The organism is Micromonospora sp. NPDC047670, assembly GCF_043204915.1.
GTDB lineage: Bacteria > Actinomycetota > Actinomycetes > Mycobacteriales > Micromonosporaceae > Micromonospora.
In genome coordinates this window covers 1-57,188 of the sequence record NZ_JBIDDA010000016.1, presented here as the reverse complement: position 1 = coordinate 57,188, position 57,188 = coordinate 1, and the positions used below count along the sequence as shown (strand labels likewise).

Annotated in this window: 50 protein-coding genes (1 of these 50 running past the window's edge); 32 read left to right on the top strand and 18 right to left on the bottom strand. The window is 75.1% G+C overall.

Annotated features, from left to right (window positions below):
- On the top strand, positions 1-401 hold the 3' portion of the coding sequence (locus ACGF7U_RS27380) for an NUDIX hydrolase (protein WP_393111431.1). Its footprint begins 292 nt before the window's first position; the window shows 401 of its 693 coding nt (coding positions 293-693); the start codon falls outside the window, past its left edge; its stop codon occupies positions 399-401.
- 63 nt (positions 402-464) lie between these two features.
- Positions 465-1,643: a MarP family serine protease gene (locus ACGF7U_RS27375; RefSeq protein WP_393111428.1), complete on the top strand. Its 1,179-nt coding sequence runs from the start codon at positions 465-467 to the stop codon at positions 1,641-1,643.
- Positions 1,644-1,647: 4 nt separating this feature from the next.
- Here ACGF7U_RS27375 and ACGF7U_RS27370 read toward each other — a convergent pair whose 3' ends face one another.
- From ACGF7U_RS27370 to eccCa, 3 genes are all read right to left on the bottom strand, one after another.
- Entirely contained in the window at positions 1,648-2,460 is an 813-nt protein-coding gene (locus tag ACGF7U_RS27370; RefSeq protein ID WP_393111426.1) for a phosphatase PAP2 family protein, read from the bottom strand.
- Positions 2,461-2,538: 78 nt separating this feature from the next.
- The gene (gene mycP, locus ACGF7U_RS27365; RefSeq protein WP_393111424.1) at positions 2,539-3,906 is read right to left on the bottom strand and encodes a type VII secretion-associated serine protease mycosin; all 1,368 of its coding nucleotides are present in this window, start codon (positions 3,904-3,906) and stop codon (positions 2,539-2,541) included.
- 97 nt (positions 3,907-4,003) lie between these two features.
- Positions 4,004-7,963: a type VII secretion protein EccCa gene (gene eccCa, locus ACGF7U_RS27360; RefSeq protein WP_393111422.1), complete on the bottom strand. Its 3,960-nt coding sequence runs from the start codon at positions 7,961-7,963 to the stop codon at positions 4,004-4,006.
- Positions 7,964-8,064: 101 nt separating this feature from the next.
- On the opposite strand from eccCa, the gene eccD reads away from it, so the two are divergent.
- Complete coding sequence (gene eccD, locus ACGF7U_RS27355; protein ID WP_393111420.1) at positions 8,065-9,465, top strand: type VII secretion integral membrane protein EccD; 1,401 nt, start codon at positions 8,065-8,067, stop codon at positions 9,463-9,465.
- A gap of 34 nt (positions 9,466-9,499) precedes the next feature.
- Here the strand turns inward: eccD and ACGF7U_RS27350 are convergent, their stop codons facing one another.
- Positions 9,500-10,006, bottom strand: coding sequence for an inorganic diphosphatase (locus tag ACGF7U_RS27350; RefSeq protein ID WP_091107853.1), 507 nt, complete (start codon positions 10,004-10,006; stop codon positions 9,500-9,502).
- 671 nt (positions 10,007-10,677) lie between these two features.
- Between ACGF7U_RS27350 and dacB the strand changes: the two genes are divergently transcribed.
- The 4 genes from dacB (at position 10,678) to ACGF7U_RS27330 (ending at position 16,229) form a co-directional block, all read left to right on the top strand.
- Positions 10,678-12,099 carry a D-alanyl-D-alanine carboxypeptidase/D-alanyl-D-alanine-endopeptidase gene (dacB, locus tag ACGF7U_RS27345; RefSeq protein WP_393111562.1) on the top strand — a complete coding sequence of 474 codons (1,422 nt, stop codon included), beginning with the start codon at positions 10,678-10,680 and terminating at the stop codon, positions 12,097-12,099.
- A gap of 164 nt (positions 12,100-12,263) precedes the next feature.
- Positions 12,264-13,334 carry a zinc-dependent metalloprotease gene (locus ACGF7U_RS27340; RefSeq protein ID WP_393111418.1) on the top strand — a complete coding sequence of 357 codons (1,071 nt, stop codon included), beginning with the start codon at positions 12,264-12,266 and terminating at the stop codon, positions 13,332-13,334.
- Positions 13,335-13,344: 10 nt separating this feature from the next.
- Entirely contained in the window at positions 13,345-14,337 is a 993-nt protein-coding gene (tilS, locus tag ACGF7U_RS27335) for a tRNA lysidine(34) synthetase TilS (RefSeq protein WP_393111416.1), read from the top strand.
- Positions 14,338-14,585: 248 nt separating this feature from the next.
- Positions 14,586-16,229 (top strand): gamma-glutamyltransferase family protein, encoded by a 1,644-nt coding sequence (locus ACGF7U_RS27330; protein WP_393111414.1) that lies wholly within the window; start codon positions 14,586-14,588, stop codon positions 16,227-16,229.
- A gap of 39 nt (positions 16,230-16,268) precedes the next feature.
- On the opposite strand, the gene ACGF7U_RS27325 is transcribed toward ACGF7U_RS27330, so the two are convergent.
- Positions 16,269-17,228 (bottom strand): GlxA family transcriptional regulator, encoded by a 960-nt coding sequence (locus ACGF7U_RS27325; protein ID WP_393111412.1) that lies wholly within the window; start codon positions 17,226-17,228, stop codon positions 16,269-16,271.
- A 99-nt stretch (positions 17,229-17,327) separates the two neighbouring features.
- Between ACGF7U_RS27325 and ACGF7U_RS27320 the strand changes: the two genes are divergently transcribed.
- From ACGF7U_RS27320 to folE, 4 genes are all read left to right on the top strand, one after another.
- Complete coding sequence (locus tag ACGF7U_RS27320) at positions 17,328-17,516, top strand: hypothetical protein (RefSeq protein ID WP_393111568.1); 189 nt, start codon at positions 17,328-17,330, stop codon at positions 17,514-17,516.
- Between the two features lie 100 nt (positions 17,517-17,616).
- Positions 17,617-18,192 carry a hypoxanthine phosphoribosyltransferase gene (gene hpt / locus ACGF7U_RS27315; protein WP_350686506.1) on the top strand — a complete coding sequence of 192 codons (576 nt, stop codon included), beginning with the start codon at positions 17,617-17,619 and terminating at the stop codon, positions 18,190-18,192.
- A gap of 425 nt (positions 18,193-18,617) precedes the next feature.
- Positions 18,618-20,639, top strand: coding sequence for an ATP-dependent zinc metalloprotease FtsH (gene ftsH / locus ACGF7U_RS27310; RefSeq protein WP_393111410.1), 2,022 nt, complete (start codon positions 18,618-18,620; stop codon positions 20,637-20,639).
- Positions 20,640-20,677: 38 nt separating this feature from the next.
- Entirely contained in the window at positions 20,678-21,340 is a 663-nt protein-coding gene (gene folE, locus ACGF7U_RS27305) for a GTP cyclohydrolase I FolE (RefSeq protein WP_393111560.1), read from the top strand.
- 113 nt (positions 21,341-21,453) lie between these two features.
- On the opposite strand, the gene ACGF7U_RS27300 is transcribed toward folE, so the two are convergent.
- Together ACGF7U_RS27300 and ACGF7U_RS27295 are read right to left on the bottom strand one after the other, a co-directional pair.
- A complete protein-coding gene (locus ACGF7U_RS27300; protein WP_393111408.1) occupies positions 21,454-22,215 on the bottom strand; it encodes a hypothetical protein in 762 nt (253 codons plus the stop codon).
- On the bottom strand, positions 22,212-24,773 hold the full coding sequence (locus ACGF7U_RS27295) for an FtsK/SpoIIIE domain-containing protein (protein ID WP_393111406.1): 2,562 nt from the start codon (positions 24,771-24,773) through the stop codon (positions 22,212-22,214). Before ACGF7U_RS27295 ends, ACGF7U_RS27300 begins: the two co-directional genes overlap by 4 nt.
- A gap of 195 nt (positions 24,774-24,968) precedes the next feature.
- On the opposite strand from ACGF7U_RS27295, the gene ACGF7U_RS27290 reads away from it, so the two are divergent.
- Positions 24,969-25,526: a hypothetical protein gene (locus ACGF7U_RS27290; RefSeq protein ID WP_393111558.1), complete on the top strand. Its 558-nt coding sequence runs from the start codon at positions 24,969-24,971 to the stop codon at positions 25,524-25,526.
- Positions 25,527-25,530: 4 nt separating this feature from the next.
- Here ACGF7U_RS27290 and ACGF7U_RS27285 read toward each other — a convergent pair whose 3' ends face one another.
- From ACGF7U_RS27285 to ACGF7U_RS27255, 7 genes are read right to left on the bottom strand one after another with little or no spacing between them, the layout of a single operon-like run.
- Entirely contained in the window at positions 25,531-26,133 is a 603-nt protein-coding gene (locus ACGF7U_RS27285; protein WP_393111404.1) for a hypothetical protein, read from the bottom strand.
- Positions 26,134-26,146: 13 nt separating this feature from the next.
- Positions 26,147-27,316: a M23 family metallopeptidase gene (locus ACGF7U_RS27280; RefSeq protein WP_393111402.1), complete on the bottom strand. Its 1,170-nt coding sequence runs from the start codon at positions 27,314-27,316 to the stop codon at positions 26,147-26,149.
- The gene (locus ACGF7U_RS27275; protein WP_393111400.1) at positions 27,313-27,870 is read right to left on the bottom strand and encodes a hypothetical protein; all 558 of its coding nucleotides are present in this window, start codon (positions 27,868-27,870) and stop codon (positions 27,313-27,315) included. The genes ACGF7U_RS27280 and ACGF7U_RS27275 overlap by 4 nt, the downstream gene beginning before the upstream one ends.
- Positions 27,867-29,813 carry an MFS transporter gene (locus tag ACGF7U_RS27270; protein WP_393111398.1) on the bottom strand — a complete coding sequence of 649 codons (1,947 nt, stop codon included), beginning with the start codon at positions 29,811-29,813 and terminating at the stop codon, positions 27,867-27,869. Before ACGF7U_RS27270 ends, ACGF7U_RS27275 begins: the two co-directional genes overlap by 4 nt.
- A 1-nt stretch (position 29,814) precedes the next feature.
- Positions 29,815-33,234, bottom strand: a complete 3,420-nt coding sequence (locus ACGF7U_RS27265) for an ATP-binding protein (protein ID WP_393111396.1) — start codon at positions 33,232-33,234, stop codon at positions 29,815-29,817.
- A 49-nt stretch (positions 33,235-33,283) separates the two neighbouring features.
- Positions 33,284-33,646 (bottom strand): hypothetical protein, encoded by a 363-nt coding sequence (locus ACGF7U_RS27260; RefSeq protein ID WP_393111394.1) that lies wholly within the window; start codon positions 33,644-33,646, stop codon positions 33,284-33,286.
- A gap of 13 nt (positions 33,647-33,659) precedes the next feature.
- Complete coding sequence (locus ACGF7U_RS27255) at positions 33,660-33,974, bottom strand: hypothetical protein (RefSeq protein ID WP_091101477.1); 315 nt, start codon at positions 33,972-33,974, stop codon at positions 33,660-33,662.
- Positions 33,975-34,317: 343 nt separating this feature from the next.
- Here ACGF7U_RS27255 and folP point away from each other — a divergent pair, with 343 nt between their 5' ends.
- From folP to ACGF7U_RS27220, 7 genes are all read left to right on the top strand, one after another.
- Positions 34,318-35,229 (top strand): dihydropteroate synthase, encoded by a 912-nt coding sequence (gene folP / locus ACGF7U_RS27250; protein WP_393111392.1) that lies wholly within the window; start codon positions 34,318-34,320, stop codon positions 35,227-35,229.
- Positions 35,226-35,591 (top strand): dihydroneopterin aldolase, encoded by a 366-nt coding sequence (folB, locus tag ACGF7U_RS27245; RefSeq protein WP_393111390.1) that lies wholly within the window; start codon positions 35,226-35,228, stop codon positions 35,589-35,591. The genes folP and folB overlap by 4 nt, the downstream gene beginning before the upstream one ends.
- Positions 35,588-36,112, top strand: coding sequence for a 2-amino-4-hydroxy-6-hydroxymethyldihydropteridine diphosphokinase (gene folK / locus ACGF7U_RS27240; protein ID WP_393111388.1), 525 nt, complete (start codon positions 35,588-35,590; stop codon positions 36,110-36,112). The genes folB and folK overlap by 4 nt, the downstream gene beginning before the upstream one ends.
- Positions 36,113-36,131: 19 nt before the next feature.
- Positions 36,132-36,674 (top strand): DUF3180 domain-containing protein, encoded by a 543-nt coding sequence (locus tag ACGF7U_RS27235; protein WP_393111386.1) that lies wholly within the window; start codon positions 36,132-36,134, stop codon positions 36,672-36,674.
- 119 nt (positions 36,675-36,793) lie between these two features.
- Positions 36,794-38,008: an ABC transporter permease gene (locus tag ACGF7U_RS27230; RefSeq protein WP_393111384.1), complete on the top strand. Its 1,215-nt coding sequence runs from the start codon at positions 36,794-36,796 to the stop codon at positions 38,006-38,008.
- A 78-nt stretch (positions 38,009-38,086) separates the two neighbouring features.
- Complete coding sequence (locus ACGF7U_RS27225) at positions 38,087-38,401, top strand: hypothetical protein (RefSeq protein ID WP_393111382.1); 315 nt, start codon at positions 38,087-38,089, stop codon at positions 38,399-38,401.
- A gap of 60 nt (positions 38,402-38,461) precedes the next feature.
- Positions 38,462-38,959, top strand: coding sequence for a hypothetical protein (locus ACGF7U_RS27220; RefSeq protein ID WP_393111380.1), 498 nt, complete (start codon positions 38,462-38,464; stop codon positions 38,957-38,959).
- A 94-nt stretch (positions 38,960-39,053) separates the two neighbouring features.
- Here ACGF7U_RS27220 and ACGF7U_RS27215 read toward each other — a convergent pair whose 3' ends face one another.
- Entirely contained in the window at positions 39,054-40,055 is a 1,002-nt protein-coding gene (locus ACGF7U_RS27215) for an ABC transporter ATP-binding protein (RefSeq protein WP_393111378.1), read from the bottom strand.
- 2 nt (positions 40,056-40,057) lie between these two features.
- On the opposite strand from ACGF7U_RS27215, the gene ACGF7U_RS27210 reads away from it, so the two are divergent.
- From ACGF7U_RS27210 to ACGF7U_RS27195, 4 genes are all read left to right on the top strand, one after another.
- Positions 40,058-40,744, top strand: a complete 687-nt coding sequence (locus ACGF7U_RS27210) for an ABC transporter permease (RefSeq protein WP_393111376.1) — start codon at positions 40,058-40,060, stop codon at positions 40,742-40,744.
- 55 nt (positions 40,745-40,799) lie between these two features.
- Positions 40,800-41,522, top strand: a complete 723-nt coding sequence (locus ACGF7U_RS27205) for an ABC transporter permease (protein ID WP_393111374.1) — start codon at positions 40,800-40,802, stop codon at positions 41,520-41,522.
- Positions 41,523-41,769: 247 nt separating this feature from the next.
- Positions 41,770-42,774: a glycine betaine ABC transporter substrate-binding protein gene (locus ACGF7U_RS27200; protein ID WP_393111372.1), complete on the top strand. Its 1,005-nt coding sequence runs from the start codon at positions 41,770-41,772 to the stop codon at positions 42,772-42,774.
- Positions 42,775-42,886: 112 nt separating this feature from the next.
- A complete protein-coding gene (locus ACGF7U_RS27195; RefSeq protein ID WP_393111370.1) occupies positions 42,887-44,536 on the top strand; it encodes a hypothetical protein in 1,650 nt (549 codons plus the stop codon).
- Between the two features lie 70 nt (positions 44,537-44,606).
- On the opposite strand, the gene ACGF7U_RS27190 is transcribed toward ACGF7U_RS27195, so the two are convergent.
- Genes ACGF7U_RS27190 through ACGF7U_RS27180 form a run of 3 tightly spaced genes read right to left on the bottom strand, consistent with a single transcriptional unit; the run spans position 44,607 to position 47,361 of the window.
- The gene (locus ACGF7U_RS27190) at positions 44,607-45,794 is read right to left on the bottom strand and encodes an NADH-quinone oxidoreductase subunit D (protein ID WP_393111368.1); all 1,188 of its coding nucleotides are present in this window, start codon (positions 45,792-45,794) and stop codon (positions 44,607-44,609) included.
- The gene (locus tag ACGF7U_RS27185) at positions 45,791-47,032 is read right to left on the bottom strand and encodes an SAM-dependent methyltransferase (RefSeq protein ID WP_393111366.1); all 1,242 of its coding nucleotides are present in this window, start codon (positions 47,030-47,032) and stop codon (positions 45,791-45,793) included. The genes ACGF7U_RS27190 and ACGF7U_RS27185 overlap by 4 nt, the downstream gene beginning before the upstream one ends.
- A 17-nt stretch (positions 47,033-47,049) precedes the next feature.
- On the bottom strand, positions 47,050-47,361 hold the full coding sequence (locus ACGF7U_RS27180; RefSeq protein WP_393111364.1) for a hypothetical protein: 312 nt from the start codon (positions 47,359-47,361) through the stop codon (positions 47,050-47,052).
- A 154-nt stretch (positions 47,362-47,515) separates the two neighbouring features.
- On the opposite strand from ACGF7U_RS27180, the gene ACGF7U_RS27175 reads away from it, so the two are divergent.
- The 9 genes from ACGF7U_RS27175 (at position 47,516) to ACGF7U_RS27135 (ending at position 56,609) form a co-directional block, all read left to right on the top strand.
- Entirely contained in the window at positions 47,516-48,493 is a 978-nt protein-coding gene (locus ACGF7U_RS27175; protein ID WP_393111362.1) for a Rossmann-like and DUF2520 domain-containing protein, read from the top strand.
- Between the two features lie 29 nt (positions 48,494-48,522).
- A complete protein-coding gene (gene panC / locus ACGF7U_RS27170; protein WP_393111360.1) occupies positions 48,523-49,371 on the top strand; it encodes a pantoate--beta-alanine ligase in 849 nt (282 codons plus the stop codon).
- A 35-nt stretch (positions 49,372-49,406) separates the two neighbouring features.
- Positions 49,407-49,829, top strand: a complete 423-nt coding sequence (gene panD, locus ACGF7U_RS27165; RefSeq protein ID WP_393111358.1) for an aspartate 1-decarboxylase — start codon at positions 49,407-49,409, stop codon at positions 49,827-49,829.
- Between the two features lie 227 nt (positions 49,830-50,056).
- Positions 50,057-50,950, top strand: a complete 894-nt coding sequence (locus ACGF7U_RS27160; protein ID WP_393111356.1) for a septum formation family protein — start codon at positions 50,057-50,059, stop codon at positions 50,948-50,950.
- An 82-nt stretch (positions 50,951-51,032) separates the two neighbouring features.
- Positions 51,033-52,727 carry an L-aspartate oxidase gene (locus ACGF7U_RS27155; protein WP_393111354.1) on the top strand — a complete coding sequence of 565 codons (1,695 nt, stop codon included), beginning with the start codon at positions 51,033-51,035 and terminating at the stop codon, positions 52,725-52,727.
- Complete coding sequence (nadC, locus tag ACGF7U_RS27150; RefSeq protein ID WP_393111352.1) at positions 52,724-53,620, top strand: carboxylating nicotinate-nucleotide diphosphorylase; 897 nt, start codon at positions 52,724-52,726, stop codon at positions 53,618-53,620. The genes ACGF7U_RS27155 and nadC overlap by 4 nt, the downstream gene beginning before the upstream one ends.
- Before the next feature lie 32 nt (positions 53,621-53,652).
- A complete protein-coding gene (locus tag ACGF7U_RS27145; protein ID WP_393111350.1) occupies positions 53,653-54,411 on the top strand; it encodes a type III pantothenate kinase in 759 nt (252 codons plus the stop codon).
- Between the two features lie 227 nt (positions 54,412-54,638).
- Entirely contained in the window at positions 54,639-56,147 is a 1,509-nt protein-coding gene (gene lysS / locus ACGF7U_RS27140) for a lysine--tRNA ligase (RefSeq protein WP_393111348.1), read from the top strand.
- A 111-nt stretch (positions 56,148-56,258) separates the two neighbouring features.
- Positions 56,259-56,609, top strand: a complete 351-nt coding sequence (locus tag ACGF7U_RS27135) for an Lsr2 family protein (protein ID WP_342672168.1) — start codon at positions 56,259-56,261, stop codon at positions 56,607-56,609.
- Positions 56,610-57,188 lie beyond the last annotated feature (579 nt).

Here is a 57,188-nt window from a genome sequence, read left to right as displayed (position 1 = left end):
ACCCGGCCAGCGTCACGGTCCTGGCCGAGCTGCCGAAGCTCTGGATCCCGGTCAGCGACTTCGTGGTCACTCCCGTGCTCGCCTGGTGGCACACGCCGCACCCGGTGCACCCCCGGGAGCCGGCCGAGGTGGCGCACGTGGCCCGGCTGCCCATCACCGAGCTGGTCGACCCCGAGAACCGGATGCGGGTACGCCACCCGAGCGGCTGGATCGGCCCGGCGTTCTCGGCGCGCGGGATGCTGATCTGGGGCTTCACCGCCGGCGTCCTGGCCGCCCTGCTGGAGATGGGCGGATGGGCCCGGCCGTGGCCGCGCGACCGGGTCGTCGACCTGCCGCCGACCGGGGCCACCCCGGCGCCCTCGGCCGGCACCGACGCGGTGGACGAGACCCCGGTGCGCTGAACGGACGGTCACCTTCCGCACGCGATGGTCATTTCGCGGGCCGGGTGCCCGTACGCTTGACGCGTGTCCGCCGTGGATCTCGTACTGCTGCTGCTCATGCTCGTGTTCGCGATCAGCGGATACCGCCAGGGCTTCGTCATCGGGGTGCTGTCGTTCTCCGGCTTCTTCCTGGGCGCGCTGGTGGGCCTCCAGCTCGGGCCGCTGCTGGCGCAGCAGTTCGTCGACAGCGGCACCCGGGTGCTGATCTCCCTGGTGGCGGTCTTCGGGCTGGCGGTGGTCGGCCAGGCGCTCGCCGGCTGGGTCGGCTCCCACCTGCGCAAGACGATCACCAGCGACGTGGGCAGGCGGGCCGACGACATCGGCGGGGCGTTCGTCTCGCTCTTCGCCGTGCTGCTGGTCGCCTGGCTCGTCGCGGTGCCGTTGGGCTCGTCGTCGCTGCCCTGGCTGGCCTCCTCGGTGCGCAACAGCGCCCTGCTCACCGTGGTGGACCGGGTCCTGCCGGACCAGGCGCAGCAGCTCTCCACGGCGCTGCGGGACACCGTCGACACCAACGGCTTCCCGGACGTCTTCGGTGACCTGGCGCCGACCCGCGCCCGGCAGGTCTCCCCGCCCGACCCGGCGCTCGCCGGCTCGCAGGTGGTGGTCAACAGCCAGCGTTCGGTGGTCAAGGTGCTCGGCTCCGCCCCGAGCTGCTCGCGCCGGATCGAGGGCTCCGGCTTCGTCTACGCCGACGACCGGGTGATGACCAACGCCCACGTCGTCGCCGGCACCCGCTCGACGGTCGTCGAGCTGAACGGCGACCGGTACGACAGCAAGGTGGTCGTCTACGACCCCGACCGGGACCTGGCCGTGCTGCACGTGCCCGGGCTGCCCGGCCCGTCGATGCGCTTCGCCGCCGGCAACGCGGGCAGCGGCGCGGACGCGATCGTGCTGGGCTTCCCGCTCGACGGGCCGTACAACGCCCAGTCGGCGCGGGTCCGGGACGTCGACCGCATCACCGGGCCGGACATCTACTCCGCCGGGAACGTGACCCGGGAGATCTACACGATCCGGGCGCTCGTGCAGAGCGGCAACTCCGGCGGCCCGTTGGTCTCGTCGAACGGGCTGGTGCTCGGGGTGATCTTCGCGGCGGCGGCCGACGACCCCAACACCGGGTTCGCGGTGACGGCGGCCGAGGCCCGCCCGGTCGCCCTGGCCGGTGCCGAGCGCACCCGCGCCGTCGGCACCGGCGAGTGCACCTGACCGGTCAGCCTCGCGGCGGGCTGCCCGCGCCAGCCGCCGACCCGGGCCCGGACGACCCCGGCGGGGCACCGCCCGGCCCGGGCGGTGCCGGGCGGCCGGGCGGGGTGGCCCGCCAGACGGTGAGGGCGGCGGCGGTCGCGGCCACCACGGCCGCGCCGAGGAGCCAGCCGGCCAGCACGTCGCTGGTCCAGTGCACGCCCAGCGCGACCCGGCTGAAGCCGGTCACCAGGGCGAGCAGCAGCGCGGCCGCGCCCACCACCCGGCGGGCGGCCGGCCCGGCGTGCGGGAGGAACACCACCAGCAGCACCCCGGCGGCCAGGGCGGCGTTGAGCGCGTGCCCCGACGGGAAGGCCAGGCCGGGCGCCTGGGCCACCGGGTCGGGCAGGTCGGGCCGGGGCCGGCCGAAGAGCAGCTTGAACAGCGGGCCGAGCAGGCCGCCCACCGCCATGGTGACGGCGACCCAGACCGCCAACTGCCGGGCCCCCCGCCGCACCAGCCAGACCACCAGGAGCAGCGCGGCGGCCCGCAACGGCATCGGGGCGAACACGTCGGTCCAGAGGGTCATCAGGCGTACCCATGCCGGGTGGTCGGCGGCGTAGCCGACCAGCGCGTCGGTCACCGCCGTGTCCAGCCGGCGCAGCGGGGGCCAGTCCCCCAGCACCAGGAACGCCAGCAGCGTGAACGGCACCACCACCAGGAACGCGGCCCCCGCGGCGAGGGTCAGCCGCAGCCCCCGGGAGTCGTCGGGGTGCAGGCGGCGGCTGCGCCACGACGGTCGGGGCGGCGCGGCGAGGGTACGCGGGCCGGGCGTGCTCATGACATCAGTTCTACCCCGGACGCCGCCCGGTCAGACCCCGAGCGGGCCGCCGGGCGCGCCCGCGGGTCGGGCCGCGGCTCAGCCCGCCGACGGGCGGCGCCCCGGCCGGACCGGGCGACGCGGGGCGGCCAGCGGCGTCCACTGGCGGAACCGGCGCACCATCAGCGCCGCGCCGGTGAGCAGGGCGACGAAGAACGCGGCCCCGGTCCAGAGCCGTTCCGGCGTGGCCTCCTCGTGCGTACCGGCCGGCTGCGCCGTCCAGCGGGTCTGCCGACGCGGCGCGGCGAAGCCCAGCGGGTCGCTGCCGGCCGCCGCGACGTCGGCCCGCGCGGAGCCCGGCGCCGGCCCGAAGCCGACCACGCCCGGCGAGGCATCGTCGTCCAGCGGGTTGCGGCCCACCGGGGTCACCTCGGCGTTCAGCGCGGCGACCGGGTCGACCAGGCCGTAGCCGAAGCGGTCGTCCCGGCCGGTCGAACCGATGTCGCGGGCGGTGCTCAACAGCCGGTTCACCACGTCGCCGGCGGACATCTGCGGGTAGCGGGCCCGCACCAGCGCGGCGGTGGCGGCGACCAGCGGCGCCGCGAAGCTCGTGCCCTGCACGCGCCAGTAGCCGCCGGGGCGGGCCCCGACCAGACCGGTGGCGGGGGCGGCGAGCACCGTGGCCCGCCCGGTGATCGAGCCGGACCAGAGGTTGTGGCTGTCGCGGTCCAGCCCGGAGACCGCGATCACGCCCGGCTCGCGCGCCGGGTACCAGACCTTCGAGCTGGACGAGGCCGCCACGTTGCCGGTGCAGGCGACCACGACCACGTCCCGGGCGAAGGCGTAGTCGAGCGCGGCGGCCAGGGCGGCGCTGTCGCCGCTCCCGCCGAGGGACAGGTTGATCACGCGGGCGCCGTTGTCCACCGCCCAGCGCACCCCCTTGGCGACGATCATGGCGTCGTCGTAGCGGTTCTCGGCGTCGAGGACGCGGACCGGAAGGATCCGGGCGTCCGGCGCGAGACCCACCGCGCCGCGCCGGTCGTCGTTCCGGCCGGCGATCAGCCCGGCCACGGTGGTGCCGTGGCCGACTGGGTCGGCCGCGTCGGCGGAACCCTCGGGATCCACCAGGTCGAGGCCGGGCAGCACCTGGCCGGCCAGGTCGGGATGGGCCGCGTCCACCCCGGAGTCGATCACCGCGACGGTGACCCCGCGCCCGGTCGAGCTGCGCCAGGCCGTCCTGGCCTGCAACGCGTCGAGCTGCCACTGATCGTCGCGGATCTGGTCGGGGCGGCCCTGGGTGTCCGGCGGCGCGAGCGGCAGCGGTACGGCGGCGACCCGGGCGGCGGCGGGCGGCCGTGGGGCGGCGGCGGCCGGGGCGACCGGGCCGGCGACCGACGCGACGGTGGCCGCCAACCCGAGCAACGCGCGCCCGGCGATCCGCCGACCCGGCGGACAGCTGTGCCGCACCCTGGTCACATCCTCAGACCGTTCATCCCAGACGCAAACATGACGATCGGAGATTACCGGTTCCTCGGCGCCTTGCGGGGCGATCCGGGGACACCCGTCACGGCGACGGCAGATACGCCAGCTGGACCAGCCGCACGCCCTCCCGCCGGGTGACCAGCCGCCCGCGCCCCGGCGGCAGCGGCCCGGGCCGGACCGGGCCGACCAGCGCCCCCTCCTCCGGGCTGCCCGCCATCACCAGCCCGGCGGTGGACAGCTCGCGCAGGCGCTGCACGATCGGCTCGTACTGGGCCCGCCCGGCGCCGCCCGAGCGCCGGACGAGCACCAGGTGCAGCCCGACGTCGCGGGCGTGCGGCAGGTGCTCCTCCAACGCGCGCAGCGGGTTGGCCGGCCCGCCGGCGACCAGATCGTAGTCGTCGACCAGCACGAACAGCTCGGGCCCGGACCACCACGACCGCTCCCGCAGCTGCGCGGGGGTGACCTCGGGCCCGGGCGCCCGCGCGTGCATGTAGCCCGCGGCCGACTCGATCAGGTCGGTGGTGTGCGCCGCGGCGGAGCCGTACCCGATCAGGTGCGGGGCCTCGGTGAGGTCCGCCAGGCTGCGCCGGTAGTCGACCAGGATCACGCGGGCCTGCTCGGGGGTGAAACGGGTGATGATCGAGTTGGCCAGCGCGCGCAGGAACGACGACTTGCCGCACTCGGCGTCGCCGAAGACCACGAAGTGCGGCTCGGTGGCGAAGTCCAGTTCCACCGGGCGCAGGTCGGCCTCGGCGATCCCGACCGGGATGCGCAGGCCGGTGGTCGCGGTCAGGTCCAGCTCGGCGTACGGGAGCACCGGCGGGAGCAGCCGCACCGGGGGAGCCACCGGCCCCGCCCAGCTCCCGGCGACCTGCTTGACCAGGTCGGTGGTGTCGCCGCCGCAGGCGGCCAGCTGCGGCAGCGCGGTGAGGAAGTGCAGGCTCTCCGCGGTGATGCCCCGGCCCGCCGTCTGCTCGGGCACGTTCGCCGCCGCCCGGCGGGCCACCAGCGAGTCGGACGGGTCGCCGAGGCGCAGCTCCAGCCGGGAGCCGAAGAGGTCCCGGATCGCCGGCCGGAAGTCCAGCCAGCGCACCGCCGTCGCCACCACGTGCACCCCGTACGACAGGCCGCGGGTGGCCAGGTCGGTGATCAGCGGCTCCAGGTCGTCGTACTCGCCGCGCAGGGTGGCCCAGCCGTCCACCACCAGGAACACGTCGCCGAACGGGTCGGCGCCCGGCGGGCCGGTGCCGGCCAGCGCGGCCCGTCGCTGCCGCCAGGCGGCCATCGACTCCACGCCCAGCTCGGCGAAGCGCCGTTCCCGGTCGATAAGCAGCGTGGCGATCTCGCCGACCGTGCGCCGGACGGCCGTCGGGTCGGCGCGGCCGGTGACGCCACCGACGTGCGGCAGGTCGCGCAGCGCGGCCAGCGCGCCGCCGCCGAAGTCGAGGCAGTAGACCTGCACCTCGGCCGGGGTGTGGGTGAGCGCAAGCGCGCAGATCAGCGTGCGCAGCGCGGTCGACTTGCCGCTCTGCGGCCCGCCGACGACCGCGACGTGCCCGGCGGCGCCGTCCAGCGAGAGCCAGAGCAGGTCGCGGCGCTGCTCGAAGGGCTTGTCGACCACCGCCACCGGCACCTGCAACGCGCCGTGCAGGTCCGGATTGCCGAAGGCGAGGCCGCGCTTCGGGTCGGCGGCGACCGGCCCGAGCAGCTCGTCCAGCGCCGGCGCCCGGCCGAGCGGGGGGAGCCAGACCTGGTGCGCGGGCGGGCCCTGGCCGGCCAGCCGGTCGACCATCAGCTCCAACAGGCTTTCGGTGCCGCTCTCGTCGGCCGCGGCGGGCAGGGCTGGCGGTCCGACCGGCTCCGGCTTGGGCACGAAGTGCGTGGAGAAGGCGAGCAGGCGGAGGGCTCCCGCGCCGCCGGCGCCCGGCGCCGCGCCGCGCCGGCGCAGCGCCCCGGAGACGTACGCGGCCTTGAACCGCACCAGCGGCTCGGTGCCGAAGCGCAGGTACCCGTGGCCCGGGGAGCGGGGCAGCTCGTGCGCGTCCGGCACCCCGAGCACCGTCCGCGACTCCAGCGCGGAAAAGGTACGCAACCCGATCCGGTACGACAGATGGGTGTCCAGCCCGCGCAGCCGCCCCTCCTCCAGCCGCTGCGAGGCCAGCAGCAGGTGCACGCCGAGCGACCGGCCCAGCCGGCCGATCTGTACGAACAGGTCGATGAAGTCGGGCTTGGCCGAGAGCAGCTCGGAGAACTCGTCGCAGATCAGCAGCAGCGACGGCAGCGGGGCGAGCGGCGTGCCGGCGGCGCGGGCCCGTTCGTAGTCACGCAGGCTGGCGAAGTTGCCGGCCCGGCGCAGCAGCTCCTGGCGGCGGACCAGCTCGCCGTTGATCGCGTCGACCATCCGGTCGACGAGCGGCAGCGCGTCGGCCAGGTTGGTGATCACCGCGGCGGTGTGCGGCAGCCGGTCGAAGGAGGCGAAGGTGGCGCCGCCCTTGAAGTCGATCAGCACGAAGTTGAGCTGCTCGGAGCTGTGCGTGGCGGCCAGCCCGAGCACCAGCGTGCGCAGCAGCTCCGACTTGCCGGAGCCGGTCGCCCCGATCAGCAGGCCGTGCGGACCCATCCCGTCCTGCGCCGACTCCTTCAGGTCCAGCTCGATGGCGCCGCCGTCGGTGCCCACCCCGATCGGCACCCGCAGCCGCTCGCGGGCGGAGCGGGGCGCCCACCCCTGCTCGGCGGTGAAGCCCTCCGGGTCGCCCAGACCGAGCAGCTCGGGCAGGCCCGGCTCGGCGCCGGGCGGGGCGTCCGGGCCGCGTACGGCGGTGGCCAGCCGCAGCGGGGCGAGCCGCCGGGCGATCGCCTCGGCGTCGACCAGGTCGAGCCGGTCCGCCGTGCCCACCTCGGCGTGCCCCTCGGCCGAGTGGGAGTGCAGCCGGCCGTGGCGCAGCTCCAGCAGCAGCGCGAACCGGTCCAGCAGGCGCGGCGGCGGGGTGTCCAGGTCGATGATCGTCACGGCGTCGATGCCACCGTCCCCGGTCAGGTCGGTGGCCCCGGTCAGGTCGCCGCCGTCGAGCACCACCACCACGTGCGGGCCGTCGGTGGCGGGACCGGCCGGGCTGAACCGGGACCGGCTGGCCAGCACCTCGTCCAGCAGCCGTTCCAGCTCGGCCGCCGCGCTGGCGACCAGCCGGACCGGCCCGAGGGCGTCGGTGCGGGTGGGGTGGTGGGCGTGCGGCAGCCACTTGACCCACTCCCAGGCGGCCCGCCGCTCCGGCCCCGCGCAGACGGCGACGAGCAGCTCGTCCGGGGCGTGGAAGACCGCGAGCTGGGCGAGCATCGCCCGGGCCAGCGCCTGGCCGGCCGACCCGTCGCCCGGACCGCCGGTGGCGTCGCGCACGAACACCCGGGCGAAGCTGCGCAGCGAGAGCGCCACCGGCAGGTCGGGCACCACGGAGTACGCGTCCAGGAAGCGGCGCAGCGCGCCCGCCGTCATCGGCTCCAGCTCCTCCAGCGGGCGGGTGACCGGGGGGACCAGCGGGGTCGCGAGGGTCTGCGGGCCGACGGCGACCCGGACCACCGCGAAGTCCGGGTCGGCGGGGCGCCGTTCCCAGACCCGGTGGCTGTCGACGGTCGACCAGAGCCGGCCGGGATCCGGGTGCCGGTAGTAGAGCCCGGCGCGCTGCTGCCCGGCGGTGTGCCGGACCCGGCGGCGCAGCGCGGTCAGGTGCCGCAGGTAGTCCCGCCGGGCGGCCATCATCTCCGACTTCCTCGGCGTGCCGGAGGCGCTGCCCCACGAGGTCACCAGCATGGCCAGCGAGGAGAGCCCGAACATTCCGCCGACCACGTACGAGTAGGCCCCGCCGCCACGGCCGAACATCATCGCCATCGCCACCGTGCCGCCGAGCATGGGCAGCACCATGAGCAGCTGCTGCCAGCGCCCGCCGGCGACGGCGGGGATCTCCGGCGGCGCGTCCACCGGCAGCTCGCCGACCGGGATCTCCGGCGCCGGGCGTCGGGGTGGCCGCTTGATGACGACAGTGGACACTCGACCTCCTGACAGCGCTCGGTAACCCGAGCCTGGCTCATGGTAGGTAAAGTCCTGTCGTCCGCGCAGCCACCAACCCCGCTCGATATGGAGATCCGTCGATGACAATCGGGCTGGCCCGGGTCACCATCAGCGCCCCCCAACGGCGGGTGGACGTCGCGCTGCCCGAGCAGGTTCCCCTGGCCGAGCTGCTGCCGGAGGTGCTGCGGCACGCCGGCGAGGGGCTGGCCGACGACGGTGAACGACACGGCGGCTGGGTGCTGCGGCGCACCGACGGCGCCGTCCTGGCCACCGCACAGGCGCTGCTGCCGCAGGGCGTCCGCGACGGGGAGGTCCTGCACCTGGTTCCGGCCCGCGCGCAGTGGCCCGAGCTGGAGTACGACGACGTGGTCGAGGCGATCGCCGACGGGGCGCGGCGGCGCGGCGGCGCGTGGTCGCCGGCCGCCACCCGGGCCGCCGCCCTGGCCGGGGCCGCCGTGCCGCTGGCCGTCGGGCTGCTCGCCGTGGCGGCCGGCGGGCCGGGGCAGCGCGCCGGCTGGCCGGCCGCCGCCGTGATCGCGCTGCTGCTCACCCTCGCCGGGGTGGTGGCGTCCCGCGCCCACGGGGACGGGCCGACCGGCGCGGCCCTCGGCGGCTACGCCCTGCCGTACGCGGCCGTGGCGGGCGCCCTGGCGGTCAGCTCCGGCGACCCGGTCGGCCCGGTCGCCGGCCTGCGCTGGGTCGGCGCGCCCGAGCTGCTGGCCGGCTCGGTGGCGCTGCTGCTGGTGTCGGTGCTCGGCCTGGTGGGCGTCGCCACCCGGCTCCGGGTCTTCGTGGCCGGCGTCACCGTCGGGTCGGCCGGCGCGCTGACGGCGCTCGGCGGTCTGCTGCTCAGCCCGGACCAGACGGCGGCGGTCCTGCTCTGCGTGCTGGTCTTCGCCGTGGGGGCGGTTCCGCTGCTGGCCATCCGGCTCGGCAAGGTGCCGCTGCCCCCGATCACCCTGCCGACCGGCGAGCCGGGGGACGCCGACCGGGTCCGGGACCTGCCCGACCGGGACCGCGTCTACGCGGCGGTGGCCCGCACCGAGGAGATGCTCACCGGGATGCTGCTCGGGCACGCCGTGCTGGCGGTCGCCGCCACGCTGGTCCTCGGCCTCTCCGGCGGGGTCGCCGGCCGGCTGCTGGTGGCGGTCGCCGCGGCCGTGCTGCTGCTGCGCTCCCGGCTGTTCGTCGCCCTGCGCCACCGGGTGCCGACCGTGGTCGCCGGCCTCGCCGGGTACGCGGTGCTGGGCGCCGTGCTCGTCGACCGCTCCGGCCCGGCCGGCCGGCTCGCGCTGGTCGCCGGAGGGCTGGCGCTGGCCCTGCTGGCGGTGGCCGCCGGCACCACGTACGCCCGCCGACCGGTCTCCCCGTACGTCGGCCGGGTCGCCGACCTGGCGGACACCGCCCTGGTGGTCTCCGTGGTCCCGGTCACCTGCGCGGTGCTCGACCTGTACGAACGGGCCCGGGGGCTGCTCGGCTGAGCGGCCCCCGGGCCCGTCGACGTTCGGTGCCGGGTCAGTGCGTGGACTCGCCGCGCTCCTCGGCCTCCTTGGCGCGCCGGTACGACGCCGCGATCTCCGCCTCGGCCTCCTGCCGGCCGACCCAGGTGGCGCCCTCGACCGACTTGCCCGGCTCGAGGTCCTTGTAGACCTCGAAGAAGTGCTGGATCTCCAGCCGGTCGAACTCGCCGAGGTGGTGGATGTCGCGCAGGTGCTCCTGGCGCGGGTCCTCGTAGGGCACGCAGAGGACCTTGTCGTCGCCGCCCTTCTCGTCCGTCATCCGGAACATGCCGATGGTGCGGCACCGGATCAGGCAGCCGGGGAAGGTCGGCTCGGGGACCAGCACGAGCGCGTCCAGCGGGTCGCCGTCCTCGCCCAGGGTGCCCTCGATGAAGCCGTAGTCCGCCGGGTACTGCGTGGAGGTGAAGAGCGTGCGGTCCAGCCGGATCCGGCCGGTCGCGTGGTCGACCTCGTACTTGTTGCGGTGACCCTTGGGGATCTCAACCGTCACGTCGAAATCCATCTGCACGCTCCCTCGTTTGCCCACGCTGGCTAACGGAAACCAGCGGCACGCCGCCCCCGCGGGGGTGAATGCCCACCCGCCGGCTCCGGCCGCCGCATAGTGTTCGGACCGAAGTAGTGTCACCCAAGCAGATTTCGCGGGGGGAGGAGGGGGTCGTGGGGAGGGAAGATTCACACTACCGCCCGGAAGCCGGTGCCGGGCGGGGTACCGGGCGATCCGCATCGGGCGGCGCCAGCGGGCGCTTCCCGGTGCCCGACGCCCACCCACCCCGCACACCCGCGTCGGCCGGCGACCCCGGCCACGGGTACGGCTCGCACCCCGAGCGCTCCGCCGCCCACCGGGACGCCCCGCCGCCCTGGCGCCCGCCGAGCGCCGCCGGCCACGCCGCTCCGCCGGGCCACGGCGGCCACCCCGGCTTCGGGCCCGGCCACGGGTCCCCGCCCGGCCACGGCGGCCACCCCGGCTTCGGGCCCGGCCACGGATCCGCACCCGGCCACGGCGGTCCGGGCCTGACGGGCCACGGCGGTCCGGGCCCGGCCGGTCAGGCGCCGCGCGCCGAGGGGACCGACCTCTGGGCCGCGGTCGCGGCCCGCCCCGCCGGCGGGCCGCCCGACCGGGTTGCTCCGCCCCCGGCCGCATCCCCCGCGCCCGGCCCGCGTCGCCGCCGGGTCCTGCCCGTCGCGCTGGCGGCGGTCCTCGTGCTCGTGCTGGCCGCCGTCGGGATCGCCGTGGTCCGGCCGGGCCCCGTCGCCGACTGGCTGGGCGACGAGCCCGCCGACCGGACGGCCGCGCGGGCGGCGGAGCCTGCGCCCGTGGCGGTGCTGGCGGGCGCGGACCCGAACGCCCCACGGCCCACCCCCGAGGGGGTACGCGCCGCGCTCGAACCGTTGTTGGGGCAGGAGGTCCTCGGCAGCCGGGTGAACATCTCGGTGGTCGACGTCAACACCGGCGACCCCCTCTACACGCGGGGCGGGGACGACCCCACCGTGCCCGCCTCGGTGACCAAACTGGTGACCGCGGTGACGGTGCTGGCGGCGCGCGGCCCCACGTACCGCATCCCGACCCGGGCGGTCGCCGGCGCGAGTCCGGGTGAAGTGGTGATCGTCGGCGGTGGCGACCCCACCCTGGCAGTCGACAAGCAGGGCTTCTATCCGGGGGCCGCGCGCCTGGACGACCTAGCCGCCCAGGTGCGCAAGGCGCTCGGCGGCACGAAGCCGACGAAGGTGACCGTCGACGGGTCGCTCTACTCGGGGCCGGTCCACGAGCCGGGCTGGGACGAGGACATCCCCTTCAACGGCTACGGCAGCGCGATCACCGCGCTGATGACCGACGCCGCCCGCACCGACGTGCCGCGCGCCAAGCGCGACGACGCGAACGGCAACCACGCGGCCCAGCGGGCCCGGGAGCCCGACCTCGCGGCGGGCCGCTCGTTCGCCCGGCTGCTGGGCGTGCCGACCGACGCGGTGAAGCGCGGCACCGCCCCCGCCGCGGCCGACGCCACCGGGGGCGCACCCGGGCCGGGCGCCGAGCTGGGCAAGGTGGAGTCGCTGCCCCTGAACCGGATGGTCGACATCATGATCAGCGACAGCGACAACATCGTCGCCGAGGCACTGGCCCGACAGGTGGCGCTGGCCCGCAACAAGCCGGCCTCGTTCAAGGGCGGGGCCGCCGCCATGGACGCGGTGGTCGCCGAGCTCGGGCTGCCCGCCGACGAGATCGACCTCGCCGACGCCAGCGGGCTCTCCCGGGACAACCGGATCAGCCCGTCCCTGCTGACCGACCTGATCGTCCTCGCCGGCAACGGCAGCCGACCGGAACTCGCCGTCATGTTCGGCGGGCTGCCCGTGGCCGGTTGGTCCGGCACCCTGGCCGACCGGTACGACACGGCGGCGAAGGCCGGTGCCGGTGTGGTGCGCGCCAAGACGGGCACCCTGACCGGGGTGCACGCCCTCGCCGGCGTGGTCACCACCGCCGACGGCCGGCTGCTCAGCTTCGCGGTGCTCACCGACCGGGTGCCGGCCGTCGACACCGACATTCCCCGCCAGGCCCTCGACCGGGTCGTCGCCGCGCTGGCCGCCTGCGGCTGCCGCTGACCCGCCAGCGGCCCGCCGGGCCCGGCGTCGGCGGCTGCGGCCGGGAAAGGGTGGCTCCGCAGGCCCGCCAGCGGCCCGCCCGGCCGGGCGTTCGCGGCTGCGGCCGGGAAAGGGCGGCTCCCGCGCGCCCGGCCGGGGTGTCCCGGCGCGGGTACGGTGGGTGCATGGCGCAGTTCGTGGACTGGGATCTGGCCGCCGCTACCGCGGGGGCGCTGGGCAAGTCGGGCCCCCGGGTGTCGTACGCCGAGGCCACCGACGTGGTCAGTGACCTGCGGCGGTTGACCGACGAGGCGGCGGGGCACGTCGCGGACTACACGGGCCTGCGCTCGCAGGTGTCGCACCCGCCGGTGCGGGTGGTGGACCGGCGCGACTGGGCGGCCACCAACATCGCCGGGCTGCGGGAGGTGATCACCCCGCTGGTCGGCCGGCTCACGAAGGACAAGCAGCCCGGCCCGCTGACCGAGGCGATCGGCTCCCGGCTGACCGGCGTGCAGGCCGGCACCGTGCTGGCCTACCTCTCCGGCCGGGTCCTCGGCCAGTACGAGGTGTTCTCCGCCGACCCGGGGCAGTTGCTGCTGGTCGCGCCGAACATCGTCGAGGTGGAGCGGAAGCTGGAGGCCGACCCCCGCGACTTCCGGCTCTGGGTCTGCCTGCACGAGGTGACCCACCGCACCCAGTTCACCGCCGTGCCCTGGATGCGGGCGTACTTCCTCAGCGAGGTGCAGGCGTTCGTGGACGCGTCGTCGAGCGGCGGCGAGCACCTGCTGGAGCGGCTGCGCCGGGGCGTGGCCACCCTCTCCGACGCGGTGAAGGACCCGGAGAGCCGCACCAGCGTGCTGGACATCGTGCAGACCCCGGCACAGCGGGCCGTGCTGGACCGGCTCACCGCGCTGATGACCCTGCTCGAGGGGCACGCCGAGTTCGTCATGGACGGCGTCGGCCCGACGGTGATCCCGAGCGTCGAGCGGATCCGGGCGGCCTTCAACCGGCGCCGGGAGGCCGGTAACCCCCTGGAGAAGGCCATCCGCCGGCTGCTCGGCGTGGAGGTCAAGATGCGCCAGTACGCCGAGGGCCGCAAGTTCGTGCACGGGGTGGTCGACCGGGTCGGCATGGACGGCTTCAACAAGATCTTCGGTTCGCCGCTGACCCTGCCCCGGCTGGAGGAGCTCGGCGACCCGGACGCCTGGGTGGCGCGGGTGCACGGGCCGGTCGGTCCGGCGCCGGCCGTCGGCTGACCGCAGGCCCGTGCCCGCGCTCGCCCCGCCGGTGGCCGCGATCCGGGTGGCGGTCCGCCGCGCGCTGGCCGACCTGCCGCCCGGGGGTCCGGTGCTGGTCGCCTGCTCGGGCGGGGCGGACTCGCTCGCGCTGGCCGCCGCCACCGCGTTCGTGGCGCCCCGGCTGGGTCGGGCCGCCGGCCTGGTGACGGTCGACCACGGCCTCCAGGAGGGCTCCGCGCAGCGCGCCGCCGCCGTGGTGGCGTGGGCCCGCGAGACCGGTCTGGCGCCGGTCGAGTCGGTGCGGGTCGACGTGGCCGGGCGGCCCGGCGGGCCCGAGGCGGCCGCCCGCGAGGCCCGCTACCGGGCGCTCGCCGACGTGGCCCGCCGGTGCGGGGCGGCGGCGCTGCTCACCGGGCACACCCGCGACGACCAGGCGGAGACCGTGCTGCTCGCACTCGCCCGGGGCGCCGGCCCGCGCGGCCTGGCCGGGATGCCCGCCCGGCGGGACCTCGACGGGGTGCCCCTGCTGCGCCCGCTGCTGGAGATCGGCCGGGAGCAGACCCGCACGGCGTGCGCAGTGCTCGGGCTGAGCCCGTGGGACGACCCGCACAACGCCGACCCCTCGTACGCGCGGTCCCGCGTCCGGGCCGACGTGCTGCCCGCCCTGGTCCGCGCGCTCGGGCCGGGGGTGCTGGACAACCTGGCCCGGACGGCCCGGCTGGTGGCGGCGGACAACGCCGTCCTCGACGGGCTGGCCGTCCACGCGCTGGCCGACGTCCGTCACCCCGAGGGCGGGCTCTCGGTGCGGGCGCTGGCCGCCCTGTCGCCCGCGGTGCGCGGCCGGGTGCTGCACGCCTGGGCCCGGGAGCTGGGTGCCCCGCCCACCGCCCTGTCGCACCGGCACGTGACCGCGCTGGACACGCTGGTCACCGGCTGGCGGGGGCAGGGCGCGGCGCACCTGCCGGGCGGGCTGCGGGTGCTCCGCCGCGACGGCCGCCTCGCCATCGTCGTCCCCCGCTGACCCCTGCCCGACCGCCCCCGCCGACGTGCGGCGGATTCGGTGACCACGCGCCCGCGCAGGTCCCGCGGTCCCGCTTCCGGCGGTTCGCGAGATCCGGCGCGGCGGGTCGCCGCCGGGCGGGCCGGGGAGTGTGGCGGCGGGTCGGCAGACCCGGCGGGGCCGGTCGCCGGCGCACGGGCGACGGCGTGCGGACGGCGGACGCCGCGCGCGGGGCCGCGGGAGCCGCCGGGAGGCGGTAGACATGGCGGATGGCGTACCCCCGACAGCCGCTCTTCGCGCCGCACGGCGCGGTGGCGACGAGCCAGCCGCTGGCCGCGGCGGCCGGCCTGGCGGTGCTGCGGCGCGGCGGCAACGCCGTCGACGCCGCGCTGGCCACCGCGATCACCCTCACCGTGGTGCAGCCCCCGTCCAACGACATCGGCGGCGACCTGTTCGCGATCGTCTGGGACGGCGAGCGGCTGCACGGCCTCAACGCCTCCGGCCGGTCCCCGGCGGCGCTGACCCGCGAGCTGGTCCTCGCCGCCACCGGCGGGCGCGGCGCGGCCCCGGTCGAGGCGCTCGGCGGCGCCCAGTCGGCGGGGCCGGCGATGCCGGCCAGGGGCTGGCTGCCGGTGACCGTGCCCGGCGCGCCGGCCGGCTGGCGGGACCTGCACGACCGCTTCGGCTCGCTGCCCTTCGCGGAGCTCTTCGCGGACGCGATCGGGTACGCCGAGCACGGCCACCCCGTCTCCACGGGCGTGGCGGCGACCTGGTCCCGCGCGCTGGCGGCGCGCGCCGGCCTGACCGGCGAGGAGTACGCCGAGTTCGGCCGGGTGTTCGCGCCCGGCGGCCGGGCGCCCCGGCCGGGGGAGCGGTGGCGCAACCCCGACGCGGCGCGGACCCTGCGGCGGATCGCCGCCAGCGGGGCGGAGGACTTCTACTCCGGCGGCATCGCCGAGGCGCTCGACGCGCACGCGGCCCGCACCGGCGGCTTCCTCACCGGCGACGACCTGGCCCGGCACACCTCGACCTGGGTGACCCCGGTCTCCGCGCGCTACCGGGGGCACGACGTCTGGGAGCTGCCGCCGAACGGGCAGGGCCTGGCGGCGCTGCTGGCCCTGCACATCCTGGACGGGTCGGACCTGGCCGCGCTGCCGCTCGCCGAGCGGCTGCACCGGCAGATCGAGGCGGTGAAGCTCGGCTTCGCCGACGCGCACGCCCACGTCGCCGACCCGGAGCGGGTGCCGGTGCCGACGCGGGCGCTGCTCTCGTCCGGCTACGCCGCGTCCCGCCGGGCGTTGATCACCGACCGGGCCGGGGAGCCGGCCGCCGGCGACCCGGAGCGTGGGGGCACCGTCTACCTGTGCACGGCCGACGCCGGCGGCATGATGGTCAGCCTCATCCAGTCGACCTACCTGGCCTTCGGCTCGCACGTGGTGCTGCCCGGGCACGGTTTCGCCCTGCAGAACCGGGGGCTCGGGTTCCGCCTCGACCCCGCGCATCCGAACGCGGTGGCGCCGGGGAAGCGGCCGTTCCACACCATCATCCCCGGCTTCCTGACCCGCGACGGCCGGCCGGTGGGGCCGTTCGGGGTGATGGGCGGGCACATGCAGCCGCAGGGGCACGTGCAGCTCGTCTCGGCGACTCTCGACGGTGGGCTCGACCCGCAGGCGGCGCTGGACGCGCCGCGCTGGTACTGGCACGCCGGGCGGTCGGTGCTGGTCGAGCCGGAGCTGGTCGACACCGCCGAGGGCCGGGCCGCGGTCGCCGAGCTGCGGGCCCGCGGCCACGAGATCGCCGTCGCCGGGGAGCCGGCGGTCTTCGGGTACGGGCAGGCGATCTGGCGGCTGCCGGACGGCGGCTACGTCGGCGGCTCGGAGTCGCGGGTGGACGGCGGCATGGGCGGCTGGTGACCGGCCCCGGTCCGGCCGGCGGGCGGCTGGTGGTGGGGTTCAGACCCCGACCCGGTCGCGGAAGGTGGTCCGGTAGGTCTGTGGCGTGGCACCGACCCGGCGGGCGAAGTGGTGCCGCAGCGCCGCCGCGTCGCCGAAGCCGGCCCGGTCGGCGACGGCCTCCACGCTGAGCGGGGTCTCCTCCAGCAGCCGCCGGGCCAGCAGCACCCGCTGGTTGGTCAGCCAGTCGTGCGGCGTGGTGCCCGTCTCGGCCCGGAACCGCCGGGCGAACGTGCGTGGGGCCATCCCGGCCCGGACGGCCAGCTCGTCGACGGTCACCGGCCGGTCGAGGTGCCCCATCAGCCACTCCAGCACCGGCTCCAGGGTGGGCGCCTCGGGGGTCTTCGGGATGGGCGCCTCGACGTACTGGGACTGCCCGCCGTCGCGGTGCGGGGGGACCACCATCCGGCGGGCCAGGCGGGTGGCCGTCGCCGAGCCGTGCTCCTGGCGGACCAGGTGCAGGCAGGCGTCGATGCCGGCCGCCGTGCCGGCGCTGGTGAGCAGGCGGCCGTCCTGCACGTAGAGCGAGTTGCACCGGACCTTCGCGGTGGGGTGACGGCGTTGCAGCTCGTCGACGTACATCCAGTGGGTGGTGCACTCCCGGCCGTCGAGCAGGCCGGCCTCGCCCAGCAGGAACGCCCCGGAACAGACGCTCAGCACGTACGCCCCCCGGTCGGCGGCCCGGCGCAGCGCGTCGAGCACCTGGGCCGGAACGGTGGCGCCGTGCTGGTGGGCCGGCACGGCGACCAGGTCCGCCTCCTCGACGGGGCCGAGGCCGTCGTGCGGGGTCAGGTGGAAGCCCGACTTGGTGCGGACCGGCGCGCCGTCGGGGCTGCACAGGTCGAACCGGTAGGCGGGGAATCCGTCGGCGGTGCGGTCGGTGCCGAAGACCTCCGCGAGGACGCCCAGCTCGAACGCGGCGACGCCTTCCATGACGATGACGGCGACTGATCGGAGCATGTGACGAGGGTAACCGCACGACTGGCAGGAAATCGAGGGGGAGTGGCATCTCTGCCACTGTCCGGCCCGGCGCACCCGGCGCAGACTGGTTCCAGTCCGGTGCGCACCGGCGGCGAAATCGACATCAACCGTGTGAAAGCGAGCGCCGCCATGGAGTTCCTGTTCTTCCTGTTCTTCTTCGTCCTCCTCGCGGTGGCCTCGGCTGCCGGCCTCACCGCCGACAGCCGGGACTCCGCCGACTGGAAGGCGACCGACGACGGCCGCCGCTGGCGGTCGCGCACCAGCTGAGGTGATTAGCCCTCTTCGCGTTGTTCATCCGGGGCGGGACCGCGCCAAAAGGGGCGGCCCCGCCGACGAACGCCATCCGGCGTACGGCAGGCTAGGAGTCATGGCTGACGGCTCCTGGTACGACGCCGACATCGACCACGTGATCATCTCCGAGGCGCAGATCCGTGAGAAGACCGCGGAACTCGCCAAGCAGGTCTCGGCGGACTACGCCGACGTCGATGACGGGCTCCTGCTGGTCTGCGTGCTCAAGGGCGCGGTGATGTTCATGGCCGACTTCGCCCGTGCGCTCGGCCGCAACGGGCCGCCCGCCGAACTGGACTTCATGGCCATCTCCTCCTACGGCCAGGGCACCACCTCCTCCGGCGTGGTCCGCATCCTCAAGGACCTGGACCGGGACATCGCCGGCCGGCACGTGGTCGTGGTCGAGGACATCGTCGACTCCGGCCTGACCCTCTCCTGGCTGCTGCGCTACCTGGAGTCCCGCTCCGCGGCCAGCGTCGAGGTCGTCGCGCTGTTCCGCAAGCCGGACGCGGTCAAGGTGCCGGTGCCGGTGAAGTACGTCGGCTTCGACATCCCCACCGAGTTCGTCGTCGGCTACGGCCTCGACTTCGGCGAGCGCTACCGCGAGCTGCCGTACGTCGGCGTGCTCAAGCCCGAGGTCTACGCGCGGGCCTGAGCCCTCCTCGCATCGGCGTCCATCGAGCGGACGTTCAGCGGGCTCTCAGCCAGTCGGACTACGGTATAGGTCGGTGGCGTGGAGGCACCCTCCACGCCCGACCCCTCGAACCGCGGGACCGGGCGGTCGGGTGGCCGGGTGGGGAGCTCCCGTCACGTCGGCTGGACCCGGTTCGCCGACGCGCAGGCGTCAGGCTCGCGAGCTTGCTCCTCGCGCACGATGTTCCGTTCGTGCGCGACTGCGGGGCTCGCAAGCTCACTCCTCGCGCTCACGGTGTACCGTCGAATGACCGCGGCGCGGCAGTTTCGCGCCTCGGGGTCGAGCCGGCCCGCACGGCGGCTCCGGCCGCCGCGCAGGCGGCGACACCATCAGACGGTCAGGACGTCGATCAGGAGGATGCGGGCGCCTCGGCGCTCGACAACAGCATGGAACGTACGCGTTTCTTCCGCCGACCGGTGGTCTGGATCATCCTGGTCATCCTCGGCGCCGTTGTGCTCAGTCAACTGTTCACCGCTGGTCCCAGCTACCACCGGGTGGACACTTCCGTTGCGCTCGACCAGCTCAACACCGGCAAGCCCTCGATCAAGAAGGTCGTCTTCCAGGACAAGGAACAGACGATCCAGCTCGACCTGGCCGAGAAGACCAAGTTCGGTGACACCACCACCGACCGGATCGAGGCGCAGTTCCCCTACGAGGTCGGCGACGAGGTCTGGAACGAGGTCCTCGAGGCCAAGGCCAACAACCGGGTCACCGGTCCGGCCGACGCCAAGGTGTCGTCCGACAGCATCTGGGTGAGCCTGCTGGTCAACCTGCTCCCGATCGTCCTGCTGGTGCTCCTGCTGCTCTTCTTCATGTCGCAGATGCAGGGCGGCGGCTCCCGGGTGCTCAACTTCGGCAAGTCCAAGGCGAAGATGATCACCAAGGACACGCCGAAGACCACCTTCGCGGACGTGGCCGGCGCGGAGGAGGCCGTCGAGGAGCTGCACGAGATCAAGGACTTCCTGCAGAACCCGGCGAAGTACCAGGCGCTGGGCGCCAAGATCCCGAAGGGCGTGCTGCTCTTCGGCCCGCCCGGAACCGGTAAGACGCTGCTGGCCCGCGCGGTCGCCGGCGAGGCCGGGGTCCCCTTCTACTCGATCTCCGGCTCGGACTTCGTCGAGATGTTCGTCGGTGTCGGCGCCAGCCGGGTCCGCGACCTCTTCGAGCAGGCCAAGGCGAACGCCCCGGCGATCGTCTTCGTCGACGAGATCGACGCCGTCGGCCGGCACCGCGGCGCCGGCATGGGCGGCGGCCACGACGAGCGCGAGCAGACGCTGAACCAGCTGCTCGTCGAGATGGACGGCTTCGACACCAAGGGCGGGGTCATCCTGATCGCCGCCACCAACCGGCCGGACATCCTCGACCCGGCGCTGCTGCGCCCGGGCCGCTTCGACCGGCAGATCCCGGTGGACGCCCCCGACATGGAGGGCCGCAAGGCGATCCTGCGGGTGCACGCGAAGGGCAAGCCGTTCACCCCCGATGTCGACCTCGACTCGGTGGCCCGGCGCACCCCGGGCTTCAGCGGCGCCGACCTGGCCAACGTGATCAACGAGGCCGCGCTGCTCACCGCCCGCAAGGAGCAGCGGGCGATCAACAACGACTCCCTGGAGGAGTCGATCGACCGGGTGATCGCCGGGCCGCAGCGGCGGACCCGCGTGATGAGCGACCAGGAGAAGAAGATCACCGCGTACCACGAGGGTGGGCACGCGCTGGTCGCCTGGGCGCTGCCGCACGCGGCGCCGGTGCACAAGGTGACGATCCTGTCCCGCGGCCGGTCGCTGGGCCACACCCTGGTGCTCCCCACGGAGGACAAGTACACCCAGACCCGCGCCGAGATGATCGACACCCTGGCGTACGCGCTGGGCGGCCGGGCCGCCGAGGAACTGGTCTTCCACGAGCCGACAACCGGCGCCGGCAACGACATCGAGAAGGCCACCCAGCTGGCCCGCGCGATGATCACGCAGTACGGCATGAGCTCCAAGCTCGGCGCGGTCAAGTACGGCACCAGCGGCGACGAGCCGTTCCTGGGCCGCAACATGGGCCACGAGCGGGACTACTCCGACGCCGTCGCCGCCGAGATCGACGGCGAGATGCGGGCGCTGATCGAGCTGGCCCACGACGAGGCATGGGAGATCCTGGTGGAATACCGGGACGTCCTGGACAACATCGTGCTCGAGCTGATGGAGAAGGAGACCCTCTCCACCGCCGACATGGCCCGGATCTGCGCCCGGGTGGCCAAGCGACCGCCCATGGCACCGTACAACGGCTTCGGCAAGCGTCAGCCCTCCACCGAGCCGCCGGTGCTCACGCCGGCGGAGAAGGACGCGCTGAAGGTGCAGGCCCAGGCCGACGGGGCGCAGGCGACAGTCGGTGGCAGCTCCTCGAACAACTCGGACGGTACGCACTGAGCACCGACCCGACGGCCAGCTCCCGGGACGACCGGGAGCTGGCCGTCTCCGCGACCGAACCCGACGAAGACGGCCTCGACTACGTCGCCGCGCGCCTGGTCAGCGGCAAGCTCACCGGCCGGCGCGTCGAGGACACCGTGGACCTCGGCCGGATCGAGAAGGCCGTTCGGGAGATCCTCGTCGCCGTCGGGGAGGACCCGGACCGCGACGGGCTCCAGCAGACCCCGGCCCGGGTGGCCCGCGCGTACGCCGAACTCTTCGCCGGACTGCGCGTCGACCCGGCCCAGGTGCTCAGCACCACGTTCGAGGCCAACCACCAGGAGCTGGTGCTCGTCCGGGACATCGACGTGATGAGCCTCTGCGAGCACCACCTGCTGCCGTTCCGGGGCAGCGCCCACATCGGCTACATCCCGGGGCCGGACGGCCGCATCACCGGCCTGTCCAAGCTGGCCCGGCTGGTCGAGGTCTTCGCCCGCCGGCCGCAGGTCCAGGAGCGGCTCACCTCGCAGATCGCCGACCTGCTGATGGAGCGGCTCGCGCCGCGCGGCGTGGTGGTGGTGCTCGAGTGCGAGCACATGTGCATGGCGATGCGCGGCATCCAGAAGTCGGGCGCCCAGACGATCACCTCGGCCGTGCGGGGCACGCTCCAGCACGACGCCAAGTCGCGCGCCGAGGCGATGGCGCTGATCATCCCCCGCTGACCGACCAACCGACCGGCCGGCCGATCCGCACCGGGGTCGGCCGGCCGTCGCGTGTCGAGGGGCGGCACCGGCACAGCCGCGCGGGTGTGCGCGACGCCCGGCGGCGGTTCCGCTCAGCCGGCCAGCATCGCGAGCAGCAGGCCCGCGCTGACGAGCACGGCCGGGACCAGGCACACCAGCGCGCCGAGCCGGGCCGTGCGGTCGACCCGGCCACCCTCCGCAGGCGGGAAGAGCCGCCCGACGCCGAGCCAGCCCGCCGCGAACGCCATCGCCGGCATCGGCAGCCCGCAGAGCAACGCGGCCACGCTCGCCGCCCCGGTGCCGGTCGTCACGAACAGCGCCACCTGGAGCAGCGGCACCAGCAGCGCCAGCGGCCCGTACAGCAGCAGGTTGCGGGGGCGCGCCGGCCAGGCGGCCAGGCGGGGCAGGCCGCGCGCGGTCAACGCGGCGTCCGCGGCGTCCGCGCGGCCCCGGGCGGCGCGGAGCGCGGCCAGCACCGCGGCCGGCCCGCCCGCCATCGACCGGGCCGCCTCCGTCAGCTCCGGCGGCGTCGGGACCAGCGAGATCGGCGGTACGCCCAACTCGCGCAGCCGGGTCTCCTGCGACGCCAGCCGGGCGCGGACGGCCGTCAGCTCCTCCCGGGCAGCCTGCACCGAGCGGGCCTGCTCCCCGGCGGCGGTGGCCGCGTCGCGGCGTACCCCGTCGAGCTGCCGGGCGGCGGCGAGGTATTCGGTCCACGCGGCGGGCGCCGGGTCGCCGCCCGCCACGGCCTCCGACGCCGCGCCGTCGGGCCGGCCCGACGGCGGCCCGGCGGCCGATCGCTGACGTCCCGGGCCGGCGTGCGCGGCCCTGCTCCGTGCCCCGCTGCGGCTCATGTCGGCTCACCCTCCTCGCCGGCGAAGGGGACCAGTACGGTGCCCTGCTCGCCCGGTGAGTCCCAGAGCACCGCCCGGCCGGGTCGGGGCCGCCACTCCACCGGCCGGCCGAAGACCGACGTGAGCTGGGCGCCGGGCAGATCCACCACGGCCACCGCCGCGAGCTTGTCCACCTCGCCGTCCGGCTCCAGCAGCGCCGCGAAGGACGGCGCCGTGCGCCAGCGGCCGAGCAGGTGCCGGCCGGTGGGCGGCCCCTCGCGCAGCAGCGCGCGCAGCCGCTCCGGGGGCAACTGCTCCGGTGACGGCACGTCCAGGCCGAAGACCACCAGGTAGGCCGGCTCGGCGGAGTCCACGGCGGCGGGCAGGCCGGCGGCGTCCACCGTCTCGACCGGGTGACGGGCGGCCAACTCGGCCGCCAGCGCGTCGGCCAGCGGCCGGCAGTCGGCGTCCGGCGCGGCGAGCACGAAGCGGACGGTCCCCGGCGCGTGGTGGGCGGCGGTGCTGCGGGCCGCGGTGACCAGGAGCCGGGCCGCCTCCGGGCCGGGACCGAGCACGGCCAGGTTGCGCCCCGGCGCCGGCCCGAGCGGCACCGCGACCGTGGTCCGGGCCACATCCACCGCCCGGCCCAGCAGCGCGGCGGGACCGGGCGCCCGCCCGGCCAGCGCCGCCCGGTGCCGGGGGTCGTTGCGCAGCAGCGGGCGGGCGTAGCCGGCGAAGACCACCGGCGGGGTGGCCCCCTCCGGTCGCGCCGACCAGAGCCGGTGCCGCAGCTCCTCGACCGTGTCGGGATGGTCCTGCGGGTCCGGGAAGCGGACCATCCGCTCGTGCCCCCGGATGGCGCCCCGAGGGCCGCCGAGCCCGCCCGCCGTGTTCACCACCGCGCTGCCCACCGGTAGCCCCGCAGCGGAGTCGTTGGTCGGTTCCAGCACCGCGCCGCCGCCGGGCAGCGCCACCCGCACCGGGAACTGCCCCAGCACCGAGTCGCGGTCGGTACGCGAGCCCAGCCCCAGGTCGCCCTCGCCGGCCAGCACCAGGTGCACCCCGTACGCGCGCCCGGTGCGGGCCAGCACGTCCAGCCGGGTGGCGACGTCCGCGGCAAGCCGGTCCCGCTCGGCGAAGAGCAGCGGGAGATTGTCCAGCACGCAGACGATCCGGGGCATGGCCCGGTGCTGCCGCAGCTCGGCGAAGCGCTGCCCGCCCGCCCGGCTGCCCGCCTCCTCCCGGCGGCGCACCTCCGCCGCCAGCTCGTCGAGCAGGCTCAGCACGTACTCCCGGTCGGCGGCCATCGCGGCGGCCCGGACCTGCGGGATCCACGAGCGGTCCCGCTCGGTCTGGAGGAACTCCACGAAGGACTCGGCGTCGGCGAGGTCCACCAGGTAGAGGAGCAGCTCGTCGGGGCCGTACCGGGCGGCCAGCCCCAGCAGCGCCGTGGTGAGGAACGTGGACCGGCCCGCGCCGGAACGGCCGCTGACCAGCCAGTGCGGGGTCAGCTCCGTGAACCCGAGGGACACCTGTCGGCCGCCCGCGTCACCGACGGTCGTCGCGAGCCCGTCCACGGCGGTCGCCGTCCACAGCTCCTCGTCGGGCGCGGGCAACAGGTCGGTCAGGGCCAGCCGGGAACCCGCCTCCACCTGCGCGGCCAATCGGCGGCAGACCGCGTCGACGAGCTCGGCGGGCGGATCCGCCTCGATGAAGACCGGCGAGTTCAGCCCGCCCGGAGGGTCGGCGCCGGGACCCGCGAACGACCCGCCCGGCGGGTCACCCAGCAGCGCGTACGCGTTGCGGACCGCCAGCGTCGTCGCCTGCGGCAGCGGCGCCCGGTCGGCGTACGGGCCCGCCGGGGGCCAACCGGCCACGATCAGGTGCAGCCCGGCGGACCGGCCCTGCTCGGCCAGCGCCTCGACCCGGGCCAGGTCGGTGGGGCCGGTCTGCTCGGGCAGCGCGGCGATCACCAGCAGCAGCGTCCGGTCGTGCCGGCGACGCCCGCTCGCCCCCGGGGCCACCCACTGCTCGGCCTCGGTGAGCACGGCCCGCAGGCCCGCGACGTCCACCGCCGGGGGCGGCAGCAGACCCGCGTCCCCGAGCGCCGCGAACGGCGCCAGCGTCGCACCCGTCGCGTCCACCGCGCGGACCAGCAGCGCCCCGGCCGGCGTCGCCGCCAACACCCGCAACAGTACGGCCCGCAGCAGCCCCGCCACCCGTGGATCCCGGGCGTCGACGTCCACCGCGAGATGCCCCGTGCCGAGCAGCGGCACCAGTGCGGGGAAGCGCGCGTCGTCCAGCGGCGCCGCCGTGCCGACCCGGACGAAGGGTGGCGGCCCCTCGCCGGCCGGTGCGGTCGGAGCGAGCGTCTCCAGGGTGTCACCCGCCCAACCCGGGGCGAGCGCCGCCGCCGCGGACCGGAGCCGGTCGGCGAGCTCGTACTGGCGGTGCTGGTCGGCGGGGACGGGACGGGTGTCGTCGAGGATGCCGGCGGCGGCGGTCGCGGTGGCGGCGGCCCGCCGGTGCAGGGCGGCGGCGCGGTTCGTACGTGCCTTCGGACCGGTCACCGCGTCCACCCCCTCTGCCCGAGGTTGGCAACCCCTCCCCGCGCAGAGACGGTAACCCAGGCGGAGCGGCTCGTCCGGGATGCGCGGCGGCGCTGCGCCGGTGTTGTCGTGGATCTCACCATTGGGGAGTGGTCCGTCACGATCCGCTGCATCTGGGGCATTGGGTCTCCGGCGCCCAGCCGTTAGCCTCAGAGGGTGGAATCAGTGCAGCCCCCCGCCGGTTCCCAGGTCTCCCGCGTACCGGCGCAACGGCCCCCCTCCGACCACCTGGCGCCGCCGGCTCCGGCCCCGGCGCCGGAGCGGCCGAAGCGGCGGACGCGCACTGTGCTCACGGTCGTCGCAAGCGTGCTCGCGGCGCTCTGCCTCGGCGGCGTCGCCGCCGGATTCGTCCTCTACAACCGAGCCGCCGCGCCCGACCGCAGCGCGCCCGACGTGGTGGTGGACAACTACCTCCGGGCCTTCCTCGTCGACCGCAACGACACCCGCGCCGACCTCTACACCTGCCAGGGCACCGGTGAACTCGGGCAGTTGAGGGCGCTGCGCGACGATCTGGTCGCACGCGAGAAGCGGTTCGCCACCACTTTCACGATCAGTTGGGGCAGCCTGCAGGTCGAGGAGCAGGGCAATAGCGCCGAGGTGCAGGTGAACCTGATGATCTCCGCCTACGTGGACGGGATCTCGCAAAGCGACAGACAACCCTGGCGGTTCACCACCCGTCTCGATGACGATTGGCGGGTTTGTGCGGGATCCAGGCTGGCCTGACCCGTCACTCGATCCAGAGCAGGTGGACCGGCACCTCCAGTGTGGTCGGTGACTGGCCCCGCCAGGCCCAGCGGTACCACTCCATCTCCGGCGTGACCCGCACGCAGATGTCCCCGTCGGCGCCCGAGTAGGTCTCGGTGACGGCCCGCAGGTCCCGGTGCTCGACGGACTCCACGACGTGTACCACCCGGCGGCCGGTCACGGCGTCCACCTCGAAGACCGGGGTCGGTGCGCGGTGTGCCGGGGCGTCGAGGGAGACGAGACGGACACCCGCCTCGCGGTTCACCGACGTATCCGACGGCCGGGCTCCCACCGTCTCCACCCAGACCCGCTCGACCGGGACCAGCGGTGCGAAGACCTCCACCTGGTCGGACTCCGCCCGGTACCACTCGTGTTCGGGGATGACCGGTACGTAGGTCCGACTGCCCTGCACCACCCGCTCGTCGGCCCGCAGGTCGCCGCGCCAGCCCAGCCCGGGCAGGCCGACCAGCACCCGCCGCCCACGCAACTCCACCCGGCCGGTGGCCGGCACGATCTCTATCGGTCGGGGTGGCCGGGGGGCCCAGTCCGGTTGGTCGGCGAACGGGTCGGGAAGCGGCTCGTTCATGACGCCGAGCGCCTCATCCGGCGCCCTTGAGCGGCGCGCCCCGCGAGCGCATGAACGGCACCGGGTCGATCGCGCCCCGGCTGCTGCGGTCCTCGTCCTCGTGCACCTCGAAGTGCAGGTGCGGGCCGGAGGAGTTGCCGCTGCTGCCCACCTCGCCGATGACCTCGCCGGCCTCGACGGTCTGGCCGACGGAAACCCGGGGCTTGCTCACCATGTGGCAGTAGCGGGTGATGAAGCCACCGGCGTGCAGGACGTCGACGAACCAGCCGCAGCCGCCCTTGTCCGGCCAGCCGTCGACATCGCAGCTGAGCCGGCCGCGATTGTCCGGGTCACAGCGGGAGACCAGGACGCGACCGGTGGCGGCGACCCGGATCAGGGTGCCCTTCGGGGCCGCGATGTCGACCCCGTTGTGCCCCGGCCGGCTCGCCGTGCGGAAGCCCGACCCCACGCCGCCCGGGATGGGGGCCGTCCAGCCCGAGGCGGCGATCTCTCCCCCGGCAGCCCGGTCGCACGCCTGCCTCCCGCCGACCAGTACGGTACGGGCCGCCCCGCCGGCCAGGGCGTTCACGATCTGGGCGGCCTTCTCCTCGTGTTTGGCGTAGGCGTCCGGGAAAGCGCTGATCTGCACGGCCTGGGCGGCCCGCGTCAGCGGCATACGCTCCCAGCCGGGCAGCTTGACCAGCTTTTCGTAGAACTTCCGGGCGGCGTACTCGGGCGTCATCCGCTGAGCGACGCTGCCCCAGCTCGCCCGCTGCTGGAAGAGGCCGACGGAGTCGTGGTCGGCTCCGACGCCCTCGTTGGGCAGGTTCCCGGACTCGGCGACGGTTCGGTTCGCCAGGTTGCGCAGCCGGGACTCCTGCATGGCCGTCGCCACGGCGATCACCCACCCGCGTGGCGGCACCTTCATCTCCTGCCCCACCTTGATGATCCGAGCGGCGTTGCGCAGCTCGACCTCGCCGTACTGGGACATCCGGGGCATGCTGCCCCGGATGTCGACCCGGAAGTCCTCCGTGCAGTCCATGCTCGCCGGCGTCATCCGGTCGCCGGCGTCGCCGCCCAATTCCGTGAGGAAGAAGGCGCCGGCGCCGCCGGTGCAGCAGAGCAGGGCGAACGTCGCGGCCAGCGCGGCCGCCAGGGCGCCGAGCCGGAGCTGCCGAGGGCGGGATCGGGTCTCGTCGCTCATTCCTGCTCCCAGTCCACCGCGTCCACCAGCCACCGCCCGTCAGGCGCCACCAGTTCGAGGCGGAGCCGTCCCGCGTCGAGCGGGACCAGCACCTCGACGAAGTTCTCGGTTCGGGGTTGGAGCGTGGCCTCACCGGCCACCTGCGCGGCCGGAACCCCCGCGGGGTCGGCGCCCGCCAGCTTCTCGGTCAGCGACGGGGTCGACAGCGGACGCAGCCCTTCCTGCCACTGGTCCGCCGTGACGCCCGGCTTGCCCAACCACGCGGCGACGAACCGCTCGGCGACTTCCTCCGGCGTGGGCTCGCCCGCACGGGTGATCGGGGAGGGGGGAGCGCCCGTCGAGAAGGCCCCGTCGTCACCGGCGGTCGGGGCGACCGTGGTGATGGGTCGGCTCGGGCGGTTGCTGAGCCCGTCCGTCGGATCACCGGGACCGGAGACCAGCCGGGCCGCCCCGATGACCCCGAACACCACGACCGCGAGGGCGAGCGCGATGCCCAGCCGGGACCGGAGCAACCGGGTGACGAGGAATTCAACCGCCCGACGCACCGCACTCACCGCGCCTCGGAGCGGATCCGCGGAGTGGGCCGTTCCGGCTCACGGTCGGCCGAGCCCGGACGGTAGATGACGAACGACGGGCTCTCGTCGGGCACGTCGGGCTCCGTCCAGGTGGCCGGTTGCCGTCGACGGGGCCGGGGCGCGACCGGGCGCGAGGGTTCCCGCTCCGTGGTTTCCGGCGCCTCGGTGGCCTTTTCGCGGCCGTCGGGCCGCTGCCGCTCCTGACCACCGCCGGTGGAGGCGTGCGACGGGTCCTCCCGCCGGGCTTCCGGCCGCAGGGTGCTCCTCTCGGCCACGGCGCCGCGACGCCGACCCTTCGCCGGCTCGGCCGTGCCACCCGGCTCCGCCACATCCAGCCGGGCGGCCGTGCGCATGTCCCGGAAGAACCGTCGGTGCCACGAGCCGGCCGAGCTGACCGCCTCGCTGCTGTCCTTGCCGCCGAGTTGGGTGATCCGCCGGTAGGGACGCAGGAGGAGCCAGCCCACCACGCCGCAGAGCCAGACCAGCACTACCTGCAGCCAGCCCGGCAGCGTCGGCGTGCTCATGATGAGGTCGACCGCGAAGAGGTAGATGGCGGCACCCGTGCCGAAGATGGCGATGTTGAAGACTGCGGCGACCACCGCGTTCCCCAGCCGCCGCAGCCCCGCGCTGGCCGGTCGCAACAGGCCCACCGTACCGAGGATGGGCGCGGCGATCACCGCCCAGCGGAAGATCAGGAACCCCAGCAGCACCAGCAGCGAGGCGGTCAGGTCGAACATCGCGAAGAGCACGGCGGCCAGCACCGCGATGAATCCGGCGCCGATCCGGTCCATGTCCCGGACGCCCTGGAGGTACTCGTACGCCTCCGGGTCCTCCGTCTCGATCTGCTGCGCGACCCGGGCCCACTGCTGCTGCTTCGCCTTGATGGTGGCGTCGCGGGTGGCGGGATTCGACCGGAGCTTCGCCGCCTCCTCCCAGGAGAGCGACTTCGCGTCGTAGAGGGCCGGGCCGTACTTCTTGGCGGTCTCGCTGTCCGCCGAGCCGAGCACCCCCCGCAGCCAGTTGCGGTAGAGCATGGCCTCGGTCGCCGTGTCACTGGCCCGGACGGCGGGCGGTCGCTTGTCGACGCAGGCGTCCGGATTCGGCAGGGCGCATTTGTCGGTGGGGATGTCCTTCGAAGCCGGGCCAACGGCGTCGTGAACCACCCCGAGTGTGGTGACGAGGGTGCCGTCGGCGATGTTGGCCGACTTGACCGGCCAGGCCGCCAGGGCGGTCACGGCCACCATCACCAGCAGCGCCCAACCCGCCGTGGTCATCGCGTTGCTCATGTCCGATTGGCGGGAGCGCCAGAGCAGGTAGAGGCCGACCACGCAGAGCGTGACGATGCCGAAGACGCTGAACACCTTCTGGTAGACGGCCTTGGTCGCCTGGTCCACCAGCGGGTCCGCCCAGCCCCACATCGAGCGCGGGTCCCAGGCGCGCTCCCGCAGCGCGTTCGAGGCGCCGACGATGGCCGTGGCCATCATGAACTCGCCGTTGGCCACGGTGTTGGTGAACTTGTAGTCGGGGTGCAGCACCGCGGTCGCGCAGCCACTGTCGATGTCGTACGTCGAGTAGCTGTAACCGGCGTATCCGTAGTCGCTGTAGAAACCCTTCGGGCCCGGCTTCGTGGCCGACTCCGGCCGTGAGGCGAACCAGCCGGCCAGCCCGGAGTCCGGGGCGCCGGGAGTCGGGGCGTTCCGGCACTTGACTTGCTCGTCGGCCACCTCCTTGAGCTTGGCGACGCACGCGCGGAAGTCGGCCTGCCACTCCTGCGTGGTGCAGAGGTCACTCGCTGCCGCCTGGGCCGTCGGTAGCGCGGCGGAGGCCGGCGTGGCGCCGAGGGCCGGCCAGCCGATCGTGGCCCCGGCGAGTACGCCGAGCGTGAGCAGGAACGCCGCCAGCCGTGCCCGGACCCGCGCCATGTCACGCCTCCAGGTTCGGCAGGACGGCCGGCAGGACCCCGGCGGCCGCGGCGATCGCGGCGGGAGTGGTGTCGAGGTGGTCGAGCAGTCCGTCGACGTACGAGACGTCGACCCGGACCTTCTGCACCCGCCCGTCGACGTCCCGCATCACGAACTCACGGAAGCCGAGCCGGGCGGCCGAGGTCGCGTCCGCGGTGGAGAGCGAGGCCAGGGTGGCCTCGTAGCCGTCGTTGACCGGGACCCGCAGCAGGCGCAGCGCCTCGGAGGCGATCTCCGCGTCCTCGGCGATCCGGCCGACGAAGACGGTGGAGACGAGGTTCTGCACGTCGAGGCCGAGGATGTCCTTCGGGTTCTGCGAGGCCACCAGCGCCGCCAGGTTCCACTTGCGGGAGTCGCGGGCGAGCCGGACCAGGAAGGACCGGCCGGAGCGCCACCCCTCCATGAAGTGCGCCTCGTCCAGGCCGACGAGCTTGCGGGACGACATCGACCCGCCGTAGCAGCGGCGTACCGCCAGCCGGTGCGCGGTGTGCAGCATCGGCAGCGCGAGCGCCTCCTCGGCCGACCAGTATTCCCGCTCGATCTTCAGGTCGGGCAGCCGCAGCCCGGCCATGGTGATCACGGTGAGCGCCGCGTCCGCGCCGAGCAGCCCCTCGGGCGGCCGGCCGAAGAAGAGCATGGCCAGTGGCATCTCGGCGGTGTCCAGCAGCAGGTTGGCCAGTTCCTTGCCGGCGTCGTCGTCGAGTTGGCTGAGGCAGGCGACCACGTCGTCCAGGGTGGAGGTCTCCTCCGCCGGCACCTGGCGTACGGCGTGCCGGAAGAGGGTGGCGGTGGACGCCTCCCGGGCCACCTGCGGGGGCACCAGCATCATGCAGATGTCCTGCACGAGCATGCGCCGCTCGGCGCGGGCGTTGGAGACGGCGATCTCGAACTCCCGGTCGCCCGCCGCCCCGCTGCCGAACTCGCTGCGCAGCGGCGTCGGGATGAGCGAGTACGGCGCCAGGGTGCCGTGCTCGGAGCCGGTCAGGTTCAGCACCCGCGCGTACGGCCGCAGCTCGGGCATGGCGCAGAGCCGGGCCAGCGGGCCGGACGGGTCGAGCAGCGTCACCTGGACGCCGCGCCGGGCCGCCAGGTAACCCAGGGCGCCGAGCAGGGTGGACTTGCCACCGCCCGGCTCGGCGACGAAGACGGCGAGGCCGGAGCGTTCGCGTACTTCCATGGGGAAGTGCAGGTCGAGGAAGACGGGCCGGCGGCAGGTGCCGGCCGTCCGCCCGATCAGGTCGCCGCGCCGGTCGCCGACCGTGGAGGCCGCCTGCGGGAGCGCGGCGGCGAGCAGGTTGACCGGCATCCGCCGGACGTAGCCGGTGTTGGCGATGGGCTCCCCGGGGATGAACTCGCGGGCCAGCCAGTCCTGGTTCTTCGGGTGTTGCAGGGAGATGCGCAGCTCGCGTGAGTAGAGCTGGATCAGCCGCCGGGCCCGCTCCAGGCACTCCTCGCGGGTCCGCCCGCCGACGGCGATGCGGTGCCAGCCGTGTGCGCGGGCGGAGTCGACCGGCAGGCCGGTGGTCATCTCGTCGCCGATCACCAGGGCCCGCTTGGCCAGTCGCTCCAGCTCGGGCGGGGCGTCGATGCCGTGCTCGGCGTAGTCGAGCTGCTGGGACCGGATCATCCGCAGCCGGTGTTCGAGGTTGCGGAAGGAGTCGCCGGAGCCCAGGATGTCGACCCGGGTGGAGAGCTCCATCGGCCAGGGCAGCCGCTCGTGGAAGTGCAGCCAGGGCTCGTGCCGCTCGGGGATCTCCAGCGGCTCCATCCGGCCCACCGCCAGCACGGCGACGTGCCGCTCCTCGCCGGTCATCCGGTTGACGAGCTTGACCGTGGAGCCGTACGGGGTGCGGTAGCGCTCCACCTGCTCGGTGAGGGCGAGCAGGTCGCCGCGTTCCCATCGCCCGTCGGTGATCGGGGAGAGCCGGCCGGGCGGCGCCATGCAGAGCGCCACCGAGCGGTAGAGCAGCCACTCCAGTTCCTGCGCGGTGACCCGCCGCCCGCGCATCCCGAACGCACCGAGCACCTCGTCGAACTGCTCGACGGTGCGCCCGAGCTTGCGGCGTTCGCCCTCGGCCACGCCGCGGCCGAAGGTGCGCAGCAGCCGCTCGGTGAGCGAGTCGCCGAGGGACCGGCGGGCGAAGGTGACACCGAGGTAGGTCTGCCCCTCGGCGTGGTTGACCGAGAGCAGGTGCCGTTGCGCGGCCACCAGGTGGTCGGCCCAGCCGGCGGTGCCGGGGACGTCGGGCAGCGGGGCGGGGGTGTGCGCGTCGATGGTGCGGGCCCACTCGTCGGCCGGGAAGGGCCGGGTGGTGCGCCGCAGGTGCAGCCGGAAGCCGGCCAGACCGGCGTACTGCTCGGAGATCGCCGAGAGCAGCGCCTCCCGCTCCGCGTCCGGTCGGAACGCCCAGCGCACCTCCGGCAGCCAGTACCAGGCGGTGACGGTGTTCGGGGTGAAGGTGAGGTGGCCGGCGATCTCGGTGATGGCCAGTTCGACCGCCGGGTCCCGGTCGCCGAACTTGATTTTCGGTGGCTTGACCCGGACCGGCTTGGTCGGCTGGTTGCGCCGGCCGGCGGAGCGCTGCCGCGGCGGCGTCACCTCCCGACCGGTGCGCTCCGGCAGCCGCTCCCCGGCGTGCCGGGACGGTTGCTCCGCGGGCGGCGGAGCGAGTGGTGCCGGTGGCGGCGGGATCACCCCGGCCGCGGGCTCGTCCGCCGGCGGGCGGAGCGTCGGCAGCCGGTCCCCGGCCTGGTGCGGCACCCGGGCCGACCGGGCGGGCGGCTCGTACGCGACCGTCGGCGGCTCGTGCGACGGCGCCGGCGGCTCGTACGTGACGGCCGAGGGCTCGTGCGACGGGGCCGGCGGCTCGTACGCGACGGCCGGGGGCTCGTGCGACGGGGCCGGCGGCTCGTACGGCACGGCGGGGGGTTCGTCGTCGACGTCGGCCGGCGGGGGGACCACCGTGGGCACCCGGTCGACCGTGCCGACGGACCGGCCGACGGACCGGCCGGCGGGCGGCAGGGCGGGGCCCGGCGGGGGCGGGGCGACCGGCTGCTGCGGGATGGCCGGGTGCTCCCGCCCGGTGACCTGTTGCGGCGGCCGGGCGCCGGGGCGCGTCCCGGCGAACAGGTCGAGGAAGGGCGAGTCGATGTCGGCGGTGTCGGTGACCGGCCCCGGGTCGGCCTGCGGCGCCCGGCGCTGCACCGGGCGGGGCGCCTGGAAGACGCCGACCCCGCCGTGCCCGGGGGTGGCCACGAGGGCCTGGTCGTGGACGACCTCGTCCACCTCGGGGGCTTCTGCGTAGTCGAACGACCGCGCACGGTTACCGTGCGGGGCGGCCGGGCGCCCGGCCGGGGAACCCGGCGTGGAAGAGCGACTCATGCGACCGCCTCACCCGCGTCGTTCGACTGCCTGATCGGCGTACGCCCGGTCATGCCAGTTCCTCCCGGATCCTGATCCGCCTGCCGACCAGGCGGGGGTCCCGCTGCTCGGCGGCCGGCTCCCGGGTCCGTCGCCAGTCGGTCAGCGCGGTGCGGATCACCATGCGCGCCGGCCGGTCCGGGTCGACGTACCGGAAGATGAACGAGGTGGTCACGATGGCGAGCGCGATCTCCCAGGCCGGGAAGAGCTCGACCTGCAACGTGAACAACCAGTGGATGAACATGTAGAGGGGGACGAGCAGCATGAACAGCCCGTACTGGGCGTAGGGCAGGTGGACCGGAAGGGTGTAGCCGGGCGGCCCGAGGTAGACCAGGCGAGCCCGGTAGATGTCGTCGTCGGTGCGCAGCCGCATCTCGTGCCCGCGCCTATTCGAAGATCAGGTCGATCAGGTAGTCGCCGATGAAGAAGAGCGTGGCGGCTCCGGCGATGAAGGCGAGCCCGACGATCGCGATGGCCGAGCTGGTCAGCACCTTCGAGATCTCGCCCCGGCTGGCCCGGCCGATGAAGATGACCCCCAGCACGGCCAGCAGGATCGGGGCGATCTTGCTGGCGAAGAACGTGACGACACCCTCGGTGTCGATGCCCTTCGGCGCCGGCTCGGCGAGTGGAGTCGACGCCAGGGTGGAGAGCGTGTGGGCGGCGGCGGACGTCACCGTCTCCATCAGCTCGATGGCGATCACTGGAACCTCCCCAAGTCGCGGCCGGCGGTGCCGCGGTGGTGCAGTAGGCATGCCTGGCGGGAATGCTGGTCACTGGGCGTAGCGTCGGCGACCCTGCGTTCGTTACCCACCACGGAGGGTGGTGAGCTTTGGGCGGATTTTCCCGCTTCGGCCCTCCCTCCAGGCTTCGCCATCTCGATGCCGGGCAATTCCAAAGCGTACGGGCAGGCACTCTTTGCGACAAGCCGCGAAGAGTCTGCCCGATCCGGCCCGGACGACCGATCGTACACCCGTTCGAATGCGCATGTCACCGCCCTCGACCCGGCCCCTCCGGGGCGCTCCGGGCGACCGGTACCGTCTAGTCGTGACCGATCTGGTACGGGCCGCGGCTCCGGTGGTGATGGGCGTCCTCAACGTCACGCCCGACTCCTTCTCCGACGGCGGACGGTACGCCGACCTCGACGCCGCCGTCGGACACGGCGTGCGCCTGCGGGCCGACGGCGCGCACCTGGTGGACGTCGGCGGCGAGTCCACCCGGCCCGGCTCCGACCGGGTCGACGCGGACACCGAGACGGCCCGGGTGCTGCCGGTCGTCCGGGAGCTGGCCGCCGCCGGCGTGCCGGTCAGCATCGACACCACCCGCGCGCGGGTCGCCGAGGCGGCCCTCGCCGCCGGGGCGGCCGTGGTCAACGACGTCTCCGGTGGCCTCGCCGACCCCGACATGGCCCGCGTGGTCCGGGACGCCGGCTGCCCCTGGGTGCTCATGCACTGGCGGGGCCACGCCCGCGAGATGGGCGAGCTGGCCCGCTACACCGACGTGGTCGCCGACGTCCGCGCCGAGCTGGGCCGGCGCATCGACGAGGCGCTGCGGGCCGGGGTCGCCGCCGACCGGATCGTGATCGACCCCGGGCTCGGCTTCGCGAAGACGGCCGCGCACAACTGGGAGCTGAGCGCCCGCCTGCCCGAGCTGCTGGACCTCGGCTTCCCGCTGCTCTTCGCGTCCAGCCGCAAGGCGTACCTGGGCAGGCTGCTGGCCGGCCCCGACGGCGGCCCCCGGCCGACGGACGGCCGGGACGTGGCCACCGTCGCCACCAGCCTGCTCGCGGTGGCCGCCGGCGCCTGGGGCGTGCGCGTGCACGATGTGCGCGCCACCGTCGACGCCCTCGCCGTCTGGCGGGCGACGGGCGCGCCCCGCCTGGCGCCCGCGACCACCGGCGCGGCCCACGCGGGCACCGGCCGGGCGGACAGCACCGCCGACCACGGAGGAGACCGATGACCGACCGCATCGAGCTGACCGGCCTGCGGGCGCACGGCCGGCACGGGGTGTACGACTTCGAACGCGCCCAGGGCCAGGACTTCGTCGTCGACGCCGTCCTGGAGATGGACCTGGGCCCGGCGGCGCGCTCCGACGAGGTGACCGACACCGTCCACTACGGCGAGTTGGCCGAGCGCCTGGTCGCCGTCGTCACCGGCGAACCGGTCAACCTGATCGAGACGCTCGCCGACCGGCTGCTGGCCGTCTGCCTGGCCGACCCCCGGGTCGAGGCCGCCACGGTCACCGTGCACAAGCCGGAGGCGCCCGTCCCGCACACCTTCACCGACGTGGCCGTCACCATGACCCGGCGGCGGGACCGGTGACCCGCGCCGTCCTCTCCCTCGGCAGCAATCTCGGCGACCGGCTGGCGCACCTGCGCTCGGCCGTGTCGGCGTTCGGCGACGACGTGCTCCTGGTCTCCGGCGTCTACGAGACTCCACCGTGGGGGGACGCGGACCAGCCGGCGTACCTCAACGCGGTGCTGCTCGCCGAGGACCCGGCCGCGACGCCGCGCGACTGGCTGGAGCGTGCCCGGGCCGCGGAGCGCGCCGCCGGACGGACCCGCGACCCGGAGCGCCGCTTCGGGCCGCGCACCCTGGACGTCGACGTCATCGCCGTCTGGTCCGACGACGAGCCGGTGCTCAGCGACGACCCGGAGCTCACCCTGCCGCACCCCCGGGCGCACCTGCGGGCCTTCGTGCTGCGGCCGTGGATCGACATCCAGCCGTACGGCCGGCTGCCCGGGCACGGTTGGCTGACCGACCTGCTCAACACCGGCCCGGCGGCCGCCGACGCCCTGGATCTGCGCCCCCGGCCGGATCTGGCGATAGAGTCGACGGCATGACCCAGTGGAGCCGGCCGGCATGACGCAGGCGCGATCCCCACGCCCGGGCGGGACGGGTCCCGACCGGTCCCGGATGGGCCCGACCCGGATCTCCACCCTGGTGGTGGCCGGCCTCGCCGCCGCCGCGGTGGCCTGGCTGCTGATCAGCATCCTCTACTACGACTACCTGCCCGACCTGCCCTGGCTGCCGGTGGTGACCCTGGCGACGCTCGCCGTGCTGGAGGCGTACGCCGCGGTCAACACCCGGGGGCGGATCGAGCGCCGACCGGGCCGCGAACCGGTCAACCCGCTGCTGGTCGCCCGCTTCGTGGTGCTGGCCAAGGCGTCGTCGCTGGCCGGTGCCATCTTCGCCGGCTTCTACGCCGGGCTGACCGGCTGGCTCTTCGTCGAGCGCACGGACGCCGCCATGGACGACCGGCCGATCGCCGGCGCCGGCCTGCTCGCCGGGTTGGCCCTGGTGGCGGCGGCGCTCTGGCTGGAGCGCTCCTGCCGCGTACCGGAGCAGGAGGACGACGAGGACCGCGAGCCCGGCGACCGGGAGAACCGCCCCGGCCCGCGCTGACGCCGGGGGTTACGCCCGGCCTCCCGCACGGGTACGGTGCCTGCGACCGGAGAGCAACGGCCGCCCCGGCCCGCCGGCGCGTCGGACCTGGACGAGCGGCCATGTGGGAGGCGGCGGTTATGGGGTACGACGAACCGGGGCGCGACTCCTCCGCCGAGCCCTCGTCCGGCATCCCCGCAGCCGTCCTGGAGAACGTCTTCGACGACCCGGCGCACGGGGAACCCGGCCGGGACCGGTTCGCCGTCCACGTCGTCTGGGAGTTGCTGCTCCTCACCGCGCTGGCCGTCGGGACGTTCCTGCTCTGGCGGGAGAGCCCGGACGCGCTGCGCGGGGCCGGGCTGCGCTCGCTGCTGCTCGACGCGGTCGTGCTCGGGCTGCTGGCGCTGGCCGCCGGGTTGAGCCTGCGCACCGCCGCGGTGAACCTGGCGGTCGGCCCCGTGGCGGTCGCCGCCGCGCTGCACGTCGCCGAGCAGGGCGACCGGGGCGTCACGGCGGCCGCCGGGCCGGCCGTCGCGGTCGCCGCGCTGGGCGGGCTGGCCCTGGCGCTGGCCGTGGTGGTGCTGCACGTCCCCGGCTGGGCCGCCAGCCTCGCCGGCGCGGCGGGGGTGGTCGTGTACGTGGAGCAGCGCTCCGCGCCGGTCCTGCCGCAGGGCGACTACGACCCCGGACGCGGCGCGCTGCACCTCTTCGCCGGGTTCGCGGCGGTCGCCGTGCTCGGCGGGTTGTTCGGGGCGGTGCGGGCGATCCGCCGGCTGCTCGGTCGGTTCCGCCCGGTGGCCGACCCGGCCCGCCGCCGCGGCGTCGTGGCGGCCGTGGTCACCTCGGGCGCGCTCGTCGGCTCCACGGTGCTCGCCGCGCTCGCCGGTATGCTCACCGCCTCCCGCGCCACCGGGCCGGTCGCGCCCGACGCCGGGCTGGACTGGACGGTGCTGGCGGTCGGCATGGCGCTGCTCGCCGGCACCAGTGCGTACGGTCGGCGGGCCGGCGTGTTCGGCACCCTGCTGGCGGTCTGCCTGGTCGCGGTCCTCCTCGCGTACGCGCAGGCCCGGGGCTGGACGGTGAGCCGGTGGGCGGTCGGGGCGGCGGCGCTCGGCGTCGGGTTGCTGGCCACCCGCCTGGTCGAGGCGTACGGGCGGCCGACGGCCGGGGCGGCGGCGGAACCGGTCCCCGTCGGCGACAGCCGGATCGGCGCGGGCTGGACGGCGCCCCGGCCCGACCCGGTCGGCGACTGGCCGCCCGCCCTGCCGGCGCAGTCCACCGAGAGCCCGGTGGACCCGTGGAACGTGCCGCAGTGGGAGACGGGGCCACGCCGGTGGGACAGCGGCGACCGGTGAGCCGGCGCGACCGCAGCCGGGTGGCGGGGTGCCGCGTCCACCCGGCCGGGAGTGATCTCGCCGGTTAGGCTCGGCGGCATGACCGACACACCATCGAGCTCCGCCGGCCCGTCGTTCGACGAGCTCGACGCGCTCTCCACAGAGGAGCTGCGGGAGCGGGCCTTCGCGGTCGCCCGGGAGCGCCGCGACGTGGGCTTCTTCTGGTCGGTGCTGCGGCACCTGCCGAACGCGGACGAGGCCGCCGCCCTGGACGGCGCGCCCAACTCGGTCGGGCCGACGATCGACGAGGCCGCGGCGCTGTGGCGGGAGCTGACCGGGCACGGCTACGAGGAGTCGGCGCCGCTGCTGCGGGCCGCCTTCATCGACTACCTGACGAAGCACCCGCGGAGGTGACGGCGACCGGCGGCTCCGGGCAGGTTTGCCCCCCGAGGTCCGCCGGGAACTGATCCGATCATGGCGCTCACCAACCCGCCGCGTGCCGGCGGCCGTTACGGGACGGCGGCGGGCACGGGCGCGCTCGCCGCGCTCCTGCTGGTCGCGGTCTGCGGCAGCCCGGCGTACGTCGGCTGGGCCGCGGGCACCGACCCCAACTCCGCCGGCGGCTGGTTCCTGCAGCTGCTCGCCTGGCCGGCCTGGCGACTCGACGGCGACGGGGCGGCCGGTGGCCTGCTCACCTCGAACCTGCGAGCCGTCCTGCTGGTGATCCTCGCGGCGGTCTTCCTCTACCTGCTGCCCGCCTCGCAGGTGGCGCGGGTGCAGGGGTCGGCGAGCCAGTTCTTCTCCGGCTGGGCCGCGTACGTGCTGGCCAGCGGCTTCGCCTCGCTGCTCGCCGCCTTCCTCGGCCCCGACCCGGCGCTGCTCACCGCCGTCCAGTCGGCCGGCGCCGGCGCGACGTACGGCTTCCTCTCCGGCTGGATCATCGGCACGGCCAGCCTCGGCGGCCGCGCGTGACGCCGCCCGCCCCGCGAGGTTCCCGGCCGGGCCCTCGCCGGTGACCTGAACCCGCCGACGCCGGCCGACCCGGTCGGCGACGCGGCCGTCGCGGTCAGCTGTCGGGCCGGCCGAGTTCGAGCAGCCGCGTCCGGCTGAGCACGCCCACCGGCCGCCCCTCGTCGGTCACCACCACCCGGTCCGCGGCCGAGGTCAGCAGCGCCCCCAGGGCGTCGTACGCCGAACCGCCCAGCGGCACCGTCGGCAGGTCCGCCACCCCGGTCGCGGGCAGCGGTTCGACGGCCTCACCGGCGAGCGGGGTGACCGCCAGCCGGCGGATGCCCCGGTCGGCGCCGACGAACTCGCGGACGAAGGGCGTGGCCGGCGCGCCGAGCACGGCGGCCGGGGTGTCGTACTGCTCCAGGCGGCCACCCTGGGAGAGCACCGCGATCCGGTCGCCCAGCCGCACCGCCTCGTCCAGGTCGTGGGTGACCAGCACGATCGTCTTGCGCACCTCGGCCTGCAGCCGGAGGAACTCCTCCTGCAGCCGGGTCCGGGCGATCGGGTCGACGGCCGAGAACGGCTCGTCCATCAACAGCACCACCGGGTCGGCGGCGAGGGCCCGGGCCACCCCGACCCGCTGCCGCTGCCCACCGGAGAGTTCGTGCGGGTAGCGGCGGCCGAACGTCGCCGGGTCGAGCCCCACCAGCTCCAGCAGCTCCTCGACGCGGCGGCGGCTGCGCTCGCGGGGCCAGCCGAGCAGCCGGGGCACGGTGGCGACGTTGACGCTGACCGTCTGGTGCGGAAAGAGCCCGACGTTCTGGATCACGTAGCCGATCCGGCGGCGCAGGCGTACGGGGTCCACGCGGGTGACGTCCTCGCCGTCGAGCAGGATGCGCCCGCCGGTCGGCTCGATCAGCCGGTTGACCATCCGCAGCACCGTGGACTTGCCGCAGCCCGACGGTCCGATGAGCACCACCAGCTCGCCCGCCTTGATGTCCAGGCTCAGCTCGCGTACGGCCTCGGTGCCGTCCGGATAGCGCTTGTGGATGCCCTCCAGTGCGATCGACGCCGCGCGCGGCCCGTCGTGACCCGTGGTTGCCGGGGTAACGTCCACCCATGTCCTTCCGCCTGAGCTACCGGGCCGACCCGGGTAACCCGTGGTTCTCCTGGCAGTACGTGCGGGACAACTCTGACACGATCCTCGCCGCCGTGCGGGAGCACGCCTCGCTGACGGTGCGCGCGGTGCTGATCGCCGCCCTGATCGCCCTGCCGCTGGCCGTGGCCGCGTACTGGTTCCGCTCGCTGGCCGGGCCGGTGCTGGCCCTCACCGGCGTGCTCTACACGGTCCCGTCGCTGGCGCTGTTCGCGTTCATCGCGCCCTACCTGGGCATCGGCGCCGTGACGGTGCTCAGCGTGGTGGTCCTCTACGCGCTGCTGGTGATCGTCCGCAACGCCGTCGCCGGGCTCAACCAGGTGCCCCCCGAGGTCCGCGAGGCGGCCGAGGGAATGGGGTACGGCCGCTGGGGCCGGCTGTTCCGGGTCGAGCTGCCGCTGGCGCTGCCGGGCATCCTCACCGGGCTGCGGCTGGCCACGGTCTCCACGGTGGCCCTGGTGACCGTGGGTGTGGTGATCGGGCGGGGCGGGCTCGGGCAGCTGATCTTCGCCGGTTTCCAGAACAACTTCTACAAGGCGCAGATCATGACGGGGACCCTGCTCTGCGTCCTGCTCGCCCTGGTGCTCGACCTGATCCTGGCCGGCGTGGGCCGGCTGTTGACCCCGTGGCTGCGGAGAAGGACGGCGTGAGCGTGAGGGATGCGGCGCGGCGGAGTGGCGCGGTGGCGAACGGAAGGCGAGCCCGATGAACCCCGTCGAGGCGGCGCTGGTCTGGCTCAACGACCCGCTGAACTGGACCAACCCGGGCGGGATCCTGGACCGGCTCGGCGAGCACCTGTCGATGTCGGCGGCGGCGGTGGCGCTGGGCTGCCTGGTCGCCTGGCCGATCGGGCTCTGGCTCGGGCACACGGGTCGGGGCGGCGGCCTGGTGGTGCTGGTGTCGAACGTCACGCTCGCGGTGCCGACGCTGGCCCTGCTCACCATCCTGCCGCTGACCTTCCTCGGCTTCGGCCGGCCGTCGGTGGTGGTCGCGCTGGCGGTCTTCGCGGTGCCGCCGCTGCTGGCCAACGCGTACACGGGGGTGCGGCAGGCCGATCCGGAGGCCCGCGACGCGGCCCGCGGGATGGGCTTCTCCGGGTGGCAACTGCTGCGCCGGGTCGAGCTGCCGCTGGCGGTGCCCTACCTGGCGGCCGGGTTCCGGACCGCGGCGGTGCAGGTGGTGGCCACCGCCGCGCTGGCCTCCTTCGTCAACGGCGGCGGCCTCGGCCAGATCATCCGCGCCGGCTTCGGGCTGGACATCGCCGCCGGCGGCGGCCAGATCCTCGCGGGCGGCGTCCTGGTGGCCGGGCTGGCCATCCTGGTCGAGCTGGTGCTGGCGCTGGTCGAGCGGCTGGTCACCCCGCGCCCGCTGCGCGTCACCCGGCGCCGGGCCCGCAGACGGGCGGCGGACGCGCTGGCCGGGGGCTGACGCCGTTCGTCCCGGCTGGCGCCGTCCGCTGCCGGGAACGCGCCGGGGCGGCTGATGGCCGGTGACGATCCGGTGACAAAGCCCTCCCCGGGTTGTCGGACCCACGTGGAGGATGTTGGGTGGAAGATCGCGGGCGGCCGGACAGCGGATCGCTCGCGGGACACAACGGGCGACCGGACAGCGGATCGCCCGTCGGACACGCGGCCGGCCCGGAAGGGTCGCGCCGGGACACGGAAGGCGGGCACTGATGCGCGCACGTACACGCCTGGCGGTCGGTGCGGTGGGAGCCCTCGCCGCGGCGGGGCTGCTGACCGGCTGCGGCGACGCCGGCTCCTCCGGCACGGAGGGCCCGGCACCGGCGGCCTCGGGGGCCGGCTGCGCCCCGGTCGCCGGTGACCAGCTCGTCGTCCTCAACGACGACAAGAAGCTCCAGAACACCGACAACGTCATTCCGGCGGTCAACGCCAAGGCCGCCAACCCGCAGCTGATCGCGGCGCTGGACAAGGTGTCGGCGGCGCTCGACACGCCGAAGCTGATCCAGCTCAACAAGGCCGTCGACGTGGACCGCAAGACCGCGGAGAAGGCGGCCGAGGAGTTCGCGGCGGCCAACAACGTCACCGCGGGCATCGCGAAGGGGCCCGGCGGGCGGATCGTGATCGGCGCGGCCAACTTCACGGAGAACCAGATCCTCGCCGAGCTCTACAAGATCGCGCTGACCGCCGCCGGCTACGAGGCCAAGGTGCAGCAGATCGGCAACCGCGAGCTCTACGAGCCGGCCCTGGAGAAGGGTGAGATCCAGGTCGTCCCGGAGTACGCGGCGACCATGGCCGAGTTCCTGAACACCAAGACCAACGGCAAGGACGCCCAGCCGGTGTCCTCGCCGGAGCTGGACAAGACCGTCGCCGCGCTCAAGGCGGCCGGCGACAGGGCGGGCATCGTCTTCGGCACGCCCGCCGCGGCGCAGGACCAGAACGCCTTCGCCGTGACCAAGGCGTTCGCCGACAAGTACGGCGTGCGCACCCTCTCCGAGCTGGCGGCCAAGTGCTCCGGTCAGGCCACCGTGCTGGCCGGGCCGCCGGAGTGCCCGCAGCGGCCGAAGTGCCAGGCCGGGTTGGGCCAGGTCTACGACTTCAGGGCCGGCTCGTTCAGCTCGCTGGACCAGGGCGGCCCACAGACCAAGAACGCCCTGAAGACCGGTGCCGCGAGCGTCGGCCTGGTCTTCTCCTCGGACGGCGCGCTGGCCACCGGCTGATCGCCGGCCGGTCGCCGGCGGCCCCCGCGCCGCCGGCGACCGGCCCTGGTGCCCCGCCTGGGAACGCTCCAGCCGTTCCCAGGCGGAGGAACTCTCGGTAGGCTGCGGACCCATGCCAGCCCCGGTCGCCCCCGCCGACAAGCGCAATCCACCGCTGCTGACCGTGCTGTTCTGGATCGGCGTCGCGCTGGCGCCGGTGGCGGCGCTGATCCTGCTCGTCGCCGACGGCAACGGTCCGCTGCGCTTCGCCGCCGTGCTCGCCATCCTGGCCGTGGTCCTGATCGGCCTGTCGATCGCCCTGCGCGCCGACGGCACGGCCCCGGCCCGGACCGAGGAGCTGCTGGACGAGATCGAGCAGCTCCGCCGCGAGCTGCGTGGCGAGATCGTCGCCGCCGCCCAGCGCGGCAACCAGGCGCTCGACGAGGCCCAGCGGGCGCAGGAGTCGGTCGCCGCGCTGCGCCGGCGGTTGGACGCCAGCAGCGCCGCGCTGGCCGGGATCGACGATCAGGCCGGTGCCGGACCGGCCCGGGGGGCCGCCGGCGACGGGCTCTCCGGTCGGGGGCGGGCGCCGGGCCAGGACGAGGCGGCGTCCCGCTGGGGACATGCCGACCGGGACGACGAGGAGCCCGTCCGCCGGCCCCAGCCGGGCCCACGCGCCGAGCGGCCCGCGGCCGCGCCGGCCGGCGGGTACGGCGGGGACCGGCCCACCTCCGGGTCGGCCGCGGTGCCCGGCGCGGAGCGGCCAACCAGCGGATCGGCCGGGGTGTACGGGGCGGCCCGGCCGGCGGAGCCCGACAGCCAGCCCGCCGCCCGCCCGCTCGGCGTGGTGCGGCACACCGAGACCGTGCACGTGACCACGCGGCACACCATCGTGGACGGCGCCGCACCCGTGCCCGGCGACGCCGGCACCCGGTACGGCGGCGGGTACGCGGGTCGCTGGTCCACCGGGCCGGAGGAGCAGCCGTGGTCCGGCGGGTCGGACGACCGGTCGCGCGCCGGCCACGGCGGTTCGGACGACCGGCCCTGGGCGGGCTACGGCGAGGAGGACCGGTCCCACCGCGAGGACGACCGCTCCCGGCGGAGCGACGACCGGTCGTGGGCGACGCCCGGCGTACCCCGGGACGACCGGGCCTGGTCGCGCGACGGGCGCGGGTGGCCCGGCCAGGGGGACGACCGGGGGTGGTCGGGCCGGCACGACGAACGCGGGCAGCGGCCGGAGCCGGGACAGCAGTGGGACGACCGGGGCCGGGACGCCGCGGGCGGGCCGGCGGCGTGGGTTGAGCAGCCCGCGCCGGGCCGGCCGTACCAGCCCGACGGGGCGGGGCCCGAGAGCGGCGAGTACTGGTCGGAGCTGCGCGCCGGTGACCGGTGGGCCGCCGTGCGGGACGACGACCGGGGCCGGGAACTGCGGGTCGGGGAGCGGCGCGCCGAGGTGCACGCGGACGGCACCGGCACCGAGTACCGCGTCGCGGACCGGTGGGCGACGGTCCGCCGGGACGAGCCGCGCCGGTCGGACGGCGAATGGCGGGGCGGCCGGGCGGAGCCGGAGGAGGCACCGGCCCTGCCGGCCGGCGGGGTGCCGGTGCCCGACGAGTGGCGCCCGCCCCGCCAGCGGGGGCACCAGCCCGAGGCGTACCGCGCCCACCAGCCGGAGCCCGAGCCGCAGCGGTACGGCCGGCGGCAGGAGGAGCGCTACGGCTATCCGCCGCAGGAGGACGCGCCCCGGGCGGGCGGCGCCCGCTCCGCCGACCGCTGGCGCTGATCGCGCCCACCGGCGTACGACGCACGACCGGCACCCGGCGCGACGAGGGCCCGAGGGGCCCGCCCCCGGGTCACTTGTCCATGTCGCCGACCACGAAGAACATCGAGCCGAGGATGGCGATCAGGTCCGACACCAGGCAGCCGGGGAGCAGGGTGGCCAGCGCCTGCACGTTCGCGTACGACGCGGTGCGCAGCTTGAGCCGCCACGGCGTCTTCTCGCCCCGGGACACCAGGTAGTAGCCGTTGATGCCGAGCGGATTCTCGGTCCAGGCGTAGGTGTGTCCCTCGGGCGCCTTGAGCACCTTCGGCAGCCGGGTGTTCACCGGCCCGGTGAGCCGGTCCACCCGGCCCAGGCACTGCTCGGCGAGGTCGAGCGAGGCGTACACCTGGTCGAGCAGCACCTCGAAGCGGGCGTGGCAGTCCCCGGTGGTGCGGGTCACCACCGGCACGTCCAGCTGGTCGTAGGCCAGGTAGGGCTCGTCGCGGCGCAGATCCAGATCGAGGCCGGAGGCGCGGGCGACCGGCCCCGACGCGCCGAACGCGGCGGCGTCCGCCGCGGTGAGCACCCCGACGCCGACGGTACGGGCCAGGAAGATCTCGTTGCGGCGGATGAGGTTGTCCAGGTCCGGCATGCGCCGGCGGACCTCCGCGATGGCGGCCCGGGCCCGGCCCGTCCAGCCGGAGGGCACCTCCTCCTTGAGCCCGCCCACCCGGTTGAACATGTAGTGGATGCGACCGCCGGAGACCTCCTCCATGACCGCCTGGATGGTCTCCCGCTCGCGGAACGCGTAGAACATCGGCGTGATCGCGCCGATCTCCAGCGGGTAGGAGCCGAGGAACATCAGGTGGTTGAGCACCCGGTTCAGCTCCGCGAGGGCCATCCGCAGCCAGGTGGCCCGCTCCGGCACCTCCATGCCCATCAGCCGCTCCACGGCGAGCACCACGCCCAGCTCGTTGGAGAACGCCGAGAGCCAGTCGTGCCGGTTGGCCAGCACGATGATCTGCCGGTAGTCGCGGACCTCGAAGAGCTTCTCCGCGCCCCGGTGCATGTAGCCGACGATCGGCTCGCAGGCCACCACCCGCTCGCCGTCGAGCACGAGCTTCAGCCGGAGCACGCCGTGGGTGGAGGGGTGCTGCGGCCCGATGTTGAGCACCATGTCGGTGCCGAGCTGCTCCCCGCCGGTGCCCGCCACCAGGCCGGCCCCGGTGCCGACGGTCAGCTCGCGGAGGTCGCCGGCGTCCGTGGTCATGCCCGTCATCGTGCCATGAACCGCTCGGGGTCGACGCCGACCGGTTGCCGTAGCCACCAGTGCCCGCCCAGCCCGGCCGGGTCGGTCAGCTCCGCCGCCGCCGACGCGGCGGCGAGCGCCCGCACGTACCCGGCCGGGTCCGTGGCGGCCAGGCTCAGCGGTGGTCGCCCGCCGTCGGCCCCGAGCGCCCGCAGCGCCTCCCGCTGCGACACCAGGTCGTACGCGCACCCGGCGACCCGCTCACCGGCGGAGGCGACCGAGTCGACGGCGACGTGCGCTGTGACGTCGCAGCTCCCGTCCGGCACCGGCGGCACCTGCCGCCCGCCCCGGTACCCGGTCAGCGTCCCGGTCCCGGGCCGGCCGTCGCGCAGGTGCCCGTAGTCCACGGCCAACGCCAGCCCCCGGTCGAGGTTGCCCACCGCCGCGGCCCAGGCGTCGTCGCGGGTCCGGCCGATCTCTGCTCGTATCCCGGTGGGGGGTTCCGGGGCACCCGACCCGCTCCGGGCGGTCAGGCCTGATCCCGCCGCGGGTCGGGCCGCCCGGCACCCCGACCCGGTCGGGCCGGTCCCGTCCGCCCCGGCCACCGACGCCGGCCACCACCGGGCCAGCCAGTCCGCGTCGGCGGGGTCGACCGGGTCGCCGACGGTCTCCGCGCCGGTGGCCGGGTCGACCAGCAGGTAGCGCCAGCCGCCGGCGGTGTGCACCGCCACGTCGAGCGGCACGTTGTCCAGCCACTCGGTGGCGACCAGCAGTCCGGTGATCCCGTCGGGGATCCCGTCCAGCCACTCGATGTCGGCGGGCAGGGCGGCCGGCCGGGGAGCCTTCTCGACGGCGGTGAGGCGTACCCGATGGGCGAGCGGAACCGGCGCGGAGGGCGCGGGACCGGCGGACGGCGGGCCGGGCGAGGGCGAGGGCCGGGCGGCGGCCGGGGAGGTCGGGGTTGCCGGGGAGCCCGTCCGCGGAGGGATCAAGCCTGACCGCCCGGAGCGGGCGGGCTCCCCGGCAACCCCCAGCGCGGCGGAGAGGGCGCGCAGCAACTCACCCCGGCCCGCGCCCACGTCGACGACGGAGAGGACAGCGGGGTGGCCGAGGGCGGCGTCGACCTGCTCGACGAGCCGCAGCAGCGCGGCGGCGAAGGCGGGGGACGCGTGCACGCTGGTGCGGAAGTGGTCGGCCGGGCCGGAGCCGGAGACGAAGAAGCCGCCGGGCCCGTAGAGCGCCCGGTCCATGGCGGCCCGCCAGGGCATCGGATCCCCCGGCCGGGTCACCCGCCGGCCTCGGGGGAGGGCCAGATCTCCAGTACGGCGTCGGTCGGCCGGAGCGCGTCGAGGTCGGGGGCCGGTCGCCCGGCGCGGGCGGCGATGTCCCGCACCGCCTCCCGGAAGCCGTCGACCGCCTCGCCGAGCTCCGTGAACTCGCCCGACACGTGGGTCACCTCGAAGTACAGGTGCCGGTGCTTCGGCAGGGGCAGCACGGCGACGGAGACGTGCTGGATCTCCGACCAGGGCCAGCAGAAGGCGTGCCGGTCGTCCTCCGTCCGGATCCCGACATCGTCCACCACGACCCGCTGCGTCACAGGCGGCACTGTAGCCGCGCCGGCCCGCCCGCGCCGCCGGGAACGGCCCCACGCACCGGCCGGTGAAGGTTTTCACAGACCCTTGTTTCGGCTCCGTCAGCGCGGCGCATACTTGCGATCGACCGGTACCCCCTTCGAGGACTGGATCGTTGCCATGAGCGCACCGCTGCGCCCGCGCGCGGCAGCCCCGCGTGCGGCCGCCGTACCGTCGGGCGGCGCCACATCCGGCGCCCCGCTCTCCTTCCCCCGCACCCTCACCGTCGGTGTCGTCGGCGCCGGCCGCGTCGGCGCCGTGCTGGGCGCCGCGCTCGCCGCCGCCGGCCACCGGGTGGTCGCCGCCACGGGTGGCTCCGGCGCCTCCCGAGCCCGGATGGCGCTGCTGCTTCCCCGGGTGCCACACCGCTCCGCCGCCGCCGTGGCCCGCGCGGCCACCGACCTGCTGCTGATCGCCGTGCCGGACGACGCGCTCGCCGGGGTGGTCGCCGCCCTGGCCGACAGCGGCGCGCTGCGTCCCGGCCAGGTGGTCGCACACGTCTCGGGCGCGCACGGGCTGGCCGTGCTCGCCCCCGCCGCCGCGGCCGGCGCCCGGCCGCTCGCCCTGCACCCCGCGATGACCTTCACCGGTACGCCGGACGACCTCGCCCGGCTGGCCGGCATCTCGTACGGGGTGACGGCCCCGGCGGAGCTGCGCCCCCTGGCCGCCCGGCTGGTCGCCGACCTCGGCGGCGTGCCGGAGTGGGTCGGCGAGGCGGACCGGCCGCTCTACCACGCGGCGCTGGCGCACGGCGCCAACCACCTGGTGACCCTGGTCAACGAGGCGGCCGACCGGCTGCGCGACGCCGGGGTGGCGCAGCCGGAGAAGGTGCTCGCCCCGCTGCTGCGGGCCGCCCTGGAGAACGCGCTGCGCCTCGGCGACGACGCGTTGACCGGCCCGGTCTCCCGGGGCGACGCCGGCACGGTGGAGCGCCACCTGGCCCGGCTCGCCGCCACCGCGCCCGAGTCGGTCGCGCCCTATCTGGCCCTGGCCCGGCGTACGGCCGACCGGGCCATCGCCGCCGGCCGGCTCCGCCCGGTCGACGCGGAGTCGCTGCTCGGCGTGCTGGCCGGGACCCGACGGGAGGTGGCCGCGTGAACGGCTCGACGGCCGGTGGAGGTGACCGCGTGACCGAACTGGTGCACACCCGCGCCGAGTTGGCCGCGGCGCGCGAGGGGCTCAAGGGCACCGTCGGCGTCGTGATGACCATGGGCGCGCTGCACTCCGGGCACGAGACGCTGCTGCGGGCGGCCCGGGAGCGGGCCGACCACGTGATCGTCACGATCTTCGTCAACCCGCTCCAGTTCGGGCCGAACGAGGACTTCGACCGCTACCCGCGCACCCTCGACGCCGATCTGGAGATCTGCCGGCGGGCCGGCGCGGACGTGGTCTTCGCCCCCTCGGTGGCGGACATGTACCCGGACGGCCAGCCCCGCGTCCGGGTCAACCCGGGACCGCTCGGTGAGGACCTGGAGGGGCAGAGCCGCCCCGGGTTCTTCCACGGGGTGCTCACGGTGGTGCTGAAGCTGCTCCAGCTCACCCGCCCGGACCTGGCGTTCTTCGGTGAGAAGGACTACCAGCAGCTCACCCTGGTGCGGCGGATGACCCGGGATCTCGACGTGCCGGTCGAGGTGGTCGGGGTGCCCACCGTGCGGGAGCCGGACGGGCTGGCCCTGTCCAGCCGCAACCGCTACCTCGCCCCGGCCGAGCGGGAGGTCGCGCTGAGCCTGTCGGCCGCGCTGCGCGCCGGTGCCGAGGTCGCCGACGCGGGCGGTGACGCGGGGGCCGTGCTCGCCGCCGCGCACGCCGCCTTCGGCGCCGGTACGCCGGGCGCGCGGCTCGACTACCTGGTGCTCACCGATCCCGACCTGGAGCCGGGGCCGGTGTCCGGTCCGGCGCGGCTGCTCGTCGCCGCTTGGGTCGGCGGCACCAGGCTGATCGACAACGCGGCGATCCGGCTCGCCCCCCGTTCCTGACCCGACCCCCACCACCTTCCGCGAAAGGCACCGCGATGCTGCGCACCATGCTCAAGTCGAAGATCCACCGCGCCACGGTGACCCAGGCCGACCTGCACTACGTCGGCTCGGTGACCGTCGACGAGGACCTGCTCGACGCCGCCGACCTGATCCCGGGCGAGCAGGTGGCGATCGTGGACATCACCAACGGGGCCCGGCTGGAGACGTACGTGATCCCGGGCCGGCGGGGCAGCGGCGTGATCGGCATCAACGGCGCCGCCGCCCACCTGGTGCACCCGGGCGACCTGGTCATCCTCATCTCGTACGGGCAGATGGACGACGCCGAGGCCCGGGCGTACCGGCCGCGGGTGGTGCACGTCGACGCCGACAACCGGGTCGTCGACCTGAACACCGACCCCACCACCGCCGCCCCGGGCACCGCCGGCGCCCCCGTCCCCAACCCCCTCGCCGCCGTCTGACCCACCCCACCCACGCCCCCCGCCCCACCCCCGCGATCTTGCACTTTCGGCCCCTGTTCTGCTGCGACAAGTCCCCTTTGTCGGGGCAGTAACCGCAAGGTCGCGGGACGGGGGTGGGGCGGAGGGCGGGATGGGGCCGGTGGGGGTGCGCGCGGTCTGTCACGAAACGGCGTCGGTGGGTAGTCTGGGCACCCGTCGAAGAGACGCGGTGGCTGGGGGAGGCCGCGATGCGCCGTTCGATGACCACCCTGCTCGCCGCCGTGACGGCGGCGGTTCTCCTGGTGGGTTGCGCCGGCCCCGCCGGGCTGGACGGTGACCTGGCCGACGACTGGGCCGCCCTGCCCGCGCCCGGCCCGTTCACCCCGGCCGCCGGCGTCTGCCAGGCCGCCGACTTCACCGACGTGGTGACCCTGGCGGCGTACGCGCCGGTGGACTGCGCGGCGCCGCACCGGGTCGAGACCGTGCACGTGGGCGTCTTCCCGGCCGAGCGGGCCACCCCGCCGCCCGGTGGCTCGGCGGAGCTGCGGGGCGCGTTCGCCGACTGCGACGCCCGCGCCACCGCGCACGTCGGCGACGACTGGCGGGCCGGCCGGCTCCGGCTGGCGGTGGCCCTGCCCTCCGGGCCCGGCTGGGCGGCGGGCTCCCGGTGGTACCGCTGCGACCTGACCGAGGTGAGCACCGTCGAGGCCGCCGCCACGGTGGTGACCCGCTCCGGCAGCGTGCGGGACGCGCTGCGTGGCCCGTCGCCGCTGCGGCTGGGCTGCCAGCAGACGCGGGCCGGCGGCGGCGCGGTGCGGACCCTGTTCCCGGTCGACTGCGCCACCCGGCACGACGCGGAGTTCGTCGGGGTGTGGCGGTCGCCGGAGGGTCCGTACCCGACCCGGGCCGCCGACTGGGTGCCGCTCTACGCCGGCTGCCGCTCAGTGCTCAGCCGCTACGTCGGGGTGCCGGACGACGCGGACCTGCGCTTCCGCAGCGGGGTGGTGGTGCGCCCGCCGGGGGCCGGGCGGTGGCGCGTCGGCGACCGCGGGGTCCGCTGCTACCTCTGGCTCGACCACCGTACGGTCACCGGGTCCCTCAAGGGCGCCGGCCCGGCCGCCCTCCCCGTCCGCACGGAGTAGCCCTCGCTCCGGACGCGATGGCCCAAACCACTCGTCGCGCCCCCGCCGCCCCCCGCGAGGGCCCTTCGGGTTGACTGTGGGCATGGACCTTCCGACCGTCGACCTGCCGGCCCTGCCCCGACTGCTGGCCGCCCCCGCGCCCGGCTGGGTGGAGACCACCGACGTGATCGTGGTCGGCTCCGGGGTGGCGGGGCTCACCGCCGCGCTGCACCTGCGCGAGGCGGGCCTGCACGTCACCGTGGTCACGAAGGTCAACATCGACGAGGGCTCGACACGCTGGGCGCAGGGCGGCATCGCCGCCGTGCTCGACCCGCACGACACCCCGGCCGCGCACGCCTCGGACACCGAGATCGCCGGCGTCGGGCTCTGCGACCCGGCGGCGGTGCGGGTGCTGGTCGAGGAGGGCCCGACCCGGCTGCGCGAGCTGATGCGGATCGGGGCGGAGTTCGACCGCCACCCGGACGGCTCGCTGATGCTCACCCGCGAGGGCGGGCACCGGGCGGACCGCATCGTGCACGCCGGCGGCGACGCCACCGGCGCCGAGGTGCAGCGGGCCCTGCACGCCGCCGTCCGGCGCGACCCGTGGATCCGGCTGGTGGAGCACGCCCTGGTGCTCGACCTGTTGCGCGCGCCCGGCGACGGCCCGGGCGGGCTCGGCCCGGCCTGCGGCATCACCCTGCACGTGCTCGGCGAGGGCAGCGAGGACGGCGTGGGCGCCATCCTGGCCCGGGCGGTCGTCCTGGCCACCGGCGGGATGGGCCAGATCTACGCGGCCACCACCAACCCGGCCGTGTCGACCGGGGACGGGGTGGCCCTCGCGATGCGGGCCGGCGCGGCGGTCACCGACGTGGAGTTCGTCCAGTTCCACCCGACCGCGCTGATCGCCCCGGCCGGCGCCGGCGTGCCGGGCGCCGGGCACGCCCAGCAGCCTTTGGTCTCCGAGGCGCTGCGCGGCGAGGGCGCCCACCTGGTCGACGGCGACGGCAAGCGGTTCATGCTCGGGCAGCACGAGCTGGCGGAGCTGGCGCCCCGGGACGTGGTCGCCAAGGGCATCCACCGGGTGCTGCTGGCCACCGGCGCGGACCACGTCTTCCTCGACGCCCGGCACCTGGGCGGCGACTTCCTGGCCCGGCGCTTCCCGACCATCGTCGCGTCCTGCCTGGCCATCGGCGTCGACCCGGCGACCGACCTGATCCCGGTCGCCCCGGCTGCCCACTACGCCTCCGGCGGGGTCCGCACCGACCTGCGCGGCCGCACGTCGATCCCGGGCCTGTACGCCTGCGGCGAGGTCGCCTGCACGGGCGTGCACGGCGCGAACCGGCTGGCCAGCAACTCGCTGCTGGAGGGGCTGGTCTTCTCCCGGCGGATCGCCGAGGACATCGCGGTGGGGCTGCCGGAGCAGGCCCAGCCGGCGTCGACCGGGGCCTGGGTCGGCGGCGAGGGCTGGGTGGTCCCGGCCGAGGCGACGCCGACCCTGCAACGGGCGATGACCCGGGGCGCGGGCGTGCTCCGGTCGGCGGAGACCCTCGTGGGGACCGCGGGCGTCCTGATCGGGCTGGGCGAGGGCCGGGGCCGGCCCCGGACGGCCGACTGGGAGGCGACGAACCTGATCACCGTGGCGTCGGCGCTGGTCGCCGCCGCGTACGCCCGCCGGGAGACCCGGGGCTGCCACTGGCGGGAGGACTTCCCGACGGCCGACGAGCGGTGGCACGGCCACCTCGTCGGCGCGGTCGGGGCGCAGGGCCGGTTGACGTCTCAGTGGGAGGGGATCCGATGACGGAGTCGACGGAACGGGCGTTGCGGGACGCCGGCCTGGACCCGGCGCAGGTGCGGCGGGTGATCGAGAACGCGCTCGCCGAGGACCTGGGACCGGACTTCCTGGACGTCACGAGCGTCGCCACCATCCCGGCGGGGCAGACCGACACGGCCGACCTGGTGGCCCGCGCCGACGGGGTGGTGGCCGGGCTGGCCGTGGCGGCGGCCGTGTTCGAGCTGGTCGGCGAGGCGACCGGCGCGGGCCGTACGGTCGAGGTGTCGGTGCTGGCCCACGACGGCGCGCGGGTGGCGCGCGGCGACGTGCTGGCCACGGTGACCGGCCCGACCCGGCTGCTGCTCACCGCCGAGCGCACCGCGCTCAACCTGCTCTGCCGGATGTCCGGCGTGGCCACCCACACCCGGGCCTGGGCGGACGCGCTGGCCGGCACGAAGGCGATGGTGCTCGACACCCGCAAGACCACCCCGGGCCTGCGCGCCCTGGAGAAGTACGCGGTCCGCGCCGGCGGCGGCACGAACAAGCGGATGGGCCTGCACGACGTCGCGATGATCAAGGACAACCACAAGCTGGCCGCGGGCGGAATCACGGCGGCCTTCCGCCGGGTCCGGGAGACCTTCCCGGACGTGCCCGTGCAGGTCGAGGTGGACACCGTGGCCGAGGCGGTCGAGGCGGTCGAGGCCGGCGCGGACTTCCTGCTGCTGGACAACATGACCCCGGAGACGCTGACCGAGGTGGTCGCCTCGGTGGGGGACCGGGCCGAGCTGGAGGCGACCGGCGGGTTGACCCTCGACGTCGCGGCGCGGTACGCGGCGACGGGCGTCGACTTCCTGTCGGTGGGCGCGTTGACCCACTCCTCGCCGATCCTCGACATCGCCATGGACCTGCGCACCGAGTGAACCGGCCGCCCGTCGTTGTCTAGGCTGCGTGCGTGCTGCTCTGCATCGACATCGGAAACACCAACACCGTGCTGGCGACCTTCGACGGCGACAAGCTGGTGCACTCCTGGCGGATCAAGACCGATGCCCGGTCGACGGCGGACGAGCTGGGCCTGAAGTTCAGGGGCCTGCTCGCCGGGGACGCGGTCGAGATCACCGGGGTGGCGGCCTGCTCCACGGTGCCGGCCGCGCTGCGCTCGCTGCGCACCATGCTGTCCCGCTACTACGCGGACCTGCCGAGCGTGATCGTCGAGCCGGGGGTGCGCACCGGTGTGCAGCTCGCCATCGACAACCCCAAGGAGGTGGGCGCGGACCGGGTGGTGAACACCCTGGCCGCGTACACCCTCTACGGCGGGCCGTCGATCGTGGTGGACTTCGGCACCACCACCAACTTCGACGTGATCAGCGGGCGGGGCGAGTTCCTCGGCGGCGCCTTCGCCCCCGGCATCGAGATCAGCTTCGACGCGCTCGCCGCCCGGGCCGCCCAGCTGCGCAAGGTGGAGGCGACCCGGCCCCGCTCGGTGATCGGCAAGAACACCGTCGAGTGCCTCCAGTCCGGCCTCTACTTCGGCTTCGCGGGGCAGGTGGACCGGATCGTCGAGCGGATGGTCGAGGAGCTGGGCGAGGTGAGGGCCGTCATCGCCACCGGCGGGCTGGCGGGCCTGGTGATCAACGAGTGCCGCACGATCACCCACCACGAGCCCATGATCACCCTGATCGGCCTGCGGATGGTCTACGAGCGCAACGTCTGAGCCGGCCGCCGCCGGGATCGGGCGCGTCCCGCCCGGCGAGCGATCACCGCACGGCCTTCACCGGACAACGGGGTCGGAACCGGTCGTACTCGCCCGCCGCGGCGCCGAACGAGGGGGCCTGAGTGGGGTCGGTCATGGCCGGCCGGTTATCCCGTAACGCCTCCCCGGCACCTTGAGTACGCTCGGGGCCTGACCCCGCCCGAAATCTCCTTCTGAGGAAGCGTGCCGTGACCGAGCAGAACCCCGTGCCAGTCGATCCCGCCGACGACCTTCCCGAGCAGATGAAGGTCCGCCGGGAGAAGCGGGACCGGATGCTCGCCGAGGGCGTCGAGCCGTACCCGGTCGGTTTCCCCCGGACCAGCACGCTGGCCGAGATCCGCGAGAAGTACGCCGAACTGCCCACCGACACCGCGACCGGTGATCGGGTCTCGGTCACGGGCCGGGTGATCTTCGTACGCAACACCGGCAAGCTGTGCTTCGCCACGCTCCGGGACGGCGACGGCACGGAGTTGCAGGCGATGCTCTCGCTGGACCGGGTTGGCGCCGAGCGACTGGACGACTGGAAGCGCCTCGTCGACCTCGGCGACCTCGTCGGGGTGACCGGCGAGGTGATCACGAGCCGCCGGGGCGAGCTGTCCGTGCTGGCCGAGGAGTGGGCGGTCACCGCGAAGGCGCTGCGCCCGCTGCCGGTCGCGCACAAGCCGCTGAGCGAGGAGGCGCGGGTCCGCCAGCGCTACGTCGACCTGATCGTCCGGCCGCAGGCGCGCCAGATGGTGCGCACCCGGGCGGCGACCGTCCGCAGCCTGCGCGACTCCCTGCACGACCGGGACTTCATCGAGGTTGAGACCCCGATGCTCCAGTTGCTGCACGGCGGCGCGGCGGCCCGGCCATTCGTCACCCACAGCAATGCGCTGAACACCGATCTGTATCTGCGAATCGCGCCGGAACTGTTTCTCAAGCGGGCCGTCGTCGGCGGCGTCGACCGCGTCTTCGAGATCAACCGCAACTTCCGTAATGAGGGCATCGACTCTTCGCACTCGCCGGAGTTCGCGATGCTCGAGGCATACCAGGCGTACGGCGACTACGACGCGATGGCGGAGCTGACCCGCAATCTCGTGCAGCAGGCGGCGATCGCGGTCGGCGGCTCGACCGTGGTGACCCACGCGGACGGCCGGGAGTTCGATCTCGGCGGCGAGTGGCGGTCGGTGACCCTCTTCGGGGTGCTTTCCGAGGCGCTCGGCGAGGAAGTCACCGTGCGCACCGAGCACGCTCGTCTCGTCGAGTACGCCGAGAAGGTCGGATTGGCGGTCGACCCGAAGTGGGGGCCGGGGAAGCTCGCGGAGGAACTGTTCGAGGAACTGGTCGTCCCCGGTCTTCAGGCGCCCACCTTCGTGCGCGACTACCCGGAGGAGACCAGCCCGCTCACCCGGGCGCACCGCAGCGAGCCGGGGCTGGCCGAGAAGTGGGACCTCTACGTGCTCGGTTTCGAGCTGGGGACCGCGTACTCCGAGCTGGTGGACCCGGTGGTGCAGCGGGAGCGGCTGCTGGCCCAGGCGCAGCTCGCGGCCCGCGGCGACGACGAGGCCATGCGGCTGGACGAGGACTTTCTCCGGGCGATGGAGTACGGAATGCCGCCGGCCGGGGGTATGGGAATGGGAATCGACCGGCTCTTGATGGCGCTGACCGGCCTGGGAATTCGGGAAACCATCCTCTTCCCCCTGGTGCGGCCGGAGTAGTCGCACACACCCGCGGCGGGTCGTTACCGCATCCTATTGACGCGGCAAGCGTCGCAGGGGTTATTGTGCTCTCAGTTTGCAGGAGCACCCTGCTCGAAAGGAATGTGGGACGTGGCCAAGCAGATCATTCATAAGCTGGTCGATGACCTGGACGGCGGGGACGCTGACGAGACCGTCAAGTTCGCGCTCGACGGCGTTCAGTACGAGATCGACCTGTCGAGCTCGAACGCCGAGAAATTGCGTGACGTATTCGCTCCGTACATCGCCCACGGCACCAAGGTGGGCCGGGGCGGTGTGGTCGTGGGCGGCCGGGCCGCGCGTGGCCGGGGCGGCGCGACCGCCGACCGCGAGCAGAACAAGGCGATCCGCGCCTGGGCCAAGAAGGCCGGCAAGGACATCTCCGACCGCGGTCGGATCCCGCAGGAGATCGTCGACGAATACCACTCCAAGGCCGGTCACTGACCCGACCGCCGACGGGCGACAGACGCCGGGCCGGAGCACGACTCCGGGCCGGCGTCGCCGTATCCGCCCCGCCGGGGCTGCGCGGCCGGCGTCGCCGTATCCGCCCGGAGGCGCGCCCGACCGGGAAGAATTCCGTCCCGACGGTCGTTGTCCACAGCCGGTGGAGAGTCTGTCCACAGCCTGTGGATGACTTCCCGGGCGGCCCGGACCGGGGCCGCCTCGGCGCCGGCGCCGCCTGCGGACGGCTGTCGGGCGACGGCCGAATTTCGCTCTGCGCGTACAGACAGGGGTCGCGGAACACCCCCTGAGCGCGGACGGTTGTGTAAAACGACGCGTACGCGGCCTCCGACGGGGAGACACGACCTCAGCGGAGTCGGTCTGCGGCGATAGAGTAATGAGGCACGGACGCCCGTCCCGGACGTCCGCGCACCGGCCCCGCCGAGATCTGACCATCAAGGCGCACGGCACGTGAGGAGCACGAGGGCATGTTCGAGCGGTTCACCGACCGAGCGCGACGGGTTGTCGTCCTGGCCCAGGAAGAGGCCCGGATGCTCAACCACAACTACATCGGTACGGAGC

Bases quoted from the DNA above. Each gene is read 5' to 3' on its own strand.
- ACGF7U_RS27370 (WP_393111426.1), bottom strand. From the start codon at position 2,460: ATGAGCACGCCCGGCCCGCGTACCCTCGCCGCGCCGCCCCGACCGTCG.
- eccD (WP_393111420.1), top strand. From the start codon at position 8,065: ATGACAATCGGGCTGGCCCGGGTCACCATCAGCGCCCCCCAACGGCGG.
- ACGF7U_RS27350 (WP_091107853.1), bottom strand. From the start codon at position 10,006: ATGGATTTCGACGTGACGGTTGAGATCCCCAAGGGTCACCGCAACAAG.
- ACGF7U_RS27340 (WP_393111418.1), top strand. From the start codon at position 12,264: ATGGCGCAGTTCGTGGACTGGGATCTGGCCGCCGCTACCGCGGGGGCG.
- ACGF7U_RS27330 (WP_393111414.1), top strand. From the start codon at position 14,586: ATGGCGTACCCCCGACAGCCGCTCTTCGCGCCGCACGGCGCGGTGGCG.
- ACGF7U_RS27325 (WP_393111412.1), bottom strand. From the start codon at position 17,228: ATGCTCCGATCAGTCGCCGTCATCGTCATGGAAGGCGTCGCCGCGTTC.
- hpt (WP_350686506.1), top strand. From the start codon at position 17,617: ATGGCTGACGGCTCCTGGTACGACGCCGACATCGACCACGTGATCATC.
- ftsH (WP_393111410.1), top strand. From the start codon at position 18,618: ATGGAACGTACGCGTTTCTTCCGCCGACCGGTGGTCTGGATCATCCTG.
- ACGF7U_RS27300 (WP_393111408.1), bottom strand. From the start codon at position 22,215: ATGAGCCGCAGCGGGGCACGGAGCAGGGCCGCGCACGCCGGCCCGGGA.
- ACGF7U_RS27285 (WP_393111404.1), bottom strand. From the start codon at position 26,133: ATGAACGAGCCGCTTCCCGACCCGTTCGCCGACCAACCGGACTGGGCC.
- ACGF7U_RS27280 (WP_393111402.1), bottom strand. From the start codon at position 27,316: ATGAGCGACGAGACCCGATCCCGCCCTCGGCAGCTCCGGCTCGGCGCC.
- ACGF7U_RS27270 (WP_393111398.1), bottom strand. From the start codon at position 29,813: ATGGCGCGGGTCCGGGCACGGCTGGCGGCGTTCCTGCTCACGCTCGGC.
- ACGF7U_RS27265 (WP_393111396.1), bottom strand. From the start codon at position 33,234: ATGAGTCGCTCTTCCACGCCGGGTTCCCCGGCCGGGCGCCCGGCCGCC.
- ACGF7U_RS27260 (WP_393111394.1), bottom strand. From the start codon at position 33,646: ATGCGGCTGCGCACCGACGACGACATCTACCGGGCTCGCCTGGTCTAC.
- folB (WP_393111390.1), top strand. From the start codon at position 35,226: ATGACCGACCGCATCGAGCTGACCGGCCTGCGGGCGCACGGCCGGCAC.
- ACGF7U_RS27235 (WP_393111386.1), top strand. From the start codon at position 36,132: ATGACGCAGGCGCGATCCCCACGCCCGGGCGGGACGGGTCCCGACCGG.
- ACGF7U_RS27230 (WP_393111384.1), top strand. From the start codon at position 36,794: ATGGGGTACGACGAACCGGGGCGCGACTCCTCCGCCGAGCCCTCGTCC.
- ACGF7U_RS27225 (WP_393111382.1), top strand. From the start codon at position 38,087: ATGACCGACACACCATCGAGCTCCGCCGGCCCGTCGTTCGACGAGCTC.
- ACGF7U_RS27220 (WP_393111380.1), top strand. From the start codon at position 38,462: ATGGCGCTCACCAACCCGCCGCGTGCCGGCGGCCGTTACGGGACGGCG.
- ACGF7U_RS27210 (WP_393111376.1), top strand. From the start codon at position 40,058: ATGTCCTTCCGCCTGAGCTACCGGGCCGACCCGGGTAACCCGTGGTTC.
- ACGF7U_RS27205 (WP_393111374.1), top strand. From the start codon at position 40,800: ATGAACCCCGTCGAGGCGGCGCTGGTCTGGCTCAACGACCCGCTGAAC.
- ACGF7U_RS27200 (WP_393111372.1), top strand. From the start codon at position 41,770: ATGCGCGCACGTACACGCCTGGCGGTCGGTGCGGTGGGAGCCCTCGCC.
- ACGF7U_RS27195 (WP_393111370.1), top strand. From the start codon at position 42,887: ATGCCAGCCCCGGTCGCCCCCGCCGACAAGCGCAATCCACCGCTGCTG.
- ACGF7U_RS27190 (WP_393111368.1), bottom strand. From the start codon at position 45,794: ATGACGGGCATGACCACGGACGCCGGCGACCTCCGCGAGCTGACCGTC.
- ACGF7U_RS27185 (WP_393111366.1), bottom strand. From the start codon at position 47,032: ATGCCCTGGCGGGCCGCCATGGACCGGGCGCTCTACGGGCCCGGCGGC.
- ACGF7U_RS27175 (WP_393111362.1), top strand. From the start codon at position 47,516: ATGAGCGCACCGCTGCGCCCGCGCGCGGCAGCCCCGCGTGCGGCCGCC.
- panD (WP_393111358.1), top strand. From the start codon at position 49,407: ATGCTGCGCACCATGCTCAAGTCGAAGATCCACCGCGCCACGGTGACC.
- ACGF7U_RS27160 (WP_393111356.1), top strand. From the start codon at position 50,057: ATGCGCCGTTCGATGACCACCCTGCTCGCCGCCGTGACGGCGGCGGTT.
- ACGF7U_RS27155 (WP_393111354.1), top strand. From the start codon at position 51,033: ATGGACCTTCCGACCGTCGACCTGCCGGCCCTGCCCCGACTGCTGGCC.
- nadC (WP_393111352.1), top strand. From the start codon at position 52,724: ATGACGGAGTCGACGGAACGGGCGTTGCGGGACGCCGGCCTGGACCCG.